Source organism: Sphingopyxis sp. LC81 (assembly GCF_000756375.1).
In the GTDB taxonomy this organism is placed as follows: Bacteria; Pseudomonadota; Alphaproteobacteria; order Sphingomonadales; family Sphingomonadaceae; genus Sphingopyxis.
Genome location: NZ_JNFD01000007.1, coordinates 1 through 55,866 on the forward strand (window position 1 = coordinate 1; position 55,866 = coordinate 55,866).

The 55,866-nt window shown below is 64.0% G+C and carries 57 protein-coding genes (1 of these 57 only partly in view); 30 read left to right on the forward strand and 27 right to left on the reverse strand.

Translation table 11 applies throughout. From position 1 onward, the window contains the following. Together FG91_RS04045 and FG91_RS04050 are read left to right on the forward strand one after the other, a co-directional pair. On the forward strand, positions 1-1,925 hold a 1,925-nt coding region (locus FG91_RS04045), incomplete at its 5' end, for a strawberry notch C-terminal domain-containing protein (protein WP_443027729.1). Between the two features lie 11 nt (positions 1,926-1,936). Next, the gene (locus tag FG91_RS04050) at positions 1,937-2,974 is read left to right on the forward strand and encodes a DUF7146 domain-containing protein (RefSeq protein ID WP_037512362.1); all 1,038 of its coding nucleotides are present in this window, start codon (positions 1,937-1,939) and stop codon (positions 2,972-2,974) included. A gap of 33 nt (positions 2,975-3,007) precedes the next feature. Here FG91_RS04050 and FG91_RS04055 read toward each other — a convergent pair whose 3' ends face one another. Then, a complete protein-coding gene (locus FG91_RS04055) occupies positions 3,008-4,567 on the reverse strand; it encodes a Fic family protein (RefSeq protein ID WP_037512365.1) in 1,560 nt (519 codons plus the stop codon). Positions 4,568-5,203: 636 nt separating this feature from the next. Here FG91_RS04055 and FG91_RS04060 point away from each other — a divergent pair. Both FG91_RS04060 and FG91_RS04065 read left to right on the forward strand, forming a co-directional pair. After that, positions 5,204-6,145 carry a DUF2493 domain-containing protein gene (locus FG91_RS04060; protein WP_052187293.1) on the forward strand — a complete coding sequence of 314 codons (942 nt, stop codon included), beginning with the start codon at positions 5,204-5,206 and terminating at the stop codon, positions 6,143-6,145. 63 nt (positions 6,146-6,208) lie between these two features. Beyond that, positions 6,209-7,135, forward strand: a complete 927-nt coding sequence (locus FG91_RS04065) for a nucleotidyltransferase and HEPN domain-containing protein (RefSeq protein ID WP_037512368.1) — start codon at positions 6,209-6,211, stop codon at positions 7,133-7,135. 10 nt (positions 7,136-7,145) lie between these two features. Here FG91_RS04065 and FG91_RS22170 read toward each other — a convergent pair whose 3' ends face one another. The 6 genes from FG91_RS22170 to FG91_RS04095 form a co-directional block, all read right to left on the reverse strand. Next, on the reverse strand, positions 7,146-7,313 hold the full coding sequence (locus FG91_RS22170; RefSeq protein WP_162835109.1) for a hypothetical protein: 168 nt from the start codon (positions 7,311-7,313) through the stop codon (positions 7,146-7,148). A 73-nt stretch (positions 7,314-7,386) separates the two neighbouring features. After that, positions 7,387-7,617: an EexN family lipoprotein gene (locus FG91_RS04075; RefSeq protein WP_235211935.1), complete on the reverse strand. Its 231-nt coding sequence runs from the start codon at positions 7,615-7,617 to the stop codon at positions 7,387-7,389. 197 nt (positions 7,618-7,814) lie between these two features. Next, complete coding sequence (locus FG91_RS22235; RefSeq protein WP_200878401.1) at positions 7,815-8,231, reverse strand: hypothetical protein; 417 nt, start codon at positions 8,229-8,231, stop codon at positions 7,815-7,817. A gap of 33 nt (positions 8,232-8,264) precedes the next feature. After that, positions 8,265-9,704: a mercury(II) reductase gene (gene merA, locus FG91_RS04085; RefSeq protein ID WP_037512381.1), complete on the reverse strand. Its 1,440-nt coding sequence runs from the start codon at positions 9,702-9,704 to the stop codon at positions 8,265-8,267. Between the two features lie 10 nt (positions 9,705-9,714). Further along, entirely contained in the window at positions 9,715-9,996 is a 282-nt protein-coding gene (gene merP, locus FG91_RS04090; RefSeq protein ID WP_037512747.1) for a mercury resistance system periplasmic binding protein MerP, read from the reverse strand. A 14-nt stretch (positions 9,997-10,010) separates the two neighbouring features. Next, complete coding sequence (locus FG91_RS04095) at positions 10,011-10,382, reverse strand: mercuric transporter MerT family protein (protein WP_037512382.1); 372 nt, start codon at positions 10,380-10,382, stop codon at positions 10,011-10,013. A gap of 74 nt (positions 10,383-10,456) precedes the next feature. Here FG91_RS04095 and FG91_RS04100 point away from each other — a divergent pair, with 74 nt between their 5' ends. Then, on the forward strand, positions 10,457-10,903 hold the full coding sequence (locus FG91_RS04100) for a MerR family transcriptional regulator (protein ID WP_037512383.1): 447 nt from the start codon (positions 10,457-10,459) through the stop codon (positions 10,901-10,903). Between the two features lie 317 nt (positions 10,904-11,220). On the opposite strand, the gene FG91_RS04105 is transcribed toward FG91_RS04100, so the two are convergent. Genes FG91_RS04105 through FG91_RS04120 form a run of 4 tightly spaced genes read right to left on the reverse strand, consistent with a single transcriptional unit; the run spans position 11,221 to position 12,962 of the window. Next, a complete protein-coding gene (locus FG91_RS04105) occupies positions 11,221-11,895 on the reverse strand; it encodes an SOS response-associated peptidase (RefSeq protein WP_037512384.1) in 675 nt (224 codons plus the stop codon). An 18-nt stretch (positions 11,896-11,913) separates the two neighbouring features. Next, positions 11,914-12,429 carry a hypothetical protein gene (locus FG91_RS20830; RefSeq protein WP_052187294.1) on the reverse strand — a complete coding sequence of 172 codons (516 nt, stop codon included), beginning with the start codon at positions 12,427-12,429 and terminating at the stop codon, positions 11,914-11,916. Positions 12,430-12,439: 10 nt separating this feature from the next. Beyond that, positions 12,440-12,769 carry a hypothetical protein gene (locus FG91_RS04115; protein WP_037512386.1) on the reverse strand — a complete coding sequence of 110 codons (330 nt, stop codon included), beginning with the start codon at positions 12,767-12,769 and terminating at the stop codon, positions 12,440-12,442. Between the two features lies 1 nt (position 12,770). Further along, positions 12,771-12,962, reverse strand: coding sequence for a DUF6771 family protein (locus FG91_RS04120; RefSeq protein WP_037512396.1), 192 nt, complete (start codon positions 12,960-12,962; stop codon positions 12,771-12,773). Between the two features lie 225 nt (positions 12,963-13,187). Here FG91_RS04120 and FG91_RS04125 point away from each other — a divergent pair, with 225 nt between their 5' ends. The 3 genes from FG91_RS04125 to FG91_RS04135 all read left to right on the forward strand — a co-directional run bounded on the left by FG91_RS04125 (position 13,188) and on the right by FG91_RS04135 (position 15,347). Next, positions 13,188-13,793, forward strand: coding sequence for a hypothetical protein (locus FG91_RS04125; protein WP_052187295.1), 606 nt, complete (start codon positions 13,188-13,190; stop codon positions 13,791-13,793). Then, on the forward strand, positions 13,790-14,356 hold the full coding sequence (locus FG91_RS04130) for a hypothetical protein (RefSeq protein WP_037512398.1): 567 nt from the start codon (positions 13,790-13,792) through the stop codon (positions 14,354-14,356). Before FG91_RS04125 ends, FG91_RS04130 begins: the two co-directional genes overlap by 4 nt. Positions 14,357-14,438: 82 nt before the next feature. After that, complete coding sequence (locus FG91_RS04135; protein ID WP_037512400.1) at positions 14,439-15,347, forward strand: DUF4238 domain-containing protein; 909 nt, start codon at positions 14,439-14,441, stop codon at positions 15,345-15,347. A gap of 29 nt (positions 15,348-15,376) precedes the next feature. On the opposite strand, the gene FG91_RS04140 is transcribed toward FG91_RS04135, so the two are convergent. Continuing rightward, a complete protein-coding gene (locus FG91_RS04140; RefSeq protein WP_037512404.1) occupies positions 15,377-16,162 on the reverse strand; it encodes a hypothetical protein in 786 nt (261 codons plus the stop codon). A 373-nt stretch (positions 16,163-16,535) separates the two neighbouring features. On the opposite strand from FG91_RS04140, the gene FG91_RS04145 reads away from it, so the two are divergent. Genes FG91_RS04145 through FG91_RS21640 form a run of 3 tightly spaced genes read left to right on the forward strand, consistent with a single transcriptional unit; the run spans position 16,536 to position 20,249 of the window. Further along, positions 16,536-18,329 (forward strand): ATP-dependent nuclease, encoded by a 1,794-nt coding sequence (locus FG91_RS04145; RefSeq protein ID WP_052187324.1) that lies wholly within the window; start codon positions 16,536-16,538, stop codon positions 18,327-18,329. Beyond that, positions 18,329-19,753 (forward strand): UvrD-helicase domain-containing protein, encoded by a 1,425-nt coding sequence (locus FG91_RS04150; protein ID WP_037512406.1) that lies wholly within the window; start codon positions 18,329-18,331, stop codon positions 19,751-19,753. Before FG91_RS04145 ends, FG91_RS04150 begins: the two co-directional genes overlap by 1 nt. Positions 19,754-19,799: 46 nt before the next feature. After that, positions 19,800-20,249 carry a hypothetical protein gene (locus tag FG91_RS21640; protein WP_152567997.1) on the forward strand — a complete coding sequence of 150 codons (450 nt, stop codon included), beginning with the start codon at positions 19,800-19,802 and terminating at the stop codon, positions 20,247-20,249. 90 nt (positions 20,250-20,339) lie between these two features. On the opposite strand, the gene FG91_RS22570 is transcribed toward FG91_RS21640, so the two are convergent. The 6 genes from FG91_RS22570 to FG91_RS04175 all read right to left on the reverse strand — a co-directional run bounded on the left by FG91_RS22570 (position 20,340) and on the right by FG91_RS04175 (position 24,065). Then, entirely contained in the window at positions 20,340-20,513 is a 174-nt protein-coding gene (locus tag FG91_RS22570) for a hypothetical protein (RefSeq protein ID WP_443027730.1), read from the reverse strand. Between the two features lie 403 nt (positions 20,514-20,916). Further along, positions 20,917-21,672, reverse strand: a complete 756-nt coding sequence (gene arsH / locus FG91_RS04155; RefSeq protein ID WP_037512408.1) for an arsenical resistance protein ArsH — start codon at positions 21,670-21,672, stop codon at positions 20,917-20,919. Between the two features lie 5 nt (positions 21,673-21,677). After that, the gene (arsB, locus tag FG91_RS04160) at positions 21,678-22,745 is read right to left on the reverse strand and encodes an ACR3 family arsenite efflux transporter (RefSeq protein WP_037512410.1); all 1,068 of its coding nucleotides are present in this window, start codon (positions 22,743-22,745) and stop codon (positions 21,678-21,680) included. Between the two features lie 10 nt (positions 22,746-22,755). Continuing rightward, positions 22,756-23,187 carry an arsenate reductase (glutaredoxin) gene (arsC, locus tag FG91_RS04165; RefSeq protein ID WP_037512412.1) on the reverse strand — a complete coding sequence of 144 codons (432 nt, stop codon included), beginning with the start codon at positions 23,185-23,187 and terminating at the stop codon, positions 22,756-22,758. Next, the gene (locus tag FG91_RS04170) at positions 23,184-23,705 is read right to left on the reverse strand and encodes an arsenate reductase ArsC (protein WP_037512414.1); all 522 of its coding nucleotides are present in this window, start codon (positions 23,703-23,705) and stop codon (positions 23,184-23,186) included. Before FG91_RS04170 ends, arsC begins: the two co-directional genes overlap by 4 nt. Before the next feature lie 30 nt (positions 23,706-23,735). Then, positions 23,736-24,065: an ArsR/SmtB family transcription factor gene (locus tag FG91_RS04175; RefSeq protein ID WP_037512416.1), complete on the reverse strand. Its 330-nt coding sequence runs from the start codon at positions 24,063-24,065 to the stop codon at positions 23,736-23,738. A gap of 201 nt (positions 24,066-24,266) precedes the next feature. Here FG91_RS04175 and FG91_RS04180 point away from each other — a divergent pair, with 201 nt between their 5' ends. Beyond that, positions 24,267-24,752, forward strand: a complete 486-nt coding sequence (locus tag FG91_RS04180) for an arsinothricin resistance N-acetyltransferase ArsN1 family B (RefSeq protein ID WP_037512417.1) — start codon at positions 24,267-24,269, stop codon at positions 24,750-24,752. Positions 24,753-24,862: 110 nt separating this feature from the next. Here FG91_RS04180 and FG91_RS04185 read toward each other — a convergent pair whose 3' ends face one another. The 4 genes from FG91_RS04185 to FG91_RS04200 form a co-directional block, all read right to left on the reverse strand. Beyond that, the gene (locus FG91_RS04185) at positions 24,863-26,356 is read right to left on the reverse strand and encodes an FG-GAP repeat domain-containing protein (RefSeq protein WP_052187296.1); all 1,494 of its coding nucleotides are present in this window, start codon (positions 26,354-26,356) and stop codon (positions 24,863-24,865) included. Between the two features lie 26 nt (positions 26,357-26,382). Further along, on the reverse strand, positions 26,383-28,857 hold the full coding sequence (locus tag FG91_RS04190; RefSeq protein ID WP_037512419.1) for a TonB-dependent receptor plug domain-containing protein: 2,475 nt from the start codon (positions 28,855-28,857) through the stop codon (positions 26,383-26,385). Positions 28,858-28,928: 71 nt separating this feature from the next. Next, positions 28,929-30,131, reverse strand: coding sequence for a cystathionine beta-lyase (gene metC, locus FG91_RS04195; protein ID WP_052187297.1), 1,203 nt, complete (start codon positions 30,129-30,131; stop codon positions 28,929-28,931). A gap of 14 nt (positions 30,132-30,145) precedes the next feature. Beyond that, positions 30,146-30,829 (reverse strand): RNA polymerase sigma factor, encoded by a 684-nt coding sequence (locus FG91_RS04200; RefSeq protein ID WP_052187298.1) that lies wholly within the window; start codon positions 30,827-30,829, stop codon positions 30,146-30,148. Between the two features lie 316 nt (positions 30,830-31,145). Between FG91_RS04200 and FG91_RS04205 the strand changes: the two genes are divergently transcribed. Both FG91_RS04205 and FG91_RS04210 read left to right on the forward strand, forming a co-directional pair. Then, positions 31,146-32,492 carry a dicarboxylate/amino acid:cation symporter gene (locus FG91_RS04205; protein WP_081940411.1) on the forward strand — a complete coding sequence of 449 codons (1,347 nt, stop codon included), beginning with the start codon at positions 31,146-31,148 and terminating at the stop codon, positions 32,490-32,492. Continuing rightward, on the forward strand, positions 32,489-32,968 hold the full coding sequence (locus FG91_RS04210; protein ID WP_037512420.1) for an Lrp/AsnC family transcriptional regulator: 480 nt from the start codon (positions 32,489-32,491) through the stop codon (positions 32,966-32,968). The genes FG91_RS04205 and FG91_RS04210 overlap by 4 nt, the downstream gene beginning before the upstream one ends. Before the next feature lie 28 nt (positions 32,969-32,996). Here the strand turns inward: FG91_RS04210 and FG91_RS04215 are convergent, their stop codons facing one another. From FG91_RS04215 to FG91_RS04235, 5 genes are all read right to left on the reverse strand, one after another. Then, the gene (locus FG91_RS04215) at positions 32,997-34,244 is read right to left on the reverse strand and encodes an amidohydrolase family protein (protein ID WP_037512422.1); all 1,248 of its coding nucleotides are present in this window, start codon (positions 34,242-34,244) and stop codon (positions 32,997-32,999) included. A gap of 1 nt (position 34,245) precedes the next feature. Then, entirely contained in the window at positions 34,246-35,700 is a 1,455-nt protein-coding gene (locus tag FG91_RS04220) for an amidohydrolase (RefSeq protein ID WP_037512424.1), read from the reverse strand. Positions 35,701-35,797: 97 nt separating this feature from the next. Continuing rightward, positions 35,798-38,878 carry a TonB-dependent receptor domain-containing protein gene (locus FG91_RS04225; RefSeq protein WP_052187299.1) on the reverse strand — a complete coding sequence of 1,027 codons (3,081 nt, stop codon included), beginning with the start codon at positions 38,876-38,878 and terminating at the stop codon, positions 35,798-35,800. A 197-nt stretch (positions 38,879-39,075) separates the two neighbouring features. After that, positions 39,076-39,540, reverse strand: a complete 465-nt coding sequence (locus tag FG91_RS04230) for a RidA family protein (RefSeq protein ID WP_037512767.1) — start codon at positions 39,538-39,540, stop codon at positions 39,076-39,078. Positions 39,541-39,542: 2 nt separating this feature from the next. Then, positions 39,543-40,829, reverse strand: a complete 1,287-nt coding sequence (locus FG91_RS04235) for a dicarboxylate/amino acid:cation symporter (RefSeq protein WP_052187300.1) — start codon at positions 40,827-40,829, stop codon at positions 39,543-39,545. Between the two features lie 203 nt (positions 40,830-41,032). On the opposite strand from FG91_RS04235, the gene FG91_RS04240 reads away from it, so the two are divergent. The 16 genes from FG91_RS04240 to FG91_RS04310 form a co-directional block, all read left to right on the forward strand. Beyond that, positions 41,033-42,832 carry a CIA30 family protein gene (locus tag FG91_RS04240; RefSeq protein WP_200878402.1) on the forward strand — a complete coding sequence of 600 codons (1,800 nt, stop codon included), beginning with the start codon at positions 41,033-41,035 and terminating at the stop codon, positions 42,830-42,832. Positions 42,833-43,170: 338 nt separating this feature from the next. Next, positions 43,171-44,625 (forward strand): amidohydrolase family protein, encoded by a 1,455-nt coding sequence (locus FG91_RS04245; RefSeq protein WP_037512426.1) that lies wholly within the window; start codon positions 43,171-43,173, stop codon positions 44,623-44,625. Positions 44,626-44,684: 59 nt separating this feature from the next. Beyond that, positions 44,685-47,468 carry a M14 family metallopeptidase gene (locus tag FG91_RS04250; RefSeq protein ID WP_200878403.1) on the forward strand — a complete coding sequence of 928 codons (2,784 nt, stop codon included), beginning with the start codon at positions 44,685-44,687 and terminating at the stop codon, positions 47,466-47,468. 45 nt (positions 47,469-47,513) lie between these two features. Then, a complete protein-coding gene (locus tag FG91_RS04255) occupies positions 47,514-48,443 on the forward strand; it encodes an MBL fold metallo-hydrolase (protein ID WP_037512428.1) in 930 nt (309 codons plus the stop codon). 29 nt (positions 48,444-48,472) lie between these two features. After that, entirely contained in the window at positions 48,473-50,053 is a 1,581-nt protein-coding gene (locus FG91_RS04260; protein ID WP_037512430.1) for a bifunctional protein tyrosine phosphatase family protein/NAD(P)/FAD-dependent oxidoreductase, read from the forward strand. After that, entirely contained in the window at positions 50,050-50,832 is a 783-nt protein-coding gene (locus FG91_RS04265) for a sulfite exporter TauE/SafE family protein (RefSeq protein ID WP_037512774.1), read from the forward strand. Before FG91_RS04260 ends, FG91_RS04265 begins: the two co-directional genes overlap by 4 nt. Positions 50,833-51,059: 227 nt before the next feature. Continuing rightward, positions 51,060-51,380 (forward strand): DUF736 domain-containing protein, encoded by a 321-nt coding sequence (locus tag FG91_RS04270; protein WP_037512432.1) that lies wholly within the window; start codon positions 51,060-51,062, stop codon positions 51,378-51,380. A gap of 474 nt (positions 51,381-51,854) precedes the next feature. Further along, positions 51,855-52,019: a hypothetical protein gene (locus FG91_RS22175; protein ID WP_162835110.1), complete on the forward strand. Its 165-nt coding sequence runs from the start codon at positions 51,855-51,857 to the stop codon at positions 52,017-52,019. Positions 52,020-52,142: 123 nt separating this feature from the next. Then, positions 52,143-52,583, forward strand: a complete 441-nt coding sequence (locus FG91_RS20835) for a hypothetical protein (RefSeq protein ID WP_052187301.1) — start codon at positions 52,143-52,145, stop codon at positions 52,581-52,583. Between the two features lie 324 nt (positions 52,584-52,907). Continuing rightward, entirely contained in the window at positions 52,908-53,225 is a 318-nt protein-coding gene (locus FG91_RS04280; RefSeq protein ID WP_037512781.1) for a DUF736 domain-containing protein, read from the forward strand. A 137-nt stretch (positions 53,226-53,362) separates the two neighbouring features. Beyond that, a complete protein-coding gene (locus FG91_RS04285; protein WP_037512783.1) occupies positions 53,363-53,566 on the forward strand; it encodes a transcriptional regulator domain-containing protein in 204 nt (67 codons plus the stop codon). Between the two features lie 88 nt (positions 53,567-53,654). Further along, entirely contained in the window at positions 53,655-54,143 is a 489-nt protein-coding gene (locus FG91_RS22240) for a DUF2285 domain-containing protein (protein WP_235211937.1), read from the forward strand. A gap of 103 nt (positions 54,144-54,246) precedes the next feature. Then, the gene (locus tag FG91_RS04295) at positions 54,247-54,498 is read left to right on the forward strand and encodes a helix-turn-helix transcriptional regulator (RefSeq protein WP_037512433.1); all 252 of its coding nucleotides are present in this window, start codon (positions 54,247-54,249) and stop codon (positions 54,496-54,498) included. After that, positions 54,498-55,001, forward strand: a complete 504-nt coding sequence (locus FG91_RS04300; RefSeq protein WP_037512435.1) for a DUF2840 domain-containing protein — start codon at positions 54,498-54,500, stop codon at positions 54,999-55,001. Before FG91_RS04295 ends, FG91_RS04300 begins: the two co-directional genes overlap by 1 nt. Continuing rightward, positions 54,998-55,564, forward strand: coding sequence for a S26 family signal peptidase (locus FG91_RS04305; protein ID WP_037512437.1), 567 nt, complete (start codon positions 54,998-55,000; stop codon positions 55,562-55,564). The genes FG91_RS04300 and FG91_RS04305 overlap by 4 nt, the downstream gene beginning before the upstream one ends. Continuing rightward, positions 55,561-55,866 carry the 5' portion of a DUF736 domain-containing protein gene (locus tag FG91_RS04310; RefSeq protein WP_037512440.1) on the forward strand. The gene runs 27 nt beyond the window's last position, so only the first 306 of its 333 coding nucleotides appear in the window; it begins with the start codon at positions 55,561-55,563; the stop codon falls past the right edge of the window. The genes FG91_RS04305 and FG91_RS04310 overlap by 4 nt, the downstream gene beginning before the upstream one ends.

The following is a 55,866-nucleotide window of genomic DNA, read 5'->3' on the forward strand; positions in this document are numbered from 1 at the left end:
CATGGTGGTTCCTTCGACTTGTTCAGGTCGAGGGAACCGTAATTATCTGGAGTGAAATCATGGAAAACCGAAGGAAACCTGCGCCTCGCGCCGCCACGCTCGACATAAACTGCGACTGCAAAGAATATGTGCTCGACTATCTGGCATCGAGCTTTCCGGTGCAGCTCTTCGAGCTTTGCAGCGACGGCGATGGAAATCTCTATTCCCGGCCTGCCTATGATGACGATGGCAATATGATCGTCAGCCGCGAGGCCTGCCGCCGCCGTGACGCGATGATCGAGAAGCTCGCTTCGTTGCCGCCGGTGCCGGGCGCGCTCGACCAGATCGTGCAACATTTCGGGGCGGATGAGGTCGCCGAGGTGACCGGTCGTTCGCGGCGTATCGTTCGGCGGACGGGCGAAGATGGCGAGGTCCGCTTCTCGGTCGAGAACCGGTCCGGCAGCGCCAACATCGGCGAAACCCACGCCTTCATGGATGATGAAAAGCGCATTCTCGTCTTTTCGGAAGCCGGCGGCACCGGGCGGTCCTATCATGCCGACCTCGGCGCGAAGAACCAGCGCCGCCGCATCCACTATCTGCTCGAGGCCGGATGGAAGGCGGATGCCGCGATCCAGGGTTTCGGGCGAACGAACCGCACGAACCAGAAACAGCCACCGATGTTCCGTCCGGTGACGACCGATGTGAAGGCGCAGAAGCGTTTCATTTCGACGATCGCGCGCCGGCTCGATACGATGGGCGCGATCACGCGCGGTCAGCGCCAGACCGGCGGGCAGAACATGTTCCGCGCGCACGACAATCTCGAATCCTTCTATGCGCGTGATGCGCTCCGACAGCTCTACATGTTGATCGTCCGGGGCAAGGTGGAAGGCTGCTCGCTGCTCGCCTTTGAAAGCGCGACGGGCCTGTCATTGCTCGATGCAGAAGGCGGGATTCGTGACGAGCTGCCGCCGATCACCACTTTCCTCAACCGCATGCTGGCGCTTACCATCGATCTCCAGGACATATTGTTCGAGGCCTTCGAAGGACTTCTTGTCGCGCGGATCGAGGCCGCGGTCGCCGCGGGCACCTATGAGGTCGGCCTTGAGACGCTGCGCGCCGAGAGCTTTCTCGTCACCGATCGCCGAACGATCTACACGCATCCGGGAACGGGCGCCGAGACGCAATTGCTCACGATCGAGCGCAAGAATCGCCAGGCGCCGGTAACGCTCGACAAGGCGCTCGACCTTCGCGGGAAGGACGGAGCGGCGCTGTTGGTCAACGCCCGCTCCGGCCGCGCAGCGGTGAGGATGCGGGCGCGCAGCCTCGTCGACGAGCAGGGAGCGGTCCATCGCCGCTTCCGGCTTGTGCGTCCAATGGAGACGACGGCGATCCTCGCCGATCAACTCGGGACGAGCCATTGGAAGGACGTCGAGCCCGATGCCTTCGCGATCGCCTGGAACGCCGAGCTCCGTGAGCTTCCCGAATATGAGACCGGGACGCTCCATATGGTCGCCGGGCTGTTGCTGCCCATCTGGCGGAGCCTGCCGAACGAGTCGACGCGGGTCTACCGTCTGCAGACCGATGCCGGCGAGCGCCTGATCGGGCGCCGTGTATCACCGGCATGGGCGGCGCGGATTGTCGATGATGGGCCCTCGAAGCTCTCGGCCGGGGACGCATGGGCGATGCTGCTTGCGGGAGATGCTGTGTTGCATCTCGCCGAAGGTCAGCGTCTCGCGCGGGTCCGGGCGATGAATGACTGGCGGATCGAACTCACCGGCTTCAACGATCTCGGTGTCGAGCGATTGAAGGCATTTGGCTTGATTTCGGAGATCGTCTCGTGGAAATTGAAGCTCTACGTGCCGGCAGGGGCTGCTGGTGCCGATGTGTTCGCGCGGCTCGTCGATCGGTTTCCGATTGAACGGGTCAACGACCGCAAGGCCGCCTGAAGGAGCCCCGCATGGAAAGCCCAGCCCGCGAAATCGCGCGTCGTCTTGCCCGGAATGCCGAAGCGGTGTGCCGTCACTATCTCTCGAACGGTCGCCGCGAAGGCCATTATTGGATGGTCGGAGATATGCACAATGCGCCCGGGCGGAGCCTTTACGTCCGCCTCGACGGTGGCGACGGGAATGCGCGGGCCGGCAAATGGACCGATGCGGCGAGCGGCGATCATGGCGATCTTCTCGACATCATTGCCGCAAACTGCGCGCACGCAGGCCTGGGCGAGACGCTCGCCGAGGCGCGGCGCTTTCTGAGTCTGCCGGCTCCGGAGGCGGCGCCCCGGAGGGCGCGGCCACGCCGGGCAAGTCCGGGAAGCCGGGAGGCGGCAGCGCGGCTTTGGGCGGCATCGAGATCCGTCGCCGGAACGCCCGTGCTGCACTATCTTGCGAGCCGTTCGCTCCGGCGCGGCGGCGATCTGCCTGCGCTCCGGTTTCATCCGCATTGCTATTATCGCCGGTCCGACGAAGATGCCGTCTCGGTCAAACCGGCCTGGCCCGCGATGATCGCCGCGGTGACCGATTTGGGCGGCTCGCTCATGGGCGTCCATCGCACATGGCTAGATCCTGCGCGGTCGACCAAAGCGCCCGTGGCCTATCCGCGGCGCGCGATGGGGCAACTCCTGGGTCATGGTGTCCGCTTCGGACTTGCCGGCGAGGTCATGGCCTTCGGCGAGGGACTCGAGACGATGCTGTCCCTGCGCGAAATCGCCCCCGCGCTTCCCCTCGTCGCCGGCCTGTCGGCCGCGCATCTCGCGGCGCTCGAATTTCCCGGACCGCTTCGCCGCCTCTATGTCGCGCGCGACAGGGACGCGGCCGGCCTTGCGGCGTTCGAGACGATCGCCGGGCGGTCGATCTCGCTTGGCATCGAGGTCCGACCCCTCGATCCGCGGTTCGACGATCTCAACAGCGACCTCGTCCGCATGGGCCGAAAGGATATGGCCGCCTGGGTCCGGAACCAGATGCAGCCCGTCGATGCGATGCGCCTTCTCGGGCGGTAAGCAGGCGCACAGTCGGCGAATGGGAGGGCGCGATCAGCCCGCGCTGGGCAACCGGGCGGTCGCTTCGCCTTTCAGGGTGCTTTCGACAAGGCCGGCCAGAAAGTCGGCGAAGGGCGCGATATTCTGTTCGCTGCTCGCTGCTTCCAGCGCGGCCATATAATCCTTGCGCCGTTCGACCGGGATGACCGTCCACGGATAGCCGCCGGCGGCGAGCATCAGGTTCATGAGGAAGCGGCCGGTTCGTCCATTTCCGTCCATATAGGGATGGATATAGACGAAGATGAAATGGCCGAGGACGACGCGGACCGGGGCTTCGGTTTCCTCGCTGAGCAGTTCGAAAAAGATGGGCATCGCGTCGCGCACCGCGTCGGGGCTGAGCGGCACATGGAGCGCCCCGCTCAGATAGACCTGCCCGCTGCGATAGCCTGCGAGATCCTTCGCTTCGACGAAACCGAGCTCGACATTGGGACTGAACATCTCGCCATACCAGTCGCCATGGTCGGCGTCGGCGACCTCGCCGGGATTGGCGCCGCCGACGACCTTGCGGACGCTTGCCAGAACCGCCTGATAGGCGAGCCAATAGCCGCGTGCCGCGAGACCGTTCTTGAGTTCGCGGTCGGCGGCATCGAGATCGGGATTCCAGACGCCGGTGCGCACCCGCTCGATCAGGTCGGCGCTCACGCGATACCCCTCGATCGACAGCGAATGATAGGCGTCGGTCACATAGACATCCTGAACGCGCTGAAGATAGGCCTCGACATCGGCGGGGAGCCCGGGCGCTTTGGGAAAGCGCTCGATGATCGGGCCTCGCATCGCCTCCCACATCAGGCGGATGCGCCCGGCATAAGGGGATCGTTCGCGAAGCGGCATTGCGTTGGCGAGCTTTTCCGTGAAGGGATCGACTTCGCGGACCTGATAGCCGGCGCGGTCCATGGTCTTGAGAATGTCGTCGGCGATCCGCCCGCGCCCGATGTTGCGAAAGGCGCCGGCGAGCCGGCCGGCAACGACGCTCTGCCCCTTCTGGAGCAGCCGCTCGAGCAGTTCCGACGCATCGCGGATCGTCCCGAGCGCTGCGCGCGCGTCGATCCTGTTCGCGTCGAAATAGCCCGGGCTCGCCGCGATCAGCGCGGCGGGGATCGAGAAGAGCCGAAGCCCGTCCTGCACGACGAGGTCGCTCGCCTCGGGAAGGGCGGCGCGCGTATCGAAGAGCGAGGTGCCGAGCAGCAGGCCGGTTGGCTTGTTTCCGGCCTTCGCGGCGCGAACGAGCAGTTGATGCGGCACGGTGCGGTTGCCGGTCTGGAGCGCAAGCGACAGCTCGGGGGTGAGCGACCAGTCGTCGCCGAAGCGGTCGGCGAGATATTGGGCGCAGAAGCTCCAATAGGCGGTGTACCAGATGCCGCTCTCGCCCTGCGCGCTTTCGGGCGGGCTGGCGATGTACCAGCCTTTCATCACGCTGCGCAGAAAACCGTGCTTGAGGAGCAGTTCGCGTTGGGGGCGATCGAGATCCTCGCTGCGGATGGCGATTCTACCCTTCTCCTGCAACTGGTGCAGCGTTTCGAGCGCATCGGCGAGCTTTTCTTGCGGGGTGGCCATGGTGCCTCCGGGGCTAGGTTTCAGGTTATTCTGCTGGATGGCTTTTAGGTTATCATGATGTGCGATTATTAGGTTATTTTGCAAGTCTAATTTTAGGTTTTTCCGATGATCCATATTTAGGTTATCATGTTCGATGACCTTTAGGCTATTGTGCTATATGATTGATCCCAAGAGTTAATTCATAGCTGCAGCCACGCGGGTCGCTGCCGGGCATCTTCGACCACATCTCATAGCCTCGCCGAATATCCGGCCGAGCCTGCCCCGAGCCGAGCCTTCGAATAGCGCAGCACCGGCCCCAAATTTCCCGATCAACGCCGCGCCGGGGACAAGCGGCTCGCCTTTGTTCAGCTGAAAAACAGGGCGATCGCACCCCTTTCCCGGGCAACCGCACCTCCGGCCTTCGCTGGAGGGCGACTGCGGCAGCGGGCGCGGGCCTCGCAATGGCTTGGCGTGCGGCTATTTTCCGCCGGGGCTGCGCCCCTTTGCATCGCGAAGCAAAATAGCCTGCGCCCGCCATCCTCCGCTGGCGCTTCGGCCGCCCGGGCTCTGCCCGCGCGGTGCGGACCCGCACCCGCCGCCGCAAAGGCGTCGCCGCGAAGGCCGCGAGAGGCGCGGCCCCTGGATGCGAGAAATGACATGACCGACCTGTCCGACTTTCCCGAACGCGGCGAACCGCACGAGCCCGGCTCCAGCGCCTATCTTCTCCAGGAAATGCAGCTTTACGGTCATCGCCCCTATGACGACGAGCCCGATGCACGGCCGCTTCCCGACGACCGGCTTGCCGGTGGCGCCGTCGCCGATATCTTCGACGCCATGGCGGGCTGTCTGATCGACACGCGCATCGAGCCCGATCTCGAAGATCTGCTCTGGAACATCGTCAATATCTTCCACCGCGCCGGTGAGCGCATCGAACGCGACCTCGATCGCAACGAGCAGGCGCAGCGCGAACAGCAGCGTGAGCAGGACGGCAGCGAAATCCGTTCGGTCGAACTCGAGCGCGCCATCGCCGAGGGCATCACGATGATCGAGCGCCGCGACACCATGGAATTTTTCCGCGAATGCGCCGCTGAACAATTCCGTCTCCATGCCCGCAAGGCCTGGATGCCGCGCACCGGATCGCGCGCGCAGCACAAGGCGATGACCGCCTCGATGATCGACAGCCGCGATTTTCTCGACAAAAGGCTGCGCGAGAAAGCCGCAGCGCTGATCCCCGAGGGAACCCGCGTGGCGTTCAGCGGCGGCCCGGCCTGCAACGATCATCAGCATGTCTGGGCGGCACTCGACCGCATCCACGCCCGCCACCCCGATATGGTGCTGATGCACGGCGCGACACCGACCGGCGCCGAACGCGCCGCCGCCTGCTGGGCCGACACCCGCCGCGTGCCGCAGGTCGCATTCCGGCCCGACTGGAACCGTCACAAGAAGGCCGCGCCCTTCAAGCGCAACGACCGGATGATCGACGCGATGCCCGCCGGGCTGGTCGTCTTCTCGGGCACCGGCATCCAGGACAATCTTGTCGACAAGGCGCGGGCGTTCGGCATTCCCGTCTGGGATTTTCGCGTGCCGCCCGCAAGTTGAGTGCGGATTTGAATGCAACACTGCTTGCCATCCGGCGAGCGGACTTACAGGGTGAGAATAGTCATGCGAAACGATCTCGATCATCTACCGCCGAACAAGCAGCGCGAGCTCGAGCGTGTGAAACAGATCATCTTCGAAGAATTCGAGGATGCGATCGCGCTCGCTACGATGGGCTGGAAGAAAAAGGGCCGCATCGACAAGCTCATCCTCTACGGCAGCTATGCGCGCGGCGGCTGGGTCGACGAGCCGCATACCGCCAAGGGCTATCGCTCGGATTTCGACCTCCTCATCATCGTCAACGACAAGCGCCTGACCGAACGCGTCGATTTCTGGCTGAAGCTCGAAGATCGGCTCATCCGCGAGCTCGCGATCGACAAGACGCTGCACACGCCGGTGAACTTCATCGTCCACACCTTGCAGGAGGTGAACGACGGGCTGGCGCACGGCCGCTATTTTTTCATGGATGTCGCGAAGGACGGCATCGCGCTCTACCAATATGACGAGAAGGAATTGCACAAGCCCAAGCCGAAGACGCCCGAGCAGGCGCTGGCGATGGCGCAGGAATATTTCGATGAGTGGTTTCCGGCCGCAATGCGGAAAGCAAAACTATCGCGAGATGCGGTGGATCAATCGTTCCACAAAGAAGCTGCGTTCCTTCTACATCAGACGACCGAAACGCTTTATCACTGCGTCCTATTGGTCTGCACCTTCTACACGCCCTACGTTCACAACCTCGGTTTTCTTCGCACCCAGGCCGAGCGCATCGATATGCGGCTGGTTAGTGCCTGGCCGCGCGAGACGCGCGCCGAGCGCGCGCGCTTCGAGAAGCTGAAGGAAGCCTATGTGAAGGCGCGCTACTCGAAGCATTACCGCATCACCGAGGAGGAACTTCTGTGGCTCGGCGGCTGTGTCGAGGAACTCGGGCGTGCGGTGCATGCGATCTGTTCGGAACGTATCGCCAAGCTTGAGGCGGAGTGCCGCCAAGCGTGATGGCCGCGGGCTAGTCCGCCGCGCCTTCGGCTTTTCGCAGCACCTCGGCGATCATCGCCGCCAGCGACTCTTCCGCCTGGATGCGGACAACATGATCTTTGGAATCGAGGTCGCGGCGTATCCATTGCGGAGCCCGTTCGATCGCGCGAAGGACGATGCTGGTCAGTTCATCGGTCATGCTCGCGCTATATCGCAGCGGCGCCGGCTCGCAACCGCCAACGACACTGGCGATCGACAAGCGGCTTCTTCTGCTAATCCCGGCTTCTGAAGCGCTTGAAGCGTTCCTTGGCCTCGACCACCTGCACCGCGATGTCGGCGTTCGTGCATTCTTCGCCGCGCGTCGAGCCGTCCTTGCACTCGGCGACGACCGTTCGCGCTTCCTCGATATGCGCCTCGAAATATTGACTGCTGCGCGGCTCGCTCTGCCCGCAGGCGGCAAGGCCGAGCCCGAGCAGCATGACACTGATATATCGCAATTTCATTCTCCACCTGATGGCCGGCCGACGAGCATAGCCTTCGCCGGAACTGCGGAAAGGAGAACTGGACCCAGATATGAAGCTATTTCCTTGGGAGCTTTATGCCCAATCCCGGCCATTCTGAGCCCGCGATGCGTGGCCCAACCAGCCCTTTGCAAAGGCGCCCATAGCCGTGGTCGGGCGCGTCCCATCTCGCACGGGACCTAACCGTCGCGGGAAACGTCAATATTTTGGGAACGCGAGAACCTGCCCCAGGCTCGTTCGCTGCCCCACCACAGGCCAGCAAAGCCGACCAGCGCGACCCCGCCCAGAATATGCCAGCCATAAGGTCCCATCGGCAGCAGGCCGATTGCGTAGCCAACGACCAGTCCCGCCATCGCAATCAGGAAAGGTCCGGTGAAACGGCAATGAGTCCGGCCGCAGCGTTGAGCGTTCAAGATGCAAGCGGCGCCCATGGAGACCAGCATGAGGGTCCAGATGACTGCGCGGGTAGTGGGTTCCAGCCACATGGCGGCCAGCATGGCCGCGCCCGGAATGCCCCAGAACATAACCATCGTGCGCGAGCTTCCCGACCAGTCTCTGGCGCCGCAGGCGGGACCGGAACCGTGCGGGCTGCTCATGCCATCTCACCGCGGGGATGCGGCCGAGCGATCCTAACCCGCACAGCACGATAGCCGTTTTACGTCCCGGTCGAATGTCTGCGCCGCCAGCTTCAGACCTTCGACGGTGGTCAGATAGGGGAAAATCGTCTCCGCCAGATCGTCGATCGTAAGACCGCAGCGGAGCGCCATGGCGGCGGTCTGGATGCTGTCCGCCCCTTCCGGCGCGAGGATATGTGCGCCAAGCAGTTTGCGGGTCCGGTCATCTGCAACCAGCTTGATCAGGCCACGCGTGTCGCGGGCTGCCAATGCGCGCGGGACGTTCTCGAGCGGAAGGATCGACGTTCGCGTCGCATATCCTGCCGCGATAGCCTGCGCTTCGGTAAGGCCGACACTGGCGACCTGCGGATCGCTGAATACAACGGCTGGCATGACCGAATTGTCGTACCTCAGACTATCGCCGTTCAAGGCGTTCTTGGCCGCGATTTTTGCGCCATAGGCCGCCATGTAGACGAATTGGTCTCGGCCTGTCACGTCGCCGGCGGCATAGACTCCGTGCGCCGAGGTTCGCATATGGTCATCGACAATGATTGTACCACTGGGTGCCTGTTTCACCCCAGCCTCGATGAGACCGAGGTCCTCCACATTCGGCGCGCGCCCGGTCGCCAGGAGCAGGCGCTCAGCGACGATCGTTTCGGCGACACCGTTGCGCAGAATGGTCAGCGCAGCGCCTCCTTCCGCCGTTTTGCGGACTGACTGATAGGCGAGATTGCCCACGATGGAGATGCCTTCGCTCGAAAGATAGTCGGTCAGTGCGGCGCCGATCTCTGGCTCCGCAGCGGGGAGAAGGCGGCTGCGGAAAACGAGCGTCACATTGACGCCGGCGCGGGAGAACATCTGAGCAAGTTCGACACCGACATAGCCGCCGCCGAGAACGATCATCGATTGCGGCAACTCGGTAAGGTCGAGCGCGGCAGTGCTGTCGAGTGCATCGACATCCGGAAGGCCCGGGATGGCCGGCAATGCCGGGCGCGTACCCGTCGCAATCAGGATCTTGTCGGCCGTGAACCGCTTTCCATCAGCCTCGACGCCATTTTCGACGATCCGGGCCCTGCCCTCATGATAGGCGACGTTATCATAGAGGGGCAAAAGGTCCGCATATTTCGCCTGGCGAAGGTTCGACACGAGCGTGGCCTTTTCGGCGATCACCTGGCCCCAATCAGCCATTCGCGCGCGGGCCTCGACACCCTGGAATCGCATCGGTGCGGCATTGGCGTGGTGGATGCTCTCGACCACGCGGATTAGCGCCTTGGATGGAACGCAGCCGACATTGACGCAGGTTCCACCGATGGTGCCGGCACCGATAACGGCGACTTCGGCTCCTTGCTCTGCCGCGGTGATCGCCGCCGAGAATCCCGCCGATCCGCCGCCGACGACGACAAGGTCATACTTCTTGTCTTGTGGGCGGCCGACCGGATTACAGCAATCGCTCATGATCCGCCTTTCACTTGCGGACTTTTGAAGGGTAGCCAGCGTTGGTGGTCGCCGCGACCAGCGCTTTTGTGCTCGTTTTGGCATCATCATAGGTAACCGTCGCGGTGTGCGCTTCGGCTGACACTTCGACGGCGGTCACGCCGGGAACGCGCGACAGGCTCTTTTTGACGACGGGGCCGCAAGTCACGCACGTCATATTCTCGACGGCCAGCGTGACGGTCCGGATTGCTGCAAAGGCGGGACCGGATGCGAACATCACAGCCACGGTTGCGAACAGGGCAAGCTTCTTCATGATGGTCTCCTTGTTCAAACTTCGAGGAATAGGGGGGCGAGATAGGGGAAGAGGACGGCGAGGCCGACCAGCGCCGTTGCAAGCCACAACGCCGTTTTTGCCAGGCGGTTGGAGGCAGGCGTGCCGCATTCGTCCGCCGCGCAGACTGCCTGCGGCCGACGATATATCTTCCAGAACCCGGCGGCCAGAAAGGCGATGGCCACCGCCAGGAAGATGGGCTGATAGGGGGCGAGCGCGGTCAGGTTGCCGATCCAAGCGCCGCTGACACCCAGCATGAAGAGCACCAGCGGGACGATACAACACGAGGCTGCACCAAGCGCGCCGAGACTTCCTCCGGCGATCGCAAACCACGCGGAGCGCCTGGAAGCCATTTTCGGCTGAGTCATTTTCTGTTCTCCGAATCACCTAGTTGACCCTAGATAGGATCTGTAGTGGCTACAGATACAAGAGGTATTTCAGCATGGATCGGAAAAATCTCGGGGACACGGCGCCCCGGCTTCCAATCGGGGTGCTGTCGCGGCGTACCGGGTGCAATATCGAGACCATCCGCTACTATGAGAAAGTCGGCCTGCTGCCGGCGCCGGCGCGCAGCGACGGCGGTCACCGGCTCTATGGTCATGGCCATTTCATGCGCCTCGGCTTTGTGCGGCGTGCGCGGGAACTGGGCTTCACGTTGGACGAGATCCGCGCGCTGCTACAGCTGGCCGAGGATCGCGACCGTCCGTGCGCCGAAGCGCGCGAGGTCGCCGTAGTCCATCTCGAGGACGTCCGCACCAAGATCGCGGATCTTCAGGCCATGGAGGCAGTGCTTGCCGAAACCGTTGTGCGATGCGCGGACGGCCAGACGCCGGAGTGTCCGTTGCTGGAGACATTATTCGGTTCGTTCGATCCGTCTGCGGGCAAGTGAGGGCCGTACGGGAATGTGCCGATCTCCGGTGGTTAGCCGCCGTCGGGCCGCGCTACCTCCGGTCGGCCATGCAGGCACGGCGCTTGAGCAAATCTCAATCTAGGCTTCCTTCCATTCTTGGTCTGTAAGCAGGCGGCTGAAAACGGTGCCATTGTCGACGCACAGTCAATCAAGAGGTCCGTTTGGCCGACCCGGCAGGTCGCGACGGTCCGGCCGGGGCCGCTGATATCCTGCGCGTGAACGAAGACCGGATGCAGCTGAGACGATACCGAGAGTTGCCAGCGGCTTGCGGTGTCCTGATATTGTGCGCCGCGCCGTCATAACAACGTCGCGCTTGTCGGGGCCGGTTCCTTCTTGGCGCGGCCGGCATGCCAAGGCTCGGCAGTGTGATTTATCAGCAGGCGTTCCGCCGGATATTGGCGGACCAGTTTCAGGGCTTCCTCCGCTGGGGCGTGGAGCCAGGCTTCATGATCTTCCGGGCTGAGGATGACCGGCATACGATCGTGTATCTCGATCATCTCGGGTACGGCATCGACCATGACCATCGTATAGCTGTCGCCCCATTCGTCCGTGGGGCGCCAGAATCCGGCGCAGGCGGCGAGGGGCTGGTCGGCGATACTGATCCAGGTTCGCGTCATCTGCCCCTCGGGGCCGACGGCTTCGGCGAAGGCGCTGATCGGAATCAGGCACCGATGCTTGGGCCGGACGAACCATTCGCGCCACATGCCATAGGGCGACATCAACTTGTCGTCGCGCGCGTTGTTGACGTGGGTCGGTTTGTTGGGTGCGCCCGTCTTCTTGTTCGTCGAGTGCCGCGGGAAGCCCCAGGTCATCGCGTCGATCTGCCGTGCGCCGGCGGCCTCGCGGACCACAAAGCCCGTGCCGCCCTTCCAGACGTCGCCCGGGCTCGCATTGGTCGGCTTGGGGCGCCGCGCCTTGAAATAGGATGCGACCTCGTCGACCGAGGCTTTGAGGGTGATCTGGTTGCACATCCTCGGCCCTTTCGCTTCTCAGGCGGCGCCGAGCAGCCCTTCGAGACTGTGCTGGATCGGCGGCATGATATTGAAGCTTCCTTCGGGGAAGGGGCGCAATATGTCTAGCGGCGGACGCTCCTGCAGCAGCCAGTCGACCCAGTCGTCCGGGTGGACGACGGCGACATGGCGGTCCTTGTGCGGAGCAAGATCGGGATAGGCCGGGACAGTGAGCGCGGCGAAGGCGTCCGGATAGTCGCGCGTGCCGCGCTGCCAGACGCCGGCAATGCAGAAGAAGGGCACATCGGTGATGAGGCTCGCCGCATAGAGCGTCTTGCCGTCGCGCTTGATGCCGAACTCGTTGGCAAGGATCAGGCACGGCTGTTCGATCCGGGCGGTCTCGGACTTGAGGAGCGGGATCTGCCCGATCTCGGGGTCGCGTGACTTCAGGCCCCAATGTGCCTCGATCTGGCGTTCCTCGTCGCCGTCCCAGATCATGATCCGGTGACCGCCCTTGCCGAGGCCCTGCAGCGAGTCGTCGAAATCCCTTTCCATCGTCTAGCTCCTAGCTCCGGTAGCGGCGGATCGCGCGCTTCCATTCGCGTTCGTCGACCAGCTCCTTGAGGCGGATCGCATCCTTGTCCCACGGGACCACCTCGAGGCGGAGCGGCTCGACGCGATAGCCCGCCTTCCACGCGCATTGCCGGCACCAGAAATGCCGGCACGCTTTACGAAGATTGTCGTCCCAGCCCTTCCGATGGAATCGATACCAGAGCAGTCCCGCATCGAATTTGGCGCGATGTCCGCAGCGGCAGACCGGCTGCACCGCATAATGCCAGATGGCCGCCTCGAAGATGTGCGTGGCACGCGGAATGCCGGATTTCGTATGCTGCACGTCACAGCGCCAACACCAGCTGGTTCGGATCGGCGATGGTCGATGCCTCTCCGTCGATGCGCGCGATCGTGAGTGCCAGTTCCTGCGCTGCCGCCTCGCGTATTGTTTCGGTCGGCGCGGTAAGGCCGACACGTGCCCATCCGGGTGCATCGAGGAGCGCGCGTGCGACTCGGTCGGGGTCGATTCTCGTCATGACGCGAACGAGAACATAAAAAGAACAAATGAGCAAGCCTTCGACGATGCCGTCGCCACCGGGGAAAGGCCCCGACCGACTGCAGCGACATCACCTGGACCACACTCCAAACGCTCGTAGCGAAATTGACGTCGGGCAAATGGAGCCGCTTGCCGCGCCGCAATTATCCTGTACGATCCAGCCTGCACATCGGCCGAAAGCCGGTGTGCGGCGGCGGGAGCTGCGATGATCCTCGAACGGGAGCAAGACATGACGACACCACCCTTTTATTCGCAATTCTTCGCGTGCCTGCACGATCAGGCCGGGCCAGTGGGCCATATTGGCCGCGGTACACATCATTCGGTGTTCCGAAGCATCCAATGGCGCGATATCGATGGCGATTTTCGCGACAGCGGACGTATTCATGACTTCGCGGTGATCTGGGACGAGGATCACGATACGCGCGTCGTCGAAATCGCCGAGCAACTGCACATGGCGGGACTGCTCTGGCCCGTCGTATTCATTGGCGAACGCAAGGGCATGCTGACGCTGCTGCTCTGGGCAGGCGTCGATCCGACCAAGGAACGCGCGGATTGGTTCGAACTTGTCGAGCATTTGGCGGATACGGTCGTCGAGAACGATGTGTGGAACGTCGAAATTGGCAGATTCGAGCGCGATCCTGCCAATCGCCGTCAGCTCACCGAGCCCGCTGAAATCATCGCCGGGGACGATAGCGAAACGGTGGCCTATCTCCAGGCCATCGACCTGTTGTGGCAACTCGGAGAAAAGAAGCGCTCGTCCTATTCGCCGATCGTCCTGTCGGACGACGACGCTGCGCGGTTGACATCATGAGCACGCGCAACGAACGGCGGCAGCGCAAAAAGCAACTTGGCCGACGTGTTCTCGATCACCCGGTGACGAAGCGGATGAAACGCAATCTCCGCGAAGGCGGCAAGGCGGCGACCGAAGTGTTTCGGCTGGAGGGCGAAACACCCGAACGGCATCTCTATTTCGATGTCTATTCGATGAAAAAATGGGCTGAAGCCCATGGGCAGCTCGTTGTCTCGACCCTCTGCTGGGAACGTGTCAACCGGATGCGATCGAACGGCGCAATCGATGAAGATCGGCTTGCGAACCATACAACCAAACAGCAAATGGAACCGATCATTATCGGTATCGACGCCGCCGGTCCTGGCGAAGACCAGATTCTCGATGGCTCCCACCGATTCTTCGCCTATGCGATGGCGGCATCCGCCGCGGGAATGGAGGGAGCGCCTCTGCCCCTTCCCGCATATGCGCTTGAACCCGCGGAGTGGCGTCAGTTCTTGATTCCACGGTTCATTGCCAAGGCAATGAGATTTGACGAGACCGACGATGATATGTCGGCTGATGTGGCGGACGGGTTTCGCGCTTAGCCTGGCTACCGCAGCGATGCGCATCATCGAAGGGCCGTGATGCGCTCTGGAGTTGCCGCGCCCGTCGTTGCAAGAGGCTGCGATGTCCGTCCCGCGCAAACATCATTATCTGCCCAAATTCTTCATGGCGCGCTGGGGGGACGCCGCCGGCCTCGTATTCGAATTTCGACGTCCGCGCGAAGCGCTGGTCGTCAAACATCGCCATCCTGCCGAGACCGGATATATTGTCGATCTTTATGCAAATGAGGTTGCGGCCGACCCGGCGACACGTCAGGCGCTCGAAATGCTGTTCATGCAGCAGGTCGACGATGGCGCGGCGGATGCGCTCGTCTGGTTGGAAACCGAGTGCCGCAAACCCGCCGATCCGCGACTTCGCGACGCCTGGTCGCGTTTTTTGATGTCGCTGCTTCACCGGTCGCCCGCGCGCGTGAAGTTTCTGAGTGCCAAGCTCGAAAATTATGAGGCAGGCAGCCTCAATCCCGACCTCGCCTCGAAATACAATGCTCTAAGAGGACCCGAGGACCCGCTCCAATTCGAGGAATGGCTTGCCGCGAGCGGACCGATCGCCCCCGAGCTCAAGGTGCGGCTGCTCATGCGGCTGATCGACAATCCGCGAATAGGGGAGGCGCTGAGCGGGATGATATGGGACGTCATCGCGTTCGATTCCCCGCGCTTTGGTTTCCTGACCGGCGATCAACCGATCATGATGAGCAATGGGGTCGGGACGCCGAATGGCTTTGTCCTGCTCGCGATCGGACCGAACAGCTTGTTCATTGCAGCAAACCGCCGCGAGGTCATCAAGGCATTTCGCAGTCAGCGGCCAAATGCGATCGAAACGGCGATCAATGATGCCTGTATCCGACAATCACATCATGTCGTCATCGCCCATCATGGCCAGCATCGAAACTTCGTCGATCGCCGCTTCCTCCGCGAGACGCTCGACGCCGGCGAAAGCGGGCATGTCACCTGGAAGTCACCGCTCGATCCATGACCGCATCGCGGATACGGATTTGACGACCCTCAATTCTTCGGCGCAATGATCACCCGGACTTTGAGTGGGCCGCCATGATCCTCAAGATCGCGCTCGATACCGACGGGGTTACCGATGCGGCACTCCGGGTCGTAGACGAAGCAGACAAGCGTTTTGCAGTCTGGATGTTTTTCATATCGTGCACGGTCAACGATCAGCTGCTCTCCAAGCTCCTTTGCCTTCAACGAAGGTCGCGTCTTCTTCACTTCGACCACGATCTGCTCCTTCTTGAGCAAGAAATCGACGCGCGCGCCGGCACCGGCGCTGCTTGGTGTTGTTTCTTCGCGCCTGACATCGTCGAAGTGAACGAGGAGCAAGGCGTGCATCAGGTCCTGCACGTCATATTCGTCATCGATCGCCATCGCCGTCCGGTCCGCATGGCGCGCCTGCAATTGCCGTGCAGCACGGTTGAAGCCAAGGCAGATGCGCTCGATGAGGCTCAGCACATCGGGCGTCCCCGCGTCGCTTTCCGCGTCGCCATATTCGCGTATCTCGTCGATCATCGAGGCGAGCACGGCGTCGGCTTTGGCCAGCCCGCGATGAAAGGAATCCGACCAGACGCTGTCCGGCGAACTGGTCGTCAGAACCTGGGGAGAATAGCCAATTGCTTCAAAGTCGGCGACGTTCCGGCTTTGGGGGCCAAATATGCGCTCGATCGCGATTTCAGTATCGCGGCGCCATTTGGTGAACTCGGGCGCCGATGTGTCCTTGTTGACGACGTCCTTGATCGCCAGTTTTTGCCGTTCGAGTTTGGCGATCGCCTGTTGCGCGTCCATTTCGTAAATCCCTGCTCATCGGCTGGGGCCGTGACCGATGTCATGACGCGGATAGCGGGCCTCAGGATTGCGCGACAGCCCCAAAGACCATGTCCGCGTTGGAGTGCCCCGGTTACTTCAGCAGTGGGGCAAACGATGTCGGTTCGTCACGACATGAGCGGTGGGGCACCTGTCTCGGGCCCATCCGAATTTTCTGCATCTGATCAATTTCACGCTCAGCGTGGCTTCGATTCGATGTCATCGATATGCACTTGCGAACCTGCGACTTTCCAGCGCACTTTCTGAACCATCCGGATCCAATTATTGTTGATGATCGGGGATGCTGCCCGCAGAGATAAACGGATGCGCGTTCGTGTCGCAGCGGGGGAGGGAAATGGCAGCGATAAGAGAGGTGGAGATCCGCAACTTCCGGGGGATTTCGCATCTGAAATGGCGACCGAGGCCAGGGCTCAATTGCCTGATCGGTCCCGGGGACGCCGGCAAATCGACGATTCTCGACGCCATCGAACTGGCACTCGGGTCGCGGCAGTCGTTCACCTTCTCGGACGCGGATTTCCATCGTTGCAATATCAGCGAACCGATCATCATCGACATCACGCTCGGGGGTCTGGATGACGAACTGATAAATCTGGAGGCTTACGGACATTTTCTTCGGGGCTGGGATTCACTGACCGGCAACATCGAGAACGAGCCGGCCATGCATCTCGAGACGGTCCTGACTTTGCGATTGACGGTTCGCGACGATCTCGAACCCCAATGGCTCCTTCACTCGGAAGGGGCGGGCGCCGAAGGACGCGAACGCAATCTTCAGTGGAAGCACCGTCAGAAGGTTGCGCCGGTTAGACTTGGGACGGTCGCCGCTCACCATATGGCGCTCGGGCCGCGTTCGATCCTCGGCAAGCTGTCAGCCGATGCCACGCAGGCTTCGGCGGCGCTCGCCGGGGCCTCGCGACAGGCGCGCCAGGCCTTTGCCGATCGGGGATGCGAGGGCGTGGAGCCCATTCTCGAAGCCTCCAAACGCATCGCGGACAATATGGGAATTCGCGTCGAGGAAGTGCGAGCGCTCCTCGATGTGAGGGGTGTGACTCTGTCGGGCGGGGCCATCGCGCTTCACGATGAAGACCATGTACCAATGAAAAGTCTGGGATCGGGCTCGATGCGCCTCCTTGTGGCCGGGTTGCAAAAGGAGGTAGGCCAGTCGTCGATTTTCATCATCGACGAGCTCGAATTCGGGCTCGAGCCGTACAGGATCGTCCGGCTGCTCGATTCTCTCGGCGCGAAAAATGATGATGGAAGCCAGCAGGTCTTCATGACTACGCACTCCCCGATCGTCCTTCGGGAACTCTCCGCCCCGCAATTGTTCACGGTCCGGACCGAGCGGACGACCTCCCCGCCCGCGCTGAGCTTCGACGACTTGATCGGAATGCCCGCAACGAAAGTCACTGCAAACGTCATTCGGCCTCTCGGCGGATCTGAGGAGGCCCAGAAGACTCTGCGGGCCTGTGCGGAAGCCTTTCTCGCGCCGAGTATCATTGTCTGTGAAGGCAAGACGGAAATCGGGCTGGTTCGCGGCCTCGACCTCTGGCTTCAGGATAGCGGCAACCGAAGCTTGTTGTCGCGCGGTTGTCATTGGGCGGATGGCGCTGGCTCCACGATGATGGAGCGGGCGCAAATCTTCGCGGCCATGGGCTATCGTACCGCGCTCTTCATGGACTCCGACGTCCAATATGCACATGACGTCTACGCCGGGCTCGCGGCGGCCGGCGTGGAAGTCGTCCGCTGGCAGGACGGCTTCTCCACCGAGACAGCCATCTTCGCCGGCGTACCAGCTGCCCGAATTCCCGACCTGCTCCGGATCGCGATGGACTGGCGGGGAGAAGATTCGGTCAATGCGCGGATTCAGCGGCTGAGCAACAATCGCTACAGTCTGCAGACTTGCCTGACGAGCTTCACGGAGGACATGCGCACCATTCTTGGCCAAGGTGCCGGGGAAGGGAAATGGTTCAAGGACATCGAACCGGCCGAGCGGGTGGCAAGAGAGGTGTTCGCCTTTGCTTGGAGCGATTCAGGCGCCGCCTTCACCGCGCCAGTCGCCCGGCTCATGCAGTGGGCAGGGGCTTGGGCTGTTCCCGTCGCGCCGGTGCAGACGGCCCTGATTGCCGGCTAGTGGTCGATGTCCCCCAGATTCTCGGCGCCAGCCGCGGCCATGTCGTAGCGCCTGCGGGATGCGGCAAGACCGAGCTGATCGCGCGCTCGGTAGCAACACCGGGACCGAAACCCACTCTCATCCTGACCCACACGACCGCGGGCGTTGCGGCCCTCCGTCAGCGTCTGAAACGCGACGGCGTTCCCGCCGGACACTACCGCCTCAACACGATCGCCGGCTGGGCCTTGAGCATGGTCTCGATGTTCCCGGAGCGCGCGGGCTTCCGGCAGGACCCGCTCGCGGCACCAAACTATGCCCAGGTCCAGTCCGCCATTGGCCGCCTATGCCAGTCGGGCAATGTTACGCGAGAGATCCAGGCAACCTACGGCCGTTTGCTGGTCGACGAGTATCAGGACTGCTCGGTTACCCAGCATGCGATCGTTTCGGGTATCGCCAATGCCATTCCGACCGTTGTCTTCGGGGACCCGATGCAGGCGATTTTCGGGTTCGGTGCGGATCCACTCGCTGACTGGCATTCCGACGTCACTGGGGCGTTTCCGGAGCTCGGCCGGCTATCCACGCCCTGGCGCTGGTCCAATGTGGGTGCGAACGATCTCGGACTTTGGCTTCTTGGCGCGCGCGAAACACTTTCGCAGGGCGCTCCGATCGACCTTCGAACCTGCCCGAACGGTGTATTCTGGCATCAGATCGGGTCGGATACCAATGCCACCATCGCCGAGCAAATTCGCGTTCAGTTCGAGATATCGAGGCGCAACACGAACGAAAGCATCCTGATCGTGGGTGATCCTATGCGCGCCGGTGCCCGGCACGATTATGCGAGTCGCGCAGCTGGCGTGAGTGTCGTCGAACCCGTGGATTTCCGGGACGTAGTGGGTGCTGCTGAGAATATGGACGGTCTGACAGGCGAAGCGCTGTTGCAGGCCTGTATCGCATTCCTCATCCTGGTCATGACGAATGTATATGGAGACCGCCTTCAGCAGCGGATTCAGTCGATCCGGGCCGGTCGCCATCGGTCGCCGCCAAATCCCCAGGAACTGGCCGGCATCGCTCTTTTCGAGCGAGGCGCATATCCTCAGGCGATTGCCTTCCTCAAAAGCATGGCCTCGGATCGTGAACGCCGGATATATCGGCATAGCGCGTTCGGCATAATGATCGAAGCATTGTCCATGGCCGCGAGCGGAAAGGTTGACCTTCGCTCGGCGATAGCGATGCTCCGCGAACGAAACCGGCAGGCGGGACGAATAGTGCCTTCGAAGGCCGTAGGCTCGACGCTGCTTTTGAAGGGCCTTGAGGCGCAGCATGTCATCATCCTGGATGCCGACCAGCCGGGCGCCGCGATGTCACGGCAGCATTTATATGTCGCTCTCACGCGAGGCGCCCGATCAGCTCATATTTTTTCGCGGCGCCCTGTATTACCGGCATAGGATTTCGTGGGTCACCGATGGAACGAACTGACAGGAATGAGAACAGATGAGCTGGTCTGCCGCAGTGACATTGGCGATAGCGGTGCTTGGCGCTGTCCTTGGTATCCTAAATACTTGGAACAGCATCAACGACCGGCGTGTTCGCATCCGGGTCGTACCCAAGTGGAGCCTGGCTCCGGGCTTCAGCGGCATGGCCATAGAAGTCGTAAACCTGAGTGCATTTCCTGTTACCATCTCGGAGATCGGTTTTACCATCGGGCGCAGCCGGGGCTCCTTGCCGCGCCGTATCGCGTTGGCAGCGCAATCATTCGTTGATGGGACCGAGCTTCCGATTCGGCTGGAACGTCACGCATCATTCAGCGGGACGTTCCATGTTCGCGGATTGGAAGAACATGACATCCGCAAAGCCTATGCTCTGACGACCTCAGGCGTGATCAGCTACGGCAAAAGTCCAGCACTTCAGCAATGGATAGCGGACTCGAATCACAAAGGTTGAACCGTTCGATCTGGCTTGCAGGCGGCGACATCGAGCAAGAGCCCAGTTCTGAGGTCATACGTTCGGCCCGCCGCTTCCGATCAGCCAGCCTCATTGCAGCCAGAAATCAGGTATCCGCAGCACTCGGGATGCCTCTTCAGCGCGATAGCCGCTGGTCGTGTTGCGATAATCGTCGGCGGCAACCAGCCGGCGCGATCCGAGGTTGAGCGTGAAGCGACCGGCCTGGAATCCGAGCTTGGAGCCCGGCCCGAAGGCCTCCGGCACATCATAGCCGACATAGGCCTGCGCCAGTTCGAGCGTGTTGACCTCGTTCGTGGAGATCGTCGGACTCGTTGAAGCCCGTGCGTGGCTGGCCCTCGATCGTCTCGTAGCGCAGGCGCGTATTGGCGCTCAACGTCAGGCCGTCTTCGGCGTAGGCAGGGCTCGATAGGGGCAGCAACGTCAGGAACGAAAAACGCTTCAAGCAAACCTCCTCATCCCCGCAATGGCAGGGATCAAAAGGCAACGCTTGAGCGCACGCTGCGCTTGTCCGGGAGGTTGCTTCGCCCCGGTGATAGAAGACTAGATCGACTTGGGTGCAATCACAAGCGAGATGAGACGGGCTATCCTGAATGACGGCTTGCGTGCGATCACACCCGAAAGCCGCCGGTCCGCAATCGGCCGGCCGTCAAGCGCCCGGCAATTCCGCCAGCTGCGCGGGAGTGGCAACCGGCTCTTGCCGATCTTTGCGTTCCGAATAGCGGTCAACGAGCTGGTCGGCATGGCTGCGCGTAAGGACGGTGAAGCGGACAAGCTCCTCGGCGACGTCGACGATCCGGTCGTAATAGCTCGACGGCAGCATGCGGCCGGCTTCGTCGAACTCCTGCCAGGCCTTCGCCACGCTCGACTGGTTGGGGATGGTGATCATCCGCATCCAGCGGCCGAGGATGCGGAGCGTGTTGACGCTGTTGAAGGACTGCGACCCAGCCGACACCTGCATCACCGCGAGCGTGCGCCCCTGCGTTGGACGGAGGCCTTTATAGGCGAGCGGAAGATGATCGACCTGCGCTTTCATGATACCGGTTATCTGTCCATGGCGCTCGGGGCTGCACCAGACCTGGCCTTCGGACCAGATCGAATGCTGCCTGAGTTCCTCGACCGCCGGATGATCGTCGTCGGCGATCTGGTCAGGGAGCGGCAAGTCGGACGGGTCGAAGATGCGTGTCTCGCAGCCGAAGAGCTGGAGCAGGCGCGCCGTCTCCTCGACGACGAGCCGCGAATAGGAGCGCTCGCGCAACGAGCCGTAGAGCAGCAGGATGCGCGGCGCGGGATCGAGCGGGCCGAGGCCGAGCGCGGGCTGCGCGCGAAGATATGCCGGGCTGAGCGCCGGGAGATGGTTCGGGTCCGAGAGTGTTCGAAGGCGGCTGTGGGTCTGTTCTGTCATGATACTCAGGCTTGTGAAGGCGTGGTGGCCGGGAACCAGCGGCGCCCGAGGCGAAAGGCGACGCCGACGAGCAGGATGAGGACGGGCACTTCGACGAGCGGGCCTATGACGGCGGCGAAGGCCACCGGCGAAGCAAGGCCGAAGGCGGCGATCGCGACAGCGATCGCGAGTTCGAAATTATTGCCCGCGGCCGTGAAGGCGACTGCCGTCGTGCGGGGATAATCGGCCTCGATCAGCTTCCCCATCCAGAAGCTGATGAGGAATTGCACGACGAAGTAGATGGTGAGCGGGATTGCGATCCGGACGACGTCGGCAGGGATGGTGACGATCTCGCCGCCCTTGAGGCTGAACATCGCGACGATCGTGAACAGCAGCGAGACGAGCGTGATCGGGCCGATCCTGGGCAGGAAGCGCGTCTCGTACCATTCATCGCCTTTCGCGCGGGCTAGGAAGCGGCGCGTGAGATAGCCAGCGAGGAAGGGGATGCCGAGATAGATGAGCACGGCCTCCGCGATCGTCCAGAAGCCTACATCGATGACGCTGCCTTCGAGGCCGAAGAGCGGCGGCAGCACGGTGAGGAAGAACCAGGCATAAACGCTGAAGAAGAGTATCTGAAAGATCGAGTTGAAGGCGACGAGCGCCGCGACATATTGATTGTCGCCCTTGGCCAGCTGGTTCCACACGATCACCATCGCGATGCAGCGGGCGAGCCCGATCAGGATCAGGCCGGTCATATATTCGGGCCTGTCCGCGAGGAAGATGACCGCGAGCGCGAACATGAGCACGGGTCCGATAATCCAGTTCTGGATCAGCGAAATCGCCAGAACGCGCTTGTCCTCGAACACGCGCGGCAGTTCATCGTAGCGCACGCGGGCGAGCGGCGGATACATCATCAGGATGAGGCCGATCGCGATCGGGATGTTCGTCGTGCCCACCGACATGGCATCGATCGCGGCAGGCAGGCCCTTGAACAGCGATCCCAAGAGGACGCCGAGCGCCATCGCGAGGAAGATCCAGAGCGTCAGATAGCGGTCGAGGAACGACAGGCGTTCGCTCTTTGCGGCGGCGGTCATTACGCTCTCCTCAGGCCTGTACGCGATTGCCGTCGTTATCGACGACCTGTTCGCCGTCTTCCTTGGCGAAAGCGCCAAGCTGGCGTGTGGGGAGGATGTCGAGCACCGCTTCGGACGGCCGGCAGAGCTTGACCCCGAGCGGCGACACGACGAGCGGGCGGTTGATGAGGATCGGATGCGCCATCATTGCATCGATGAGCGCGCTGTCGCCAAGGCTTGCGTCGCCGAGGCCTAGGTCAGCATAAGGCGTGCCTTTCTCGCGGAGCAGCTCGCGCGGTGCGATACCGGCGCGCTCGATCAATTGCTCGAGCAAGGCGCGCGAAGGCGGCGTCTTCAGATATTCGATGACATGCGGCTCGATCCCGGCATTGCGGATGAGCGCGAGCGTGTTGCGCGACGTGCCGCATTCCGAATTGTGATAGATGATGATGTCGGCGGTCATGCGTTGGCCTCCCGTCCGCCGGTGGCGCCTTCGGTGCGGCCGATTTCCTTGAGCTTCCGATCCATCGCCATCTCGTCGATGCTTTCGTGCGGGAGCGCGAGGAAGAGCGAGATGCGGTTCGAGAGATAATGGAGTGCATGTTCAAAGGCTTCGCGCTGACCGGGGCCTTCGACCGCGGCGGGATCCTCGATCCCCCAATGCGCATTCATCGGCTTGCCTGGCCAGACGGGGCAGGTTTCGCCCGCCGCATTGTCGCAGACGGTGAAGATGAAATCGAACACCGGCGCATCGGGCTTCGAGAACTCGTCCCAGCTCTTCGAGCGGAGGTCCGCAGTCTCGAAACCGAGCTCATCGAGAAGGGCGAGTGCCTGCGGATGGACCTCGCCCTTGGGGAAACTGCCCGCGCTGTAGGCGCGAAAGCGCCCCTTGCCGTCGCGGTTCAGCAAGGCCTCGGCGAGGATCGAGCGCGCGCTGTTGCCGGTGCACAGGAACAGCACGTTGTAAATCTTGTCGGCCATGAAATTCTCCCTCGGCGCAGGTCGCGCCGATCAGCAGCAGGAAAGTTCGGCGAGGAGCGGCTCGCATAGTTCGGCGCGGCCCTGGCAGCAGTCTTTCGCGAGGAAGATCATCAGACCCTTCAGCGCATCGATCTCCGCGCGTTGGATGAACTGACGCCCGCGCTTTTCCGATTTGACCAAACCGGCCTTTGCCAAGACCGCAAGATGTGTGGAGAACGTGCTTTGGGACAGCCCCGAAGCATCCACGAGCTGGCCGGTCGACAGGCCTTCAGGCTCATGCTGGACCAGTAAACGGAAAGCTTCGAGACGGGTAGGATGAGACAGCGCGGCGAGTGCGGCAAGGGCGGTGTCGGTGTTCATGCATCGGAATTATCCGATAGGTTTACTCGCGTCAATACCTATCGGAAATATACGATGTGTACGGATATTGGTGTCTGCAACCGAGTGGCCTGCGGCCGGGCGGCCTATGCAGGTCCCAGACGCAACAGAGGGCGCAATGCCTTGATTGCCCGGATGCGACACGCCAGTCTGGACAAAATCTGATTCCGGAGCGGTACAGCCATGCATGTGCGTCAAATAGTCATGGGGGATGCGCCAGCCGTTCAGGCCATCTATGCGCCATATGTCAGTGACACCACCATCTCCTTCGAGGAAGTGCCGCCTGACATTACGGAGATCGAAAGGCGCATCACCACCATTCTGCAGCGCCATCCCTATCTCGTTGCCGAACTGGATGGGCGCGTTGTCGGTTACGCCTATGCTTCTGAACATCGAACTCGCGCGGCATATCGGACATCGATCGATGTGGCAGTTTATGTGGCACCTGGAACGCAACGGATGGGCGTGGCGCGCGCCCTATACGCCCGACTGCTGCCCGCCGCAGCCGGCATGGGATATCACGCTGCCTTCGCCGGCATCGCGCTGCCAAACGAAGCAAGCGTTGGGCTGCATGAAGCTATGGGTTTCGACTTGGTCGGCATCTACCGCGAGGTCGGACGAAAGTTCGATGCTTGGCATGATGTCGGTTGGTGGCAGCGATTGCTGTAAGCGACATGTGAGAGCTCGAGCGCGCGGCTTTTTGAATTTCATGCGGCCGCCTCCAGACAAAGATCAGCTCAGCGCGAAAGTCCGAAACATCTCATGGGCTTCCGTCGTGATCATCTCTCGCGCGCGATGAGCATGTCTCCGGAATAGCGGCCAGGGCGCACCGCCGGAATCCGTTGCACCTTTCGCCCGGCAGCGGTCAGAAAGGTCACTTCGACGGTCACCGGCGCCGCCGATCTCAGGCCAAAGTGAAGCGGCTGGGTTCCTTGCGAATTATAGCCCTCGCCGGTCGATACCTGGCGGGTCGCGAGTATCTTGCCGGCGGCGTCATAGAGCCGGACCTCGGCGCCCATGCGCGTGAAGCGCCCGGACTTGTCGAGAACGCGGACCGCGAGGCTGCGCCGTGCCTCCGTCTTGCCGAGATCGCTGCGAAAGAGGAAATGCCCGCCGGCCGCAGTGTATCCGCGCGTTACCGACAGGTCGAGCGCACCGTCGCGGTTATAGTCGATCCACTGGACGCCGTGATCGGCAACGTCGAGCGCCGAACCGGCGGGAAGGATATTGGCGAACGCCTTGCCGCCGAGATTCCGATAGAGGCGGTTCGCGGGTTGCTGGGCGCCGGACTGGCCGGTGTAGGCGGTGACGAAAAGATCGAGCCAGCCGTCATTGTCGAAATCGCCCCACGCCGCGCCGACGGCATGATTATCCTCGGCGAGGCCAAGCCGGGGCGCGACATTCTCGAAGCTGCCGTCGCCCTTGTTGCGGTACAGGACATTGATCCCGTAGCTCGTGACGAACAGGTCGAGCTCGCCATCATTGTCATAGTCGCCGATCGCGCAGCCAACGCTGCCTTCTTCGCGCGAACGGCCCGGACGATCCATCCCGAGCGCGGGTGCAATGTCGGTGAAGCGATCGCCGTCGTTGCGCCACAAGGCATCGGTCGCACCGGCCTGGTTGGCGAGGAAGAGATCGAGATCGCCATCGCGGTCATAGTCGAACCAGCAGGCGCCGACCGTCGGCCGCGCGTCATCACCGGCCTGATCGGCGGGAACCCGCACGAATCGGCCCCCATCCTGGCGAAACAATGCGTTGGGACCGTTGCGGTTCGCCGCGAAGAGATCGAGGTCACCATCATTGTCGAAATCGACCCAGCTCGACTGCCGCGCCGAGCGGCCCCCGGGGACGGGGCCGGCGTCGGGGACCGGGATGAACCGGCGGCCCTTATCGTTCCGAAAAAGAAGGTTGGCCGCACTCGTGCTGGTTGCGCCGGCGTAGAGGTCGGGCCAGCCGTCGCCGTCATAATCGCCCCAGGCGAGGCCGCGCATCTCGGCCCCGGCAAGGGGCAGGCCCATCGCGGCGCCGACGTTGATGAAGATGCCGCGATCGTTGCGATAGAGACGAATCTCGCCGGTCTTGATCGAGACGGCAAGGTCGAGATCTCCGTCGCCATCGAAATCGGCCCAGCTGTTGGAGAGCGAACCCGCAACGGTGAAATCGGCGGGCTGCACCGGTGTGAAGGCGGGCGCGATCGCCCCGGCCGCCCCGCCTCCGGCAATGCCGGTCGACAGGACGGCCCAGGACAGGATCCGCATCAGTTCATCGCGCATGATGCGGTCTCTCTTGGCAGTCGAGGTCAGAAATCGAGCGAGATCCGGCCATAATAATATCCGCCATACTGGCCGAACGGTCCGGCGCCATAGGGCGCGAGCCCGATCGTGTTGGCGACGGTCGTCCGGTCGGGATAGACATCGAAGATATTATAGGCGCCCGCGGCGACCCGCAGTTTCTCGGTCACGCCGTAGGAGACCTCAAGATCGGTGATCCACTTGGCGCCGAAGCTCTGGTCGTTGACGGGAAGGCCGCCGACGAGATTATCGAGCGACTTGAACTTGTCGTAGCGGGTTTCCTTGATGTTGATCGCGAACGGACCCGACTCGAAGTTGGCGCCGAGGATCAGTTTGGTCTTCGGAGTCGAGGTGAACCAGCCCTGCGTGCGCCGGTCGAACAGCGTCAGGCCGAGACCAGCAAGTTCGCTCGGGTTGGGTGCAATCTTCCGGATGTCGGTATCATTATAGTTGAACCCGACGCTCGTGCGCAGGCGTCCGGCGCTGCCGACGTCGAACGCATAGGTGCCAACGACATCGACGCCGCGCGTGCGCGTGTCGACGGCGTTGGTGAAGAAGCGCACCGACTGGTCACCCGAGAAGCCGTTGGCGATCAGGATGTTCCGGATGCCTGCGCCCGACAACAGGCCGGTGAGGGTGATGCGGTCGTCGAGATCGATCTGATAGGCGTCGACCGAGAGCGAAAGACCTGCCGCCGGCGTCAAGGTGAAGCCGAGGCTGAAGTTCTTCGACTTTTCGGGCTTGAGCGGCTGCGCCCCGAGGGCCTGCGCGACCGCCGAGTTCGTCTTCACGATCTTGGTGAGCACGGGGATATAGACGCCGCCGACGAGGTTGATCGACGTCGAGGTCTGCGCGAAATCCTGCTGCGCGAGCGAGGGCGCCCGGAAGCCGTTGCTGAACGCGCCGCGCAGCGCGAGCCAGTCGGTCACTTCATAGCGCGCGCTGACCTTGCCGCTGAAGACGCTGCCCGAGCTGTCATCGAAATGCTCGAAGCGGCCCGCCGCGGTGACGAGGAAGCGCGGGCTGACGTCGAGCGCGAGATCGACATAGCCAGCCCAGATGTTGCGGTTCACGTCCGCCGCATCTTCAGGGGTGACGACGATCGCGCCCTGCGCCCCGACCTGCGCCGGGCGCCCGGCGAGCGGGCCGGTCGGGTAGAAATAGCCCCCGGACCGGTAGCTGTCGACGTCGAGCGGCTTGGTCACGTAATTTTCGTAGCGATATTCGGCGCCCATCGAGACCTGGAGCGCGGTCTCGCCGCCGAACTCGAAGCGGCGCGTCAGGTCGAGATTGTTCGTCCACTGGTCGAACGCCGAGCTGAAGGTCTTGAACTCGGTCGGGCTCGACGGACCGATCGACGCGTTGAGCGTATTGTCGGCGCCATTCTCGGCATGGTTGCGCCCATAGGTGCTGCTGAGGTCGATATTCCAGCCCGCCGTTTCGCCGCGCAGGCCGCCCGTGAACTGGAAGTCGGTTTCCTTCAGCGTATAGAAGGGCGAGAAGCCGTCGGGGTAGATTTCGATGATATTCTGGTTGCTGTTCGGGCGGCGGCCGGCCTGGCCGACGCGCGCATCGCGATATCCGAAGGTCCCGTCAGAATAGAATTCGACATTGCCGAGCGGCAGGACGAGCGTCTGCGCGACCTTGACGTCCTTCACATCGGGGAGGCCGCCGAGATAGGTGCGGCGGTTGGCGGTGAGTTCGCGCGGATCGGGTGTACCACCGGGAAGCGGGAAGTAGAGCGCTCCCGTAACGTCGCTATTGCGGATCGCGGCCTTGGCCTTCTTGCCCTCGACCGAGAGCGTGAACGACCCGCCGTCGCCGATCGCGAAACCATGCGAGACGCTCGCCGAGATGGTCTCGCCGTCGCTGCCGCTCCCGTCGCGGCCATAGCGCTGGCCGGCTTCGAGCGTCGCCTTGCCGCCCGAGTCATTGGTCTTCAGGATGACATTGATCACCCCCGCGATCGCGTCCGAGCCATATTGCGCCGAGGCGCCGTCGCGCAGCACTTCGATGCGCTCGATCGCGCTCGACGGGATGAGATCGAGATCGACCGGGTTGCCGCCCTGCGAGGTCGCGCCCGAGTTGAAGTCGATGATCGAGCTGTTGTGGCGGCGCTTGCCATTGACGAGCACGAGGACATGGACGCCCGAGAGGCCGCGAAGACCGGCGGGGCGGGTCAGGCTGTTGAACGACGAGCTGCCCACGGTCGTCGACTGGAAGGACGGCACGAGCTGGGTGAGCGCATCGCGCAGCTGCATGCCGCCGCCGAGCTTTTCGAGCTCTTCGCCTCCGATCACGTCAATAGGGGTCGGGCTGGAAATGACGGTGCGGGCCTGGCCGCGGGTGCCGGTGACGATGATGTCGGATTGGGAAACCGCTTCTGCGGCGTCGTCGGCCGTGGTGTCCTGCGCGAAGACAGGCGAGGCGATTGCCGCCGCGGCGCACGATGCCCCGGCCAGCAGTCTCGAATATATTTTCATGCTCTTGCTCCTAACGCTCTGAAAGGCGTTCCCCTGTTGAACCTGCTATTTTCTTCTCGACGTGTCCGCAGCTATCCGGCCGCCCGAAGCGGCTGCTGCGCAACATTGTCCTGGGAAAGGGTGTCGAGCCCTTGCCGCAAATCGGCGATGAGGTCATCCACCCTTTCGAGCCCGATGTGCAATCTTAGCAAGGGCCCGGGATAGCTGAGCTTGTGGGTCCGCGCCGTCAGCTGCGGGTCGACGGGAATGGCGAGACTCTCATACCCGCCCCAGCTGAATCCGAGGCCAAAAAGCTCGAGCTGCTCGACCATCGCCGCGACCGCCGTCTCGGGGGCGGGGTGAAGAACCGCGCCGATCAGCCCGCAAATGCCGGTGAAGTCGCGCTTCCAGATAGCATGGCCGGGATCGCCCGGCAGCGCCGGGCACATGACCGAATGGACCTCGGGCTGCGCCTCGAGCCATTTGGCAACCTGAAGCGCGGCGGCGCCATGCTGCGCGAGGCGGGTGTGGAGCGTGCGCAGGCCGCGGATCGCCATATAGGCGTCGTCGGGCGAGACGGCCCAGCCGGTCTCATAGCTTGAGGCGGCCAGCAACTCGGCAGCATGCCCTTTCGCTGCGGCGAGGCCCATGAACACGTCCGAATGGCCGCAGACATATTTGGTGAGCGACTGGATGCTGACGTCGACGCCATGATCGAGCGGTTTGAACAGCACGCCCGCTGCCCAGGTATTATCGATCACGGTCATCACTCCGGCCTCCTTCGCCATCGCGGCGATGGCGGGAATGTCCTGCATCTCGAAGGTCAGCGAACCCGGAGATTCCAGGAAGATGACGCGAGTGGCCGGGGTGATCATCGACCGGATCGTTTCGGCGTCGTCCGCCGGATCGAAATAGCGCGCGGTGACGCCGTAGCGCGCGAGCGTGCCGGCGAGGAAGCGCCGGGTCGGGTTGTAAACCGTATCGCAGGCAAGCACCTCGTCGCCTGACGAGAGCAGCGCGAGGAGCGTGCCGGTGATCGCGGTGAGGCCCGAGGGATAGATGAAGGCCTCGTCGGCATTTTCGAGGTTGCGCAAGGCGTCGCGGAGCGTGCGCTGGGTCGAAAGGCCGACCCGGCCGTAAGTCACCTTGCCGCCATCATAGAGCGCCTCGCAGCTTGGCAGCAGTACGGTCGAACCGCGTTGAATGGGAGGGCCGGGGGTCCGCTGGAGCGCGTCGCACGGGCTGTCGCCGTGGATAAGCCGCGTCTGCTCATGAACCGTGCTGCAAAGCTTCATTTATCTTTTCTTTCTCAGATGGAATTGGAGAGGAGTGTCTGTCGCGGCGGCGTGCCGTTGCGGTTCGCCGCAACGAGGTCGCTGCGGCGAACGACCGAAAGCGCCTTTGCGGCCTTGGTCACATGCTTTTCGATCGCACTCGTCGAGATGTTGTAGCGGCTCGCGAGGCTCTTGAGGCTCGAGCCCTCGACGCGGATCGCAACAAGGATTTCCTGGGTGCGCTCGGGAAGCTGACGAAGCGTTTCCTCGACCTCCCGGACTTCATCCTTCGCAAGAAGGATGCGCAGCGGCGACATCTCGTCGACCGGATGGTCGGGCTCGTCGAGCTCGCAGTGGCAATCGCTGCGGCGCGTAGTCCGGCGGCGATGGCGGTCGATGAGTGCGGCTTGCGCGGCCTGGAAGAGATAGCATTTGGGATGGGCAACCGCAGCGGCGTCGGCGCGGCGGATGATGCTGAGGAGGACATCCTGCAGCACGTCGTCGAGGTCGGAGGCGGGCACGCGGCGGCGAAGATATTTCCGGAGGAGGGGAAGGTGCGGCCAGAAGGCCTCGACGAGGTCGGGTGCATCGCCCGATGCCGCTGCGACGGCGACGGGCGGTATTTTTACCGGCGGAGCGACGATTTCGAACGCCTGCCAGGCATCGCCAGCCGCGACGTTTTCAGTCTCATACTCTGCCCCATAGGCGCTGAATGTCATCGTGCATCCCCTTATGGCGACATTTTATGACATGGATGCCGGGGAGAATTCTTCACCAACTTTGACGGTGATTTGTCGAATGTTGGGATATTTGAACCGGAGATGCGGTATCTGGTCGATCAAATGATCGAATCCATGCATGAACATCGTCGGTTCGGTCGAATCGGCTGCCCCTGAATTGCCTCCAGATTGCAACAATCGCCGCAAGACCGCGAAACTTCCTCGCGGAATCGCGCTTGGGGCGATGGGGTATTCGGTTCGCAGCGCGTCAAAGCCAAGGGGCCTCCCGCGACGAGGGGGCAGGAGGAGTGGTCGCATGGCGAGAACCTGGCTCATTTTGTCGGCGCTGGTCGCCGGGCTGGCGCTCGGGGTGGGCTGGACGCGGTTCGGACTCGCCGGCCTTGCCGACGCCGTGGTGATCGCCGACAGCGTCGGCGGCATCTGGCTCGATGGGCTCCGGATGACGATCATTCCGCTTGTGGTTTCGCTTCTGATCACCGGGATCGCGAAGACGGTCGACAGTGCGCGCGGGGACCGCGTCGCGATGCGCTCGGTCGTCACCTTCGTCGCGTTGCTGTGGATTTCGACCGCGATGGCGGCCGTCCTGGTTCCCACGCTGCTCGGCATATTTCCGATGCCTGCCGAGGCGGCGCGATCGCTCGCGGCAAGCATATCGACAGGGCATGGACACCATGTCGATGCGCCGACCGTCGGGGTCGGGGCCTTCCTGCGCTCGATTGTACCCACCAATCCCGTTGCCGCGGCGGCAAACGATGCGTTGCTTCCGCTCATCCTCTTCACGGCGGTCTTCGCCGTCGCGCTTGCTCGGCTTCCCGCTGCGCAGCGTGAACCGGTGACCGCCTTCTTCGACACGATCGCGAGCGCTGTGCTGCTAATCGTCGGCTGGGTGCTTGCGCTCGCGCCGATCGGCGTGCTTGCTCTGGCTTTCGGCGTCGGCGCGCGAGCGGGCACGTCCGCGATCGGCGCGCTCGCCCATTATGTCGTGATCGTCTCTAGCGCCGGGCTTGCTGCCTGGGCGCTCGCCTATCCGGTAGCAGTTTTCGGCGGCCGCGTCCGTCTGCTCGCCTTCGCGAAGGCGGTGGCACCCGCGCAGGCGGTCGCGCTCAGCACCCAGTCGTCGCTCGCCTCGCTTCCGCCGATGCTCAAGGCCTCGGCCGATCTTGGAGTCGAACGGTCGGTGTCGCGCGTGTCTCTTCCGGTCGCGGTCGCAATCTTTCGGGTGACCAGCCCGGCGATGAACCTTGCGGTCGCCATCTATGTCGCACACTGGCTGGGACTTCCACTCGCCCCCTCGGCGATCGCGGCGGGCGCCGCGGTGGCGGCCATCACGACAATCGGGTCGGTGAGCCTCCCCGGACAGGTGAGCTTTCTTACCTCGATCGCGCCGATTTGCGTCGCGATGGGTATTCCGATCGAACCGCTCGCGCTGCTCATCGCGGTGGAGATGATCCCGGATCTCGTGCGAACGGTGGGCAATGTGACGATGGATGTCGCCGCGACGACGGCCATCGCCCGGATGGGAACCGCGCAGGTTGCCGCCGGTGAGGATGCCGATGGTCTTGAGGTCGGGGAGATCGCTTCGGCCCCGCGAGCCGCTCTCTCGACCGCCGGCGCACAGGAATTTGAAGGAGCAATGCCATGACCCGCGTTTCACTCGACGATGCCGATGTCCGGATATTGGGGTTCCTCCAGGAGGATGCCACGCTCTCGGTCGCCGCGGTTGCCGCCAAGGCAAACATGTCGCAAAATGCGTGCTGGCGGCGGATCAAGCGGCTTGAGGAAAGCGGGGTTATCTCGCGGCGCGTCACGATTCTCGACGCGAGCGCCCTCGGCCTCGATCTCACTGTGTTCGTGAGCCTGCGTGCCTCCGAACATAGCGAGGCCTGGCTCGAAATGCTCAACTCGGCGATCCGCGATATTCCCGAGGTCGTCGAATTCTACCGCATGACCGGCGACGTCGACTATCTGCTCAAGCTCAGGGTCGAGAATATGGCCGCCTATGACGCCGTCTACCGGCGCATCATTCGCTCGATCCGGCTCACCGACGTCAGCTCGGCCTTCTCGATGGAAGAAATCAAGTTCACCACCGCGCTGCCGCTCACGGCGCGCCCGTCCTGATCGTCGGGACGGGCGCGACGCGGCGCGTTCAGCGCGTGTAGCGCTTGCCGAGTTCGGTTGCGCGCGACGTGAGCGGTTGCTCCTTGCCCGCGATGAAGATCGCGGTCGGCTGGGTGAGCGGCTCGAGAGGATCGCCGTCCCAGATCACGATGTCGGCGGCCTTGCCCGGGGCGATCGAGCCCATCTGGTCGGCGACCCCGAAGATGCGCGCGGGCGCGAGCGTGAGCGCCTCGATGCCGCTGGCATATGGAAGTCCCCGCGACACCGCGAGCCCGGCATTATAGCGCATCTCGCGAACGCGGTGCCCCGCATCGTTGCCGCCGATCGCGATCTCGACCCCCGCCGCCTTCAGGATCGAGGCGTTCTGCAGCGAGGCACCGAGCATGTCGAAGTTCGACGGAATGTTCGAGGTCGGGTTGATGAGGACAGGGACTTTCGCCGCCGCGATCTCGCCCGCGACGCGCCAGGCCTCCTCGGCGCCGGAGAGGATGATCTTCAGCTTATAGTCGCGTGCGAGCTTCAAAACCTGCTGGATGTCGGCGGCGCGGTGGACGACGACGATCAGCGGCATCGTGCCCGCGAGAACGGGCTTCAGGGCGAGGACGTCGGCCTGCGAGAGCTCGAAGGGATATTCGTCGCGTGGCGCCTGACGGGCGAGGTCGAAGATCTGGCGAAGCTGCACGAATTCGGCGGCGCGCGAGCCGCCGACGCGTGCGGCACCATCCTCGCCGAGTTCGAGCATCATCCCAACGCCGGGCCGGTGGAGAATGTTCGCACCCTCGCCGAGCGAGATGAGCGCGGCCTTGCCGGCGAAGGGCAGCTCGCGTTCCTGGTCGCTGTCGTCATAGTCGGGCATGACGATGGCGTGCGTGACGCCGCCGAGCCGCGCGATCGGAATCAAAGTTGAGTCCGGATTGAGACCATATTGAACGTCGAACGAGGCGCTGATCCCCGAATTCTTCGTCTTGTTGTCAACCGAGCCGTCGACCGAGCTGACCTCGATGAGGCCGAGGGCGGTATTGACCGCAATAAGGCCGGGGGTGACGATCGCGCCGCGCGCATCGATGGTGCGAATGCCCGCGGGGAGCGCCACATTCGCTCCGGCCGCGGAGATCCGCCCGTCGCGGACAATCACCGTGCCATTCTCGACCTCGCCGACCGGGCCGGGAGTCACGAGATGCGCGTTGGTGATCGCGAAGGTCTGCGCTGCGACCGGTGTGGCGGCCGCAGCGAGGGCCAGGGCGAGGCTTGTGAAAATCGGGAGCCGTCGTTGCATCTCATTCCTCCCCGACCGGTTGGCCGATTTCAAAATCGCTTCGGTAGCGTGTGGCCGGATCGCTCGTGTCGAGGATGAGCGCACCGTCGATGAAGACCTTCTCGGCGATCGCATAGACGCTGAAGGGATTTTTGCTCCACAGGACCACGTCCGCCATCTTGCCGGGCTCGAGCGAGCCTGTCCGGTCCGCGATACCCATGATCTTCGCCGGGTTGAGGGTAATCCACTTGATCGCCTCTTCCTGCGGAATGTCGATGCCGGCACGGCGGCCTGCGGCGAGTGCGACTGCACTCTCGACGTTCAGGCGCTGGATCAGGCGCTGCTCGTCCGAATGGATCGCGACGCAGACACCCGCCTTACTGAGGATTGCGGCATTTTCCTCGATCGCGTCATAGGCTTCCATCTTGAAACCCCAGCGTGTCGCCCAGGTCGCGACGCAGACATCGTCGGCGGCAAGCTGGTCGGCGATCTTGTAGGCTTCGACAGCGTGGTGGAAAGCGCGCGTCTTGTAGCCGAACTCGCGGCCGACATCGAGCATCACCGCCATCTCGTCGGCACGGTAGCAATGGTTCTGGACGAGAATATCGCCCTTGAGCACGCCCGCGAGCGTTTCGAGACCGAGATCGCGCTTGGGAGCCTCGCCGCCTTCGCCGCGCGCACGCTTCTTTTCATACGCGTCGACCTTGCGGCCATATTCGGCGGCATCGATCCACGCGCGGCGAAAGCCCGCGACCTCGCCCATGCGTGTCGCGGGGGCGCGGCCGCGGCTGCCGTAGCGGCCCTTGGGATTCTCGCCGCACGCCATCTTGAGCGTGTAGGGCGCACCGGGGAATTTCATCTGTTGGACGGTGACCGCGGGCACATTCTTCACGCTGACGCCGCGGCCGCCGAAGAGATTGGCGGAGCCGGGAAGGATGAGAAGGCTCGTCACGCCGCCGGCGCGCGCCTTGGTGAAGACTGGATCCTGCGGCCAGATCGAATGCTCGGCCCAGACGTGCGCGGTATAGGGGTCGATATTCTCGTTACCGTCGGCATGGCCCTGGACGCCGGGCGCGGGAAAGACGCCGAGGTGCGAGTGCGCGTCGATGATGCCGGGGGTCACCCATTTGCCGCGCCCGTCGATGACGCGTGCGCCCGAAGGAACGGCGATGTCGGCGCCAACCGCGACGATCTTGCCTGCCGCCATCAGCACAGTGCCATTGTCGATCCGTGTGCCGGTGCCGGTGAGGATCGATGCGCCGACGATGGCGGTGTCGGCGGCGGGACGCGGCTGATAGGTGCTCGCGAACGGGGCGGGCGCCGGCGCAGCCGCCGGTTCCACGGGCGGCGGCGGGGCATCGGCGGGCCGTGCCGAGGAGGCATCGGCAGCACAGCCCGCAAGGAACGCGAGCGTGGTGCCGAGAAGCGCGGCGCGGGCGGCGCGGCGGGCGCGGGGCGGAGGGCAAGTATCGGGCATATGTCGTGTCACGCCGGGATCACCTTGTCGGAAACGATGGGAAGGGCGGCAATCCGGCCGCCGCGCGCGAATGCGCGGCGGCCGGACGGGAGGCGGTTCAGAAATTCTTCTTCACGCTCGCATACCAGTAGCGCGGGTTCGGCGAATAGAGCGAGCCCATATAGCCGAAGGCGCTCGAATCGAGGGGCGGCCGCGCATTGGTGATGTTGCGCACGCCGACCCTGAGCTGGGTGCCGTCGGTGAAGCCGCCCTTGAGGTCATATTGGAGATAGAGATTGCCGGTCGTATAGGCTTTGAGCAGCAGATTCTCGCCGTTCACCGAAATATCATTGTCGAGCACGCTTCCGGTGTAGCTCACGAAGCCGCCCGCGGTGAACTGGCCGAGCTTCCAGGTCAGCGAGGCCGAGCCGCGCCATTTGGGAAGCCCGTCCTGGCGGATCAGGCTGCCGCCTTCGGGAATGATCGTGTCGACGTTGATCGTCCCCGCCGCACGCGCATCGAGCAGGGTCTGGATGTCGGGCGAGGCGTCGCGGAAATATTTCAGCAGATAGGCCGCGTTGGCGCTGAAGTCGAAGGTGCCGATGCCGGTGTCGCGGACCGAGAGGTTGAAGCCGAAGTCGATGCCGCGGACCGTTTGCGGTTCGAGGTTTCGATAGATGTCGTCGACATATTGGACCTGCCCGACCGGCGCGATGCCCGTTCCGGCGAACAGGGCGATGTCGTCGGCGGTCGGCGCGAGACGCACGACATTGGGATCGGTCGAACCCTGGAGGCGCTGGAGATAGTCGTTGATGAGCGCATTGCCCTCGCCATAGACGCCGACGATGCCCTTCTGCTTCACCTGCCAATAGTCGACCGTGAAAGTCGTGCGCACGCTGCCGCTGTTGAAGATTGGCGGCTGGAGCACGGTCCCGACCGTGAAGGTGGTCGAGGTTTCGGGCTTGAGATCGGGGTTGCCCGCCCGGCGGCCTGTGGTCACGAAGCTCTGGGCGCAATTGCCGAAGGTCGCGATGCGACCCGCGCGCAGGTCAGCCTCGCAGCGAATATAGTCGGTGCGGCTGTTGCCGCGGGTGATGATCGTCGCGTTGGTCTGTTCAAGGTTCGGCGCGCGGAAGCCCTGCGCCCACGAGCCGCGGATACGCCAGCCTTCGAACAGGTCCCAGGCGGCTGCCACCTTCGGCTTCGCGATGCTGCCAAAGTCCGAATAATGCTCGTAGCGACCTGCGAGCTGAAGCTCGAGGCTGCGGATGAGCGGGATTTCCATCTCGGGTGCAATGAGCGGCACCGCGAGCTCGGCATAGGCCGCAAAGACCGTGCGCGAACCCTTGGTGTCCGGGGTCGGGCTGACGCCGAACAGGTCGCTGTCCTGAACGACGCCGGTGACGGTATCGGTCCATTTGATCGTCCCGTCGACGCGCTCGTCGCGGTCGTCGAGCTGTGAATCGCGGCGGATCTCGCCGCCGATCGCCATGCCGACATTGCCCGCTGGCAGCGCGAAGAGATCGGCCTTCGACGCCTTGAAATCCCACATCGCAAGCGTTGCCTTGCCGCGGCGCACGCTCTTGATGCGGATCGCGTCGAGCGCGGCCTGGTTACTCGCGCTGGTGTCGATGCCGGTCGGGTCGGCGGGATTGCCTCCGTTGAACGGGTTATAGGCGTCCGGGGTCGAGAGGGCGAGATTCTTCTGGAGGAGCGTCGCACTGATCCCGTCCTGCACATCGCGCACCGAGGCCTCGGAATAGACCGCCGCGGTTTCCCAATGGAAGCCGAGCGCCTCGCCGCGCAGGCCGAGCAATGCGCGATACTGGCGATTGGTCACATCGACGATCGTCGGCCCGAGGTCGGTGAAGCGATAGTTGGTCATCGTCACCGGGAGGCCCGCTGCGGGGGCGTCGATGCCCGCGAGGCGGTTCGGATTGACGCTGCCATTGGCGAAGGTGACGGGACCGAAGGGGTTCCAGTAGTTCGACGACGGGATCGACATGCGGATCGAGCCGATCGTGAAGACACTGTCCTGCACGCTGCGCGTCTTGCCGTAATAATAGCCGGCCTCGCCGAACAGGGTCACGCTGTCGGAGAGATCATAATGGCCGCTTGCGAACAGATTGACGCGGTCGAGCTTCGGCGAGATCGAGATCGGATAATTGGCTTGCGAATTCCAGCGGGTATTCCGGTCGGCACCGGTCGTGGCGCGAGTGCCGTCGTCGATGCAGATGTCGCCCGCGAGCGTCGCCGAGCAGCCGCCGTTCGCGGTCGGCTGGATCGAGAAGACGCCGGCGTTGGTCGTGATATTGGTCGCGCCGCGACGGACACGCACGCCGGTCGTGAAATCACCCCATGGCGACAGCGTGCTACGATCGTCGAGCGCATTATTGCCCGCGAAGACAGTGCCCACGAAATCGGGGAAATCGCGATGATCGCCGGTCGCGGTGAAATCCTGGTCCTGCGAGGTCAGCGCGGTACGCCGCGTATAGTTGAAAAGCAGCGAGATATTGCCGCGGTTCTCGGCGAGGTCTTTGCCGAGATAACCCGAGGCGTTGAATTCCCGCAGGCCCGTGCCTTCGCCGCCGCCATATTGGAGCGACAGGCTGCCGCCGTCGATATTGTCGCGCAGCACCGTGTTGACGACGCCGGCAACCGCGTCGGTGCCGTAGAGCGCCGCCGCACCGTCGCGCAGCACTTCGACGCGCTGGACGCCGTACACGGGGATGGCATTCGTATTGTAGGTGATGACGGGAGCGAGCGACGCGCTGGCCTGGCTGCCCGGATGCTGGACGACCCGGCGGCCGTTGAGAAGCACCAGCGTATTGCCGACCCCGAGTCCGCGCAGGTCGACCGAGCCAATGTCGCCACGCGCGAAGTTGCTGCTCGTCTGGCCGTTGCTGCTGTTGAACGAGACATCGCCCATCTGCGGGATAGAGCGGAACAGGTCGTCGCCCGAGACCGCTGCGGTGGCAGCGATCTCGCTCTCGCCGACAACAGTGACAGGAAGCGCCTCGGTGATCTTCGACCCGGCGATGCGGCTGCCGGTCACGACGATTTCGGAACCTGCGGGATCGGCCGAAGCGGCCTCCCCGGAAGCGGCATCCTGTGCAAAGGCGGTGCCGGCGCTCGCAAGGCACAGCGACGAGGAAGCGAGCAGCAAGGCCCGGCGAAGCGGCAAGTTAAGCTTAAGCATGCAATGTCCCCTTGTTGTCGACCCTGTGTCGTCCTCCATGCGCGCGGATGGGTCGTTGACGCCCATCTCATTTCGCTTTGACGCAATGCCGGTCGATATCCCCACCGCGATTCGGCAGAAAGTTTCAACCGGTTGCGCCCGAAGGCAATTTTATGTGGGGAGAGCCCATAGCAGCCTAAGGATGATTGTCTATTATTTTAATCGACAATCTCGATGACCGCATCGACCTCGACCGCGAAATTGAACGGCAGCCGGTAGACACCGATCGCCGATCGCGCATGTTTGCCCGCCTCGCCAAAGACGTCAACGATGAGATCGGAGCAGCCATTCATGACGGACGGGATTTCGTAAAATTCGGGGCCCGCCTGAACATAGCCGCCGAGCCTCAGGACGCGCGCGACGCGGTCGAGGTCGCCGCCCGCCGCCATTTTGAACTGGGCGATGAGGTTGATCGCGCAGAGCCGCGCGGCGATGATGCCGTCGGCGAGGCTGCAGTCGGCCCCGACGGTGCCCTTGATCCCGCCACCCGCATGGGTCGAGAGCTGTCCCGATATCTGCACGATATTCCCCGAGCGGGTCGACGAGACATAGTTGGCGACGGGCGGGCAGACGTCGGGCAGCTCGATCCCGAGGCTGGCGAGACGGCTTTCGATATTGGGCATGTTCATTCCTTGGTTGCAAGTGAGGGCAATTGTTCGGTGGGGGCGGGTTCGCCCGCGGCGGCTTCGCACGCCATGCGGCGGCCTTCCCAGCGGTCGATGACCGCGGCGGCGACCGAATTGCCTACGACGTTGGTGGCCGAGCGGCCCATGTCGAGCAGATGGTCGACCGCGAGGATCAGGAGCAGCCCCGCCTCGGGCAGCTTGAAATAAGCGAGCGTTGCCGAAATCACGACGAGCGAGGCGCGCGGCACACCTGCCATGCCCTTCGACGTCACCATCAGGAGCAGCAGCATCGTGATCTGCTGTCCGATGCTCATGTCGATGCCATAGGCCTGCGCGATGAAGAGGACCGCGAAGGTGCAATACATCATCGAGCCGTCGAGGTTGAAGCTGTAGCCCAAGGGCAGGACGAAGGAGACGATACGCCGGTTGACGCCCTGCCGCTCCAGCTCCTCCATCGTCTTCGGATAGGCTGCCTCCGAGCTCGCGGTCGAAAAGGCGAGGAGGACCGGTGTGCGGATGCCGCGAAAGAGACCGAACGCGCGCGCGCCGATAATCGCGAGTGCTGCGAGAAACATGACGAGCCAGAGCACGCCGAGCGAGAGATAGAAGCCCGAGACGAAGCCTGCATAGGTCACAAGGACGCCCGGGCCCTGCGTCGCGACCGTCGAGGCGAGCGCCGCGAAGATTGCGATCGGCGCGGTCTTCATCACGAAGCCGGTCACCTTGAGCATGATCGCGGCGACCTGCTCGACGAGCGCGAGCACCGCCGGCGCCTTGTCGTCGATCGCCGCCACCGCCGAGCCGACGAGAACCGAGAAGACGACGATCTGCAAGATTTCGTTCTCGGCCATCGCCTGGACGATCGATTGCGGAATGAGGTGCGTGACGAACTGCTTGAGCGAGAAGTCGCCCGTCGCGACCACGCCGGCGGCGCCGCCGGTGGGCAAGTCGAGCGCCAGGCTCGCGCCGGGCTGGAGCAGATGGACCATGACGAGCCCGATCGAGAGCGACACGATCGAGGCGCCGATGAACCAGCCCATCGTCTTCGCGCCGACGCGGCCGATCGCGGCGGCGTCCTCCATATGGGCGATCCCCGCGACGAGCGTCGCGAAGACCAGAGGTGCGATGATCATCTTGATCAGTCGCAGGAAGAGGTCGGTGAGGATCGAAAGATTGTCCGCGATTTCCGCGGCCTTTGCCGCTGGGAAGTGCGAATTGACGAACCAGCCCGCCGCGATGCCCGCTACCATGGCAAAGATGAGGATGAAGGCGAATGCTCTGTTCATGACTGTCCCGTTCCGGCTTCGCCCCCGCTGGGGCGTACAGGAAGCAGAGACGCAGGCGCGGCGCGGTTCCGCAGCAGCAATGCAGTCGACAAGGACAATTTGTTGCGACATGGCGGGCCCGGACCGAGCGGGATGGTGGGGACATTCGCCGCGCCTGCGTCACAGCAGGGCAGGGTGATATTCAGACAATCGAGGAGACGCGCGTGGCCAGTTTTCGGAAGATGCTCGTAGCAGGAACGGCAATCGCCGCCGGCCTTGGCTGGGCGAGCCAGTCGGTGCTTGCCGAACCGGGCGGCGACGTGGTCGCGATCACCGGCGCGACGATCTTCGATGCGACCGGCAAGGAGCCCTATCGTGGCACCGTCGTTGTGCGCGGCGGCCGGATCGAGGCCGTGGGCGCTGACGTCAGGGTTCCCAAGGGAGCAAAAATCGTGCGTGCCGACGGCAAAGCACTGCTCCCGGGCTTCATTGATGTCCATACCCACTGGTCGCCCTCTGGGTCGCCCGGTGCCCTCCCGCAGATCGCCAACGCCTATCTGGCGAGCGGCGTGACGACGGTGAATGATTTTCACCAGCAGCCCGAAGCCTTCGCGCCGCGCCGCGCCTGGCTCGCGGATATCTACGCGCCGCACGTCAATTTCGTCGCGCGCATGAGTACGCCGGGCGGTCACGGTGCCGACTGGGCGGACACAAATACCACCAAATGGGTCGCAACCGCCGAGAGCGCGCGGCGCGAGGTACAGGCGCTTCAGGTCTATCGCCCCGACTATGTCAAGGCGTTTGCCGACGGCTGGCGCTATGGCCAGCTGCCTGAGGAAACCTCGATGAATGTCGAGACGCTCGCCGCGCTCGCCGACGAAGCCCACAAGCATGGCCAGCGTGTCCTCACCCACACGGTGACCGTCGAGCGCGGCAAGATCGCGGCCGACGCGGGCGTCGATGTGATTGCGCACAGCATCCAGGACGGCGTGCTCGACGCCGCCGCGATCGCCCGGATCAAGAAAGCGGGGACCTTCTACGCTCCGACGCTCGCCATCTATCAGCTGAAGCCCGACGAGATGGGCCCCGGGCGCAAGGACGATGCCGCGACGCGCCAGCGCATCCGCAAATATGGCTTCGCCGAGGAGAATGTCCGCAACCTTTTCGCCGCTGGCGTAACGATCGCGGTCGGGACCGACGCAGGGATCGGCGGCGCGAAACATGGCGTGTCGACGCTCCAGGAAATGGAACTGCTTGTCGCGGCTGGCCTGACGCCTAAGGCGGCGCTGCTTGCGGGCACGTCGAACAGCGCACTCGCCCTCGGGCTTTCGAGTGACCGCGGCACGATCGAGAAGGGCAAGCGCGCCGATCTCGTCCTCATCGACGGCAAGCCGTGGGAAGCAATCGGCGACGTCAACAAGATCGATCGCGTATTCGTCGACGGCAAGCTCGTCCATGGCGGCGGCGTCAAACTGCCGGCAGGCAATTTGGCCAACGCGCTTTCCGCGTCGCCCGCCGCCGCGCTGATCGACGATTTCGAGCGCGCCGATGGGCGCAGCTCGCTCGACACGCTGCGCCTCACCGACATGGACGGCGGTGTAGAGCGCTCGTCCGTAGTCACGAACCGCGTGACGCACTCGGGCGGCAACGGCTCGGCGCTCGCCTTTGCGGTGCAGATGTCCCTCAAGGACAAGCCCGAGGGTGGTGTTCTTGTTCCGCTCAGCCGCGGTTCGGTGCGCCCGGTCGATGCGCGCAAGTTCGAGGGGGTCCGGCTCGATATGCGCGGCGCCGGCCGCTATCTCCTCGTCGTCAACACGCTCGCCGGCGAATTCACCGCGCCGATCGAGGCCAAGGAAGGATGGTCCGAGTTGCGCATACCCTTTGCCGCGCTCGTTCCGACGCGGCCCGGCCGCGGCGATCCGCCTTCATGGCGCGGCGATGATCTCGTCCAGGTCGGTGTTGTCGTCCAGCGCGAAGCGGGCGCCAGCGCTTGGGGTGAAATGGACAATCTCGGCTTCTACTGATCCGGCTTCGGCTAACTTGTCGCGATAGCTGTTTTACATAACCCCGTGCTGCTGCGCGGGAGAATAGCTCGTGCTGCGCTGCATCCGCGTATCATCGCGGCGCGCTCGCGTATCCTGATCCTCAACGAGTTGTTGCGTCAGTGCGCGCGGTGGCGGTGGAGCGCGCCGCGATGTCTCGGCAACTTGGCACTTCGCCGGACGAGGTGACGGCAGGGAATCTCCATGGTTTGAAAAAGTCTGGTGGGGTCGTCCCGCCCGGTTGCGTCTCTACCCACGAGGGCGGGTCTTTCAGGCCGAATCAAGAACCTGCCCTCACTACAAAGGAGCCGCCGCCCGCCATGAATGCTAAACTGTCCTTCCAGTCCTCCCTTGCGAGGACCTGTCTTGGGGCCACGGCCGCGGCTGCTCTTCTCGGCATTTCGACGATATCCGCTGCGCAGACGCCCGCCGGCGAGTCGGTTCCGAAGCTCAACGACCGCCGCCCGCTCCTCGCGCCCGAGGCGCGGACGAGCGGCGATCCCGTGCGTATCCCGATGAAGCCCGCCCCAGAAACAGGTCCCGAACTCGTCATTCGCGGCGGACGGTTGTTCGACGCGGTGAGCGGAGACGTGCGCCCCGCGACGGTCGTCGTCCAGGGCAATCGTATCAAGGCCGTGCTGCCGCCCGGCGCGACCGGCTGGGGCGCCGACGCGCGGATCATCGAGGCCGCGGGCAAGACGGTGATGCCCGGGCTGATCGACATGCACACGCACGTCACCTATCCCGACCGCGCCTCGCCGTTCGACGAACAGGGTAGCGAGGGTGCGGGGACGCTGCGCGGCCAGCGCAACCTTCGCTATTTCCTCGAATCCGGCTTCACCTCGGTGCGCGACCTCAACGGCGTCAGCAACGCGCCCTTCCTGCTCAGTGAATGGAGCGCGGCCGGCATGATCCCGGCACCACGCGTCTTCGCCGCGGGCTGGATCATCACCGGCACCGGTGGTCATGCAACCGAGCGGCCGGTGATCCCCAGCCACGGCCCTGACTATGCCAAGGAGGTCGACGGACCCGACGCCTGGCGTGCCATGGTGCGCAAGGCGTTCAAGGAGGGCGCGAGCGTCATCAAGATCGCGAGCCACTTCGCGCCCGACGAAGTGCGCGCCGCGATCGGCGAAGCGCACCTGCTCGGCCTCAAGGTCACTTGCGACTGCGAGACCATCTACACAGAAATGGCGGTCGACGCGGGCATCGACATGATCGAGCATCCGCTGCCGCGATCGGATGCCGCGATTGCGAAGATGGCGAAGAAGAAAATCGCTGCGGTCCCGACGCTGCAGGTCTATCAGAATCTCCTCGACCGCGCGGGCGGCTTCTACGGCTCGACCTCGCGCCGCTTCACGATGACCAGCCAGGGCAATTTCGACGAATTCAAGAAGATGAAGGCGGCCGGGATCGTCATGGGTATCGGCACCGACTCGATCGGCGATGCCAGCCTGATGGTGCCCAACAGCTATATCGCCGAACTCAAGTGGTTCGTGCGCGGCGGCTACTCGGTCATCGACGCACTTAAGGCAGGAACAATCGTCAACGCGCGGCTGCTCGACATGGGCGACGAACTTGGCAGCGTCGAGCCCGGAAAACTCGCCGACATTATCGTCGTTGACGGGCGACCCGACGAGAATCTGGATGATTTGTCGCGCGTCGAGCATGTCATCAAGGATGGCCAGTGGCTGATCGAGAGCGGCCGACTGGTTACTCCGCGCCATATCTCCACGCCGCTCGTCAAGCCGTCGCCTCCGGCGGACGTGAAGTGATGCGCTGCCCCATCGCGCGATCGCCAACCGCGACCGCCACCAGAAAAAGAGTATCGCCTGTGAAGAAACTGGCTGCCGTTACCGCCTTTGCGTGGTTGATAACGACGAGCGCCGCGATCGCGGGCCCCGTCCCGACGCCGAAAGAGGTGCTCGGGCACGATATGGGTGAGGACCGCTATGTCGCGAGCTACAGCGAGACGGCGATCTACTGGAAGCGGCTCGCCGAAGTCAGCGACCGGATCAAGCTCGTCGATATCGGTCCGACGGTCGAGAAAAGGCGCCAGCTCATGGCGATCGTCTCCTCGCCCGAGAATCTTGCTTTGCTCGACAAATATAAGGATATCTCCGAGCGGCTCGGCCGCGCCGAGGGACTGACCGACGAGCAAGCGCGCGCACTCGCCGCTGAAGGCAAGGCGGTGATATGGGTCGACGGCGGCATCCATGCGAGCGAGACGCTGACCCATTCGGCGATCATCCAGCAGGTCTACGACCTTGTGAATAGCGACGACGCCGAGGCGAAGCGCATCCGCGACAATGTCATCATCCTTTTTGTCGCCAACAATCCCGACGGGCAGGAACTGGTCGCCAATTGGTATATGCGGATCAAGGATCCGGCGAAGCGCGAGGCGGGCTTCGAAAGCCTGCCCAAGCTCTACCACGCCTATGTCGGCCACGATAACAATCGCGACTTCTACATGGCCGAGATGCCCGAGACGCAGAATATCACGCGCGTCCTCTTTCGCGACTGGCGTCCGCAGGTCGTGCTCAACCAGCACCAGACCGGCCCGGCAGGCACCGTCGTCTTCATTCCGCCCTTCCGCGATCCGTTCAACTTCAACTTCGATCCGCTCGTGATGACGAGCCTCGAAGAGGTCGGGGCTGCCATGCAGTCGCGCCTCCTCGCCGAGGGCAAGCGCGGTGGCACCTCACGCGACGGGGCGCACTACGACACCTGGTACAATGGCAATCTCCGCTCGATCTCCTATTTCCACAATGCGATCGGCATCCTCACCGAGACGATCGGCAAGCCGGTGCCGATCGACATCGAGCTCGTTCCCGAACGCCAGCTTCCCGGCAACAACCAGCCGGCACCGATCGCGCCGCAAAAATGGCATATCGGTCAGTCGCTCGAATATAGCATGACGATCAATCGCGCGGTGCTGAGCTATGCCGCCGCGAACCGCGAGAAGCTGCTCTTCAACATCTATCGCATGGGCGCGAACAGCATCGCGCGCGGCAGCGAGGATAGCTGGACGATGACCCCGACGCGGGTCGCCGAGATGCATACCGCCTCGGCGGCGACCGGGGCCAAGCCCGTCGCGACGCGCACGCGCGGCAGCAGTTCGATCGAACCTCGATTTTACGAAGCCGTCATGCGGAATCCGGCAAACCGCGATGCGCGCGCCTATGTCATCGATCCCGGCCAGCGCGACTATCCGACCGCGGTCCGCTTCCTCAACGCACTGATCAAGCTCGGGGTCGATGTCGATCGCGCCAGCGCGCCCTTCTCCGCCAACGGCAGAAAATATCCTGCAGGCACCTATTTCGTCCGCACCGCGCAAGCGTACCGCCCGCATATCCTCGATATGTTCGAGCCGCAGGATTATCCCGAGAATTTCGAATATCCCGGCGGCCCGCCGATCCCGCCCGCCGACGCGACGGGCTATACCCCCGCCATCCAGATGGGGATTGGATTCGACCGCGTGCTCGATCCGCTCGATGTGTCGTCCGAGCGCGTCTCGACCCTGCTTTCGAACAGTCCGGGGCGGATCGTCGGCGAAGGCAAGGCGGGTTACCTTGTCGGTCACGGCGCGAACAACAGCTTTATCCTCTCCAATCGCCTGCTGAAGGTCGGTCAGCCCGTCTCGTGGCTGTCGCAGCCGGTATCGGTCGCAGGCAGCGTCGCCGAGCCCGGCGCGCTTTGGGTGCCCGCGTCCCCGGCCGCGACGCGCATCGTCGAGAGCGCCGCCTCCGAGCTCGGGCTCGATGTCGAGCGTGTGTCGGCGGCTCCGGCCGGCGAGCGCACTTCCATGAGGCGGCCGCGCGTCGCGCTCGTCGATGTCTATGGCGGGCTCATGCCGACCGGGTGGATGCGCTGGATCTTCGACCAGCATGAATTCCCCTTCACGATCGTCTATCCGCAGCAGCTCGATGCGGGGAAGCTGCGCAAGGATTTCGATGTCGTCATCCTGCCGCACGCTGCCTTTCAGCTCCAGACGGCGCGCGCGAGCGGTGACGGCATGTTCCGCGGGCGCGGCGACGACAAACAACCGAAACCCGAAGACATCCCGGCCGAATATCGCGGCTGGCTCGGGACGGTGAGCGCCGAAAAGACGATCCCGGCCTTGCGAGCATTCGTCGATGCGGGCGGCTCGCTGATCGCGATGGGCGGCTCGGCGCAGGCGGTGGCGCAGGCGATGGGCCTGCCGGTCGAGGACGCGGTCGCCGAAGCGGTCGACGGCAAGAGCGCCCGCCCGCCGCGCAGCAAATTCTATGTGCCGGGCGCGTTGGTCGAGGCGTCGGTCGATCCCGCGTCGCCCTTGACCTACGGACTGTCCGGAAAGGTCGATTTGTTCTTCGACGACAGTCCGGTGTGGAAGCTCAAACCAGGCGCTGCCGGCGTTCAGGTCCCGGTGCGTTTCGCAGGCGTCCCGAAGCTGCGCAGCGGCTGGGCGCATGGACTCGAGCGGCTCGATGGTGCGGCAGCGATCGTCGAGGTCGACCGCGGCAAGGGCCGCATTGTCCTTTTCGGACCCGAGGTCGCGCTTCGCGCGCAGACGCACGGCGCCTTCAAGCTGCTGTTCAATGCCATCTATCTGGGTGCCGACCATGGCCGGCGCTGAGGGCCGCACGACAATCCGGGGCCTGCCTCTCGCGCCGGTGTCGTCATGAGCGGGGCGGGCGAAGACGCCGCGCTTGCGGCAGCCCGCGAGCAGTTGATCGGGGCGGCCAAGGCGCGCGCAGCCGTGCGCGCCTTTTTCGATCCCGCGACCTCGACGATCAGCTATGTCGTCCACGATCCCGTGACGATGCGCGGCGCGGTGATCGACAGCGTCCTCGACTATGATGCGGCCTCGGGGCGGACCTCGACCGCATCAGCCGAGACCGTTGTCGCCTATGTCCGCGACGCGGGCATCATCCTCGACTGGTTGCTCGAGACCCACGCCCACGCCGATCATCTGTCGGCGGCGCCCTGGCTTGCGAAGACCTTGGGCGGGACGATCGCCATCGGCGAGCATATCCGCGATGTGCAGGCCGTGTTCGGCGACATTTTCAACGCCGGACCTGAGTTTCGCCGCGACGGCTCGGACTTCGGGAGGCTCTGGTCCGACGGCGAACACTTCGCGATCGGCGAGTTGCCGGTCACCGTGCTTCATGTTCCCGGGCATACGCCGGCGTGCGTCGCATACGTCATCGGCGACGTCGTCTTCGTCGGCGATACGATGTTCATGCCCGACTATGGTTCGGCGCGCGCCGATTTTCCGGGCGGCGATGCGGCTTTGCTTTTCCGCTCGCTTCGCCGCATCCTCGAACTTCCGCCCGAAACGCCGCTTTTCATGTGTCACGACTATCTGACCGCCGGGCGGCAGGATCATCGGTGGGAAACCACCGTTGCCGAGCAGCGCAGGTCAAACGTCCACGCGCGCGAGGGCATTTCGGAACAGGAGTTTGTCGCGCGTCGGCGCGCGCGCGACGCCGGGCTTTCGATGCCCGCGCTGCTGCTGCCGGCGGTGCAGGTGAACATGCGCGCGGGACGGCTGCCGCCTGCGGAGGACAATGGCGTCGCCTACCTCAAGATACCGGTCGACCGGCTGTAAGCGCCGGCCCCCCGACGAACGGAGAGATTATGACCATCAGGACCCTGACCCCGACGCTTCGCGTGTCGCCGCAGATCGACCCCGCCGATGTCGGGGGGCTCGCCGCGTCGGGATTTCGCTCGATCGTCTGCAATCGCCCCGATGGCGAGGAGCCGGGCCAGCCCACGGCGGCCGCAGTCGCCGCAGCGGCCGAAGCGCATGGCCTTCGCTTCGTGCACATCCCCGTCGTGCCGGGATCGATTGGCGAAGGCGATGCCGCCGCGATGGCGCGCGCGCTCGCCGACCTCCCCGCGCCGATACTCGCTTATTGCCGCTCGGGCGCGCGTTCCGAGCAACTCGCCGGTATGGCGGCCGCGTGCGGCGGCGATGGCGGCGTTGACCGTTACGATGTCGTGGTGATCGGCGGCGGCAGCGCGGGGATCGCGACCGCCGCGAGCATCCTGCGCCGCCGTTCGGGCGTGTCGATCGCGATCGTCGAACCGAGCGAGGATCATTATTACCAGCCCGGGTTCACGATGGTCGGCGGAGGCATCTTTGCGGCCGAGGCGACGCGGCGCGGCGAGGCGGGGCTGATCCCCGAGGGTGCCGAATGGATCCGCGGCGCGGCGGTGTCTTTCGATCCCGCCGACGATCGGGTCACGCTCGCTGACGGACGGGTGATCGGCTATCGGGCACTGGTCGTCTGCCCGGGGTTGAAGCTCGACTGGGATGCCATTCCGGGGCTGGCCGGGGCGCTGGGATCGGACGGCGTGACGTCCAACTATCGCTACGATCTCGCCCCCTATACCGACCGGCTGGTGCGCCGCTTCCGCGGCGGGCGGGCGCTCTTTACCCAGCCGCCGATGCCGATCAAATGTGCAGGCGCACCGCAAAAGGCGATGTATCTGTCGTGCCATCGCTGGGAACGCAGCGGGACGCTCGGTCAGGCAGCGGTGCAATTTCATACCGCGACGCCATCGCTCTTCGGCGTCGCGGCCTATGTCCCCGCGCTCGAAGCCTATGTCGCACGTTACGGAATCGACTTGCAGATGGAATCGCGGCTCGTTTCGATCGATGGCGCCGCGAAGGTGGCACTGTTCGAGCAGCGCCGCGGTGACACGGTCCGCCGCGTCGAGGAGCGTTTCGACATGATCCATGTCGTGCCGCCGCAGGTCGCGCCCGATTTCATCGCATCGAGCCCGCTCGCGGCGCCCTCGGGCTTCGTCGCGGTCGACGAGACGACGCTGCGGCATCCCGTTCACGCCAATGTCTTCGCTCTCGGCGACGTCGCGGCGACCACCAATGCCAAAACGGCGGCGGCGGCGCGCAAGCAGGCACCGGTTGTCGCGCTCAATATACTCGCGGCGCTCGACGGCGCACCGCCTGTCGCCGCCTACAATGGCTATGGCAGTTGCCCGCTGACCGTCGAAGCGGGCCGGATCGTGCTTGCCGAATTCGGCTATGGCGGCAAATTGCTCCCGACCTTCCCCAAATGGCTGATCGAGGGCACCCGCCCGTCGCGCCTGTCCTGGCTGCTCAAGGAGAAGATCCTGCCGCCCGTCTATTGGCACGGCATGCTGCGTGGTCGCGAGTGGCTCGCGGCACCCGAGCCGATCGGTCGGGGCAGGTGACGCTCGATACGATCCAATATCTTTTCGGCGCGCTGTCGGGCGGCATTGTCGGCTTTACCCTCGGTCTCGTCGGGGGTGGGGGCTCGATCCTCGCGGTTCCCCTGATGGTCTATCTCGTCGGGGTCTCAAACCCGCATGTCGCGATCGGGACGAGCGCGCTCGCGGTTGCCGCCAACGCTGCCTCGGGACTAGCCCAGCACGCACGGGCGGGTACAGTCAAATGGCGCTGCGGCTTTCTCTATGCCGGGAGCGGCATCGTCGGCGCGCTTGTAGGCTCGATAGTCGGCAAGGCGATCGACGGGCAGAAGTTGCTCTTCCTGTTCGCGCTGTTGATGCTCGTCGTTGGCGCCCTGATGCTGCGCGGGCGAAACAATCCCGGCATCGAGGGCGCCGCGTGCAACCGCCACAACGCACCCGCGGTGCTCGGCTATGGTCTCGGCACCGGCGGCATTTCAGGCTTTTTTGGAATAGGCGGCGGCTTCCTCATTGTGCCGGGACTGATTGCCTCGACGAAGATGCCAATCCTCAATGCGGTCGGCACCAGTCTTGTCGCGGTGACCGCCTTCGGGCTGACCACCGCGCTGAGCTATGCTGCGTCGGAACTGGTCGACTGGAAACTGGCCGCGATCTTCATCGCCGGTGGATTTTTTGGCGGGATTGCCGGCACGCGGGCGGCACGGATACTCTCGAACCGGGGTAGCCTGGTCGCCATCTTTGCCGGCCTGATCTTCGCTGTTGCTGGCTATATGCTGTTCAGGAGCGCGAGCGCACTTCTGTAGCATCGCTCCGGCCTTCCGCCGTCTCTTTTGCGCCGATGAAGCAGAGGGCAATGGTTCCGCGGTTGGTCGGGGCCATTCCCTCTTGTCGCCTGCTGCGGGTCTCGGATCGCCTCATCCGTCAACCCCCTCCGGGGGTTCGCCCTTCGCTTGCGCTCCGGTGACGGCGGCTCCCGGCCCCTTGGTTGGGCTCCATCGGGGATGGCCCCGACCAACCAAGGAGACAACCTATGGCCACCATCGCAAATCTCACCGTCAAGGCCGACGGCAGCTTCGAGGGCACGCTCGCGACCCTCAATGTCACCGCGCCGATCGCGATCGTTCCGAACGGCCGCAAGGCCAAGGACAGCGAACCCGACTATCGCGTCATCAGCCGCAAGAATGGCTTCGAGCTCGGCGCCGGCTGGAAGCGCTTTTCGCAGGCCAACGGCGCTGAATATGTGTCGGTGACGATGTCGGCCCCCGAGTTCGGGACCATCTACGGCAATGTCGCCAACGCCCCCGGCGACGATCCGATGAAGAAGGTCATCATCTGGAATCCGCCGGCCTGACCGGCATCCCGGCTCCACCTTCGGGTGGAGCCGCTTCTTCATTTGCGGCAATCGAAGACAGGCGGTGTGAATAGCCGCCTGTTTCCGTACTCGTCCCGCTATCGTCCATATCATGGCACTTCGATCCGTCGCCGCCTCCCTTTCGTCGGGGGGCATAGGGAGTCGTGAAGGACCTGCTCGCAGGAGCGTCGGGGGATTCGATGTCCCGAGGACCGGCCAGCAGCGATGCCGGAACGCGGCGGCGAACCGGGGTGTGTCGGGCGTGGCTGTCCGCCGCACGGGAGCGGCTCCATTCCCGCTCTCGATTGCCGCTGGTCCCTTGGCCGGGGCCAGGCCTCCTTCAATCAACCCGCAAGGGGTCCCGACGCTTCGCTCGGGCCGCGGCTTTGCTCGCGGTGATTGCAGCCTGTCCCCGTCCGGCGGGGCGCCTGTCGAGCGGGAATGGACCCGCTCCCAAGGACAGGAGTTCATCCCATGCCGCTTTCCACTGCCCAATCGCTCGGCTGGAACCTCGCCCGCACGATGATGACCGTGATCATCCTCGTCGAGACCAGCGCCGGATATTCGGTCATGCCGCTCGACGAGTTTGACGGCGATCCCGAAACGATCGTCTGCGAATATGATCCGTTCGGTCGTTGATTTCGTCCATCCCGGCCCGGGACAGAACCGCTCGCGGTTCCGCCCGGGTCCCCATTCTGCCCCGGCGAACCCGCAGGTCATGCTGCGGCGCCCGGGGTGCGTGCATCCGGCGGGACGAAACCCATGACCCTGATGATCATCCTCGGCATTGCCGCCGCCCTCTATCTCGCCTGGTTGATGGTCCGCCTGGCTTCGCTGGCCTTGCCTGTGTGCCTCGGCGTCTCCGCCTTCTTCCTCCTTCGCGATCAAGGGTTTGGATTGGCGGCAGCAATTGCGATCGGAGCGATAACGGCTATCGTCCTTCATCAGACTGGACGGGTGCTGCTGGCCCGGTCCGGTTCTCCCCATGTGCGCCTTCTGATCATATCGCTGTTTGCTATTCCTGCCGGCGTTGCAGGCATGGAGGTGGGGGCGGCGCTGGCACACATCATCGATATCGACGGGGTTTGGCGCATTCCTTTCATCGTGGGTTTCGGGATCCTGACCGCCCGTGCCAGTTGGCGATTGCTGGTGGCAGACCAGCCATCTTCTGGCGGACGACGGCGGCATCCGACCTTCCGATAGGAGGAGTTTCGCGAAGCCCCGAAATATTTCGTCACAGGCGACCCGGCCATATGACACCTTCCGGCTGCGGACCGTACCAGCCCGGCCTCTCGGGATGCGCGATCTGCCGCCAAGCCGCTGACGCTGGTCCGGCATTGCCGCAACGGCGCTTGCCCGACTTTCTTCCCCCGGCGTGCCGCCGTTCCTCGCGAGACAAGAAAGACGGACCGCGCCGTCCTTCGCTTCGCTTCGGGCCTGGCGGCTGCAGCACCGGCCCCTTGCCGGCCGCCGATGCGCATCGAGGCCGCGCTGGTGCGGCCCGACCCCAAGGAAAGGACAAGCATCATGGCCAGAATCGGCACGTTCAAGAAGGTCTCCGGTGAATATCGGGGTCAAATCATCACCCTCTCGGTGCAGGCGAAATCGGTTCGCATCGTTCCCGAAGACAAGCCGAGCGGCAACGCCCCGAGCCATCGCGTCTTCATCGGCGAGGCCGAGGTCGGCGCGGCCTGGGAAAAGCAGACGCAGGACAAGCGCGCTTATCTGTCGGTCAAGCTCGACGATCCGAGCTTCGCTGCGCCCATCTTCGCCCAGCTTTTCGCCGGCGAAGACGATGCGCACGATCTGGTCTGGAGCCGCCAGACCCGCCGCGGCGGAGATTGAGCCGCCGCATCCCGCCCGGCAGGTGCTGCCGGGCGGGATACCCATTTCTGGGGAGCGGCCTCCTGCCATCTTGGAATAGGCTGGCCCGGTGCGATCGCGATGCTGCCGTCATCCTGAAAGAGGCGGCAGTGGCAGACATGACCGGATCTCAGATCACGCAGCGGGCGCCGCTCGATTTTCCGGGCTTCGCGCAGGAGTTTCTGCGCCGCAATCCTGCCTACTCCCAAGACCATGACAGGGTCATGTCCGGCGCCCGGCGCGGCGACGCGGCGGCGCGGGAGGTGGTGGCCCGGCGTTGGGGTCTTTGCTTTCCCCTGCTCGCCGACTGCCTCCGCGCGTGACAGCCCGGCACTCTGGTCGGCCGCCTTCTGTGGTTACACCAACATATTCGATGCCGCGCCGCCGGGATGCGGTGGCGCACCCTTCGCGGTGTGGCCTGCGCACTCTGTCGCGGCCGATCAGACATTGCCCGATGGGAGGCATCTCGTACTCTTCGGCGGCGGCGAATGGCATCGACTGTGGCTTCGCATCGATGATCCTGGTGTCCCGCTTGCGAGCCTGATCCTTCACGATGGTCTGGTCGACCTGCGCCGCGCGGCGGCCGGCAGGCTCGATTCATGGAGGGGTGGTGCGACCGGCCGGGCGCCGGCGGGATTCTTGCCGACCGCTTATCAGGCGCATCGTCTCGGCACCATGCTCGCCATTCTCGATCTGATGCAGGGGCCGGAGGGCGGCGGTGTCACGTCGCACGATGTCGCGCGCCGGATCATTTATCCGGGCCTGTCGGTCGGGCGCGGCGCCGAATGGAAATCCTCGTCCGAACGTCGGCGGACCCAGCGGCTGATCGAGGAAGCGCGCGCCCTGATGCAGGGCGGCTACCGGGCGCTCCTCGCCGGCCCGTCGGGGCGACAAAAATAGCCGCGCCTTTTAGCCGCTCCGCCTCCCGGACCTCCTCGCGCCACGACGCTCCACGACCCGCCGCACCGGCTTTTCCGGCCCGGCAGCTGGAAGGAGCACGCGAATGAATTCCCCCTTTCCCGTGGCTGGCCCGCGCTACCTCAGAACCCCCGATGCTGCGGTGCATCTCGGCCTCTCGGCCCGAACCCTCGAAAAGCACCGCTGCTACGGCACGGGGCCGACGTACCGCAAGCTCGGTGGACGCGTCGTCTATGCGATCGAAGAGCTCGACGCCTGGGCCGAGATCGGCCGCCGCAGCTCGACATCGGATCCGGGCAAGGGCACCGTCCATCCAGCACGGCCGGTGCGCCGCTGATGCCGGACCATAGTCTCTCCGGGGCGGGAATAGCGGCGCGCCTGCCGTTGACCGAGGTCGAACTGACCTGGATCGCGGGCCGTACCGAGCAATGGATCCGCTTCGGCCGCGTCGCGGCCGAGCGCATCGTCAGCCGCCGCACGCGCATCGTCATGTTTCGTCCGGGCGCGCTCTTCGCCTTCGTGCGCTGGACGTCCAACGACTTCGGCACCATCCATTCGAATATAGCAATCGCTGCCGCAACGGCGCTCGGCGAACCCTATGCCACCTTGCCGTTCGTTCGCCCCGGCGCCGAAATCCTGGCGCGCATCGACGGTTGGCCGAAAGTGCAGAAGGTGCTTGAGGCGATCGATGCGGTGGAAGCCGCCGGCATCGACGCGTGCGATGCGGCGCCCGATCATTGGCGCCATGTGGGCAGCCGGATCGCAGCCGGCTTGCCGTTCCGGCCCTATAGCATCGACCGCCACACGGCATGGCTTCGCCGCCGGGCAGTCGAGTCATGAACCGCCGGGCGCTTCACGCCACGGCGGCGGCCGCAACGCTGTTCGGCACCCTGTTCGCGGCGGTCGCCTGGCTGAAGCCGGCGCCGCGGCTCCTCTGGAATGCGAGCGCCAGTGCGCCGACGGGACTCTACAGGATCGACGCCGGCGCGCAGCCGCGGCTCGGCGACCTGGTCGCCATCGCCCCGCCGCCCGCGCTCGCGGCTTTCCTGACGCGGCGCGGATATCTGCCGCAGGGCGTGCCGCTGCTGAAGCGGGTTGTCGGCCTCCCCGGCGCCCTCGTCTGCCGTTCCGGCACCTTTGTCACCGTCAATGGGGCAGGCGTCGCCCGCGCGCTGGCGCGCGACCGGGCGAACCGTCCGCTGCCTGTCTGGGGCGGCTGCCGGGTCGTCGGGCGCGGTGAATATTTCCTCGTCAATGCGGCGCGAGACAGTCTCGATGGCCGCTATTTCGGACCGGTTTCGGCTGCGGGCCTGATCGGCACCGCGCATCCGGTTCTCACGCGCTCGAATGCCGGGACAGCGGCCGGCGCACTTTCCATCACCACGAAGGAGAAGGACAGATGATCATCGGTACGATGCGCGGGAAAGCCGCGGCAGGTTTTACGGGCTCGATCAAAACACTCGCGTTTGATGCGCCGATCACGCTCGTGAAGGCGCCCTTCTCTGAAAATGAAAATGCGCCCGAGTGGCGAATCCTGATCGGCGATCCGGCGCTCGGCGCCGAGATCGGCGCCGGCTGGGACCGCGCGGGATCGCGCGGCTATTATATCGCCCTGCAGATCGACGACCCGAGCCTTGCAGCCCCGCTGCGCGCGAACATGGTGCGTCTTGGCGATGATCTCGGCTGCTTTTCGCTCCTCTGGTCG

Bases quoted from the DNA above. Each gene is read 5' to 3' on its own strand.
- arsH (WP_037512408.1), bottom strand. From the start codon at position 21,672: ATGACAGAACAGACCCACAGCCGCCTTCGAACACTCTCGGACCCGAAC.
- FG91_RS04180 (WP_037512417.1), top strand. From the start codon at position 24,267: ATGCATGTGCGTCAAATAGTCATGGGGGATGCGCCAGCCGTTCAGGCC.
- FG91_RS04060 (WP_052187293.1), top strand. From the start codon at position 5,204: ATGACCGACCTGTCCGACTTTCCCGAACGCGGCGAACCGCACGAGCCC.
- FG91_RS04105 (WP_037512384.1), bottom strand. From the start codon at position 11,895: ATGTGCAACCAGATCACCCTCAAAGCCTCGGTCGACGAGGTCGCATCC.
- FG91_RS04185 (WP_052187296.1), bottom strand. From the start codon at position 26,356: ATGCGCGATGAACTGATGCGGATCCTGTCCTGGGCCGTCCTGTCGACC.
- FG91_RS04295 (WP_037512433.1), top strand. From the start codon at position 54,247: ATGAATTCCCCCTTTCCCGTGGCTGGCCCGCGCTACCTCAGAACCCCC.
- FG91_RS04305 (WP_037512437.1), top strand. From the start codon at position 54,998: ATGAACCGCCGGGCGCTTCACGCCACGGCGGCGGCCGCAACGCTGTTC.
- FG91_RS04120 (WP_037512396.1), bottom strand. From the start codon at position 12,962: ATGACGAGAATCGACCCCGACCGAGTCGCACGCGCGCTCCTCGATGCA.
- arsC (WP_037512412.1), bottom strand. From the start codon at position 23,187: ATGACCGCCGACATCATCATCTATCACAATTCGGAATGCGGCACGTCG.
- FG91_RS20835 (WP_052187301.1), top strand. From the start codon at position 52,143: ATGACCCTGATGATCATCCTCGGCATTGCCGCCGCCCTCTATCTCGCC.
- FG91_RS04260 (WP_037512430.1), top strand. From the start codon at position 48,473: ATGACCATCAGGACCCTGACCCCGACGCTTCGCGTGTCGCCGCAGATC.
- FG91_RS04230 (WP_037512767.1), bottom strand. From the start codon at position 39,540: ATGCCCAATATCGAAAGCCGTCTCGCCAGCCTCGGGATCGAGCTGCCC.
- FG91_RS04300 (WP_037512435.1), top strand. From the start codon at position 54,498: ATGCCGGACCATAGTCTCTCCGGGGCGGGAATAGCGGCGCGCCTGCCG.
- FG91_RS04065 (WP_037512368.1), top strand. From the start codon at position 6,209: ATGCGAAACGATCTCGATCATCTACCGCCGAACAAGCAGCGCGAGCTC.
- FG91_RS21640 (WP_152567997.1), top strand. From the start codon at position 19,800: ATGAGCTGGTCTGCCGCAGTGACATTGGCGATAGCGGTGCTTGGCGCT.
- FG91_RS04220 (WP_037512424.1), bottom strand. From the start codon at position 35,700: ATGCCCGATACTTGCCCTCCGCCCCGCGCCCGCCGCGCCGCCCGCGCC.
- FG91_RS04170 (WP_037512414.1), bottom strand. From the start codon at position 23,705: ATGGCCGACAAGATTTACAACGTGCTGTTCCTGTGCACCGGCAACAGC.
- FG91_RS04245 (WP_037512426.1), top strand. From the start codon at position 43,171: ATGAATGCTAAACTGTCCTTCCAGTCCTCCCTTGCGAGGACCTGTCTT.
- FG91_RS04215 (WP_037512422.1), bottom strand. From the start codon at position 34,244: ATGCAACGACGGCTCCCGATTTTCACAAGCCTCGCCCTGGCCCTCGCT.
- arsB (WP_037512410.1), bottom strand. From the start codon at position 22,745: ATGACCGCCGCCGCAAAGAGCGAACGCCTGTCGTTCCTCGACCGCTAT.
- FG91_RS04135 (WP_037512400.1), top strand. From the start codon at position 14,439: ATGTCCGTCCCGCGCAAACATCATTATCTGCCCAAATTCTTCATGGCG.
- FG91_RS04145 (WP_052187324.1), top strand. From the start codon at position 16,536: ATGGCAGCGATAAGAGAGGTGGAGATCCGCAACTTCCGGGGGATTTCG.
- FG91_RS04100 (WP_037512383.1), top strand. From the start codon at position 10,457: ATGGATCGGAAAAATCTCGGGGACACGGCGCCCCGGCTTCCAATCGGG.
- FG91_RS04205 (WP_081940411.1), top strand. From the start codon at position 31,146: ATGGCGAGAACCTGGCTCATTTTGTCGGCGCTGGTCGCCGGGCTGGCG.
- FG91_RS04140 (WP_037512404.1), bottom strand. From the start codon at position 16,162: ATGGACGCGCAACAGGCGATCGCCAAACTCGAACGGCAAAAACTGGCG.
- FG91_RS04225 (WP_052187299.1), bottom strand. From the start codon at position 38,878: ATGCTTAAGCTTAACTTGCCGCTTCGCCGGGCCTTGCTGCTCGCTTCC.
- FG91_RS04200 (WP_052187298.1), bottom strand. From the start codon at position 30,829: ATGACATTCAGCGCCTATGGGGCAGAGTATGAGACTGAAAACGTCGCG.
- merA (WP_037512381.1), bottom strand. From the start codon at position 9,704: ATGAGCGATTGCTGTAATCCGGTCGGCCGCCCACAAGACAAGAAGTAT.
- FG91_RS04075 (WP_235211935.1), bottom strand. From the start codon at position 7,617: ATGAAATTGCGATATATCAGTGTCATGCTGCTCGGGCTCGGCCTTGCC.
- FG91_RS04255 (WP_037512428.1), top strand. From the start codon at position 47,514: ATGAGCGGGGCGGGCGAAGACGCCGCGCTTGCGGCAGCCCGCGAGCAG.
- FG91_RS04130 (WP_037512398.1), top strand. From the start codon at position 13,790: ATGAGCACGCGCAACGAACGGCGGCAGCGCAAAAAGCAACTTGGCCGA.
- FG91_RS22175 (WP_162835110.1), top strand. From the start codon at position 51,855: ATGCCGCTTTCCACTGCCCAATCGCTCGGCTGGAACCTCGCCCGCACG.
- merP (WP_037512747.1), bottom strand. From the start codon at position 9,996: ATGAAGAAGCTTGCCCTGTTCGCAACCGTGGCTGTGATGTTCGCATCC.
- FG91_RS20830 (WP_052187294.1), bottom strand. From the start codon at position 12,429: ATGGAAAGGGATTTCGACGACTCGCTGCAGGGCCTCGGCAAGGGCGGT.
- FG91_RS04175 (WP_037512416.1), bottom strand. From the start codon at position 24,065: ATGAACACCGACACCGCCCTTGCCGCACTCGCCGCGCTGTCTCATCCT.
- FG91_RS04210 (WP_037512420.1), top strand. From the start codon at position 32,489: ATGACCCGCGTTTCACTCGACGATGCCGATGTCCGGATATTGGGGTTC.
- FG91_RS22235 (WP_200878401.1), bottom strand. From the start codon at position 8,231: ATGAGCAGCCCGCACGGTTCCGGTCCCGCCTGCGGCGCCAGAGACTGG.
- FG91_RS04125 (WP_052187295.1), top strand. From the start codon at position 13,188: ATGATCCTCGAACGGGAGCAAGACATGACGACACCACCCTTTTATTCG.
- FG91_RS04050 (WP_037512362.1), top strand. From the start codon at position 1,937: ATGGAAAGCCCAGCCCGCGAAATCGCGCGTCGTCTTGCCCGGAATGCC.
- FG91_RS04055 (WP_037512365.1), bottom strand. From the start codon at position 4,567: ATGGCCACCCCGCAAGAAAAGCTCGCCGATGCGCTCGAAACGCTGCAC.
- FG91_RS22170 (WP_162835109.1), bottom strand. From the start codon at position 7,313: ATGACCGATGAACTGACCAGCATCGTCCTTCGCGCGATCGAACGGGCT.
- FG91_RS04235 (WP_052187300.1), bottom strand. From the start codon at position 40,829: ATGAACAGAGCATTCGCCTTCATCCTCATCTTTGCCATGGTAGCGGGC.
- metC (WP_052187297.1), bottom strand. From the start codon at position 30,131: ATGAAGCTTTGCAGCACGGTTCATGAGCAGACGCGGCTTATCCACGGC.
- FG91_RS04280 (WP_037512781.1), top strand. From the start codon at position 52,908: ATGGCCAGAATCGGCACGTTCAAGAAGGTCTCCGGTGAATATCGGGGT.
- FG91_RS04270 (WP_037512432.1), top strand. From the start codon at position 51,060: ATGGCCACCATCGCAAATCTCACCGTCAAGGCCGACGGCAGCTTCGAG.
- FG91_RS04190 (WP_037512419.1), bottom strand. From the start codon at position 28,857: ATGAAAATATATTCGAGACTGCTGGCCGGGGCATCGTGCGCCGCGGCG.
- FG91_RS04095 (WP_037512382.1), bottom strand. From the start codon at position 10,382: ATGACTCAGCCGAAAATGGCTTCCAGGCGCTCCGCGTGGTTTGCGATC.
- FG91_RS04285 (WP_037512783.1), top strand. From the start codon at position 53,363: ATGACCGGATCTCAGATCACGCAGCGGGCGCCGCTCGATTTTCCGGGC.